Genomic DNA, 55,364 nt, shown 5'->3' with positions numbered 1-55,364 from the left:
CGATACGGCCGATGTGCACGGTGCTGTAGGGAATGTCGTAGCCCTCGTCCCGCGCGCCCTGCTGTTCGATCTGCTTCTGGCTCTTGCGCAGTTCGGCGATGAAATCGCTGGCCAGGTGAATCGCGTTGACCGCGCGCGGTGCCAGCGAGGAATGCGCCTCCTGACCTCGACAGAAGGTGCGATAGGACGCCTTGCCCTTGTGACCGACGGCGAACTGCATCAGGGTCGGCTCGCCCACCACGCACAGAAACGGACGTACCGGTGCCAGATGCAGGACGTCAAGCAGCCGCCGCACGCCGACACAGCCGATCTCTTCGTCGTGGGACAAGGCCAGTTGCAGCGGGCGCATCAGGGTCATGTCTGCGGCATCGAGCATTGCGTCGATAGCCAAGGCGATAAAGCCCTTCATGTCGCAGGTGCCACGGCCGTAGATGCGTCCGTCACGCAGGGTTGCCTGAAACGGTGGCATCGTCCATGCCTGACCGGCCGCAGGAACCACGTCGGTGTGGCCGGACAGCAGCACGCCCGGTACATCGCGCGGGCCGGTGCTGGCGAACAGGTTGGCCTTCTTGCCGGTCTCGTCCTTGACGATCAGCGACTCGATGCCTTTGCTGGCCAGCAGTTCGCGGACGTATTCGATCAGCGCCATGTTCGGCTCCGACGACACGGTGTCGAAGGCGATCAGACGCTTGAGGATTTCCAGTGCGCGGGGGCTCATGAGGCTTTACTCGTCTGTTCGGTGAGGTTGTCCACAAGGCTGACGTCAAACCGGCGGATGTCGAACGGGCTGATCGAGGTGCTGGTCGTGCCGGTGCTGATCAGTTCGGCCATCACGTCGCCCACGCCCGGTCCGAGCTGGAAGCCGTGACCGCAGAAGCCGAACGCATAGAACAGGCCGTCGACCTTGCCGCTGCGGCCCATCACCGGCAGCGAGTCCGGCGTGTAGCCTTCGATGCCGCTCCACACGCGGATGATGTTCAGGTTGCCGACACCGGGCAACAGGCGACGCATCTGCTGCACCTGATTGACGATGCTGCGCGGCTCGACATAGGCGCGGCGGTTGATCATGTCCGGCTTGCTGCGAAAACCGCCGCCGATGATGATGTTGCCGCGGGCGATCTGCCGGAAGTAGATCACTTCGTGAGGGATTTTGGTGAACACGCCGATCACTGTCGGCAGTGCATACGGCACCGGCTCGGTGACGGCCATCTGCGGACCATGGGTGTCCAGCGGCACGGATTCGCCAAACTGTGTGGAGAGTTTCTGTCCCCAGGCGCCAGCGGTGATCAGCAACTGATCGGCGCTGAAAATGCGCCCGTCAGTGGTGGTGACTTCAAATTCGTTACCGACCTTTTCCACATGAGCCACTTCGGTGCGCTCTTCGATCCGCGCCCCGGCCCGAATCGCTGCGCGGGCAAAGGCAGGTGCAGCCAGGCGCGGGTTGGCGTGGCCATCGTGTGGCGCATAAGACCCGCCCTTCACGTCCGGCCCGAGAAACGGAAAGCGCTCGTGCAGCGCTTGCCCGCTGTAGATTTTCAGGTCCAGCTCACGGGCTTCCGGGGCTGCTGCGTAGGCTTCCAGCTCGGCGATTTCGTCCTCGCGGTAGCAGACGCGCATGTGGCCGCTGGGGAGGAATTCCAGGTCTTCACCGATCAGCTCCGGCAGCCGCTGCCAAAGGGCTCTGGAACGGTTGGCGAGTTCCAGCTGACCGAGATGCCGGCCCTGACGGCGCACGTTGCCGAAGTTCACGCCGCTGGCATACTGGCCGATCACGTCGCGCTCCAGCAGCGTCACCGACTTGCCGCGCTGGCGCAGAAAGAACGCTGATGCCGAGCCCATGAAGCCGCCGCCGACAATCAGTACGTCCACCTTTGGCTGCTTCATGATGTCACCTCGTCGATCAGCATCGACAGCGGTTTGACCGGTGCCTGACCGCGCTGACGACCGACCTGTTCGACCGGCACGCCGGCTTCGGCTGCGATCACTTCGGCCCCGGCCTGCGAGCAGTAACGGCCCTGGCAGCGGCCCATGCCGACGCGACTGAAAGCCTTGGCGCGGTTGACTTCGCAGGCGCCCTTTTCTCGTACGACGCCGCGCAACTCTCCGGCGCTGATCATCTCGCAGCGGCAGACAATCGCATCATCCGGCAAGGCCGCCGCCTGGGCCGCAGGCCACGGAAACGCTTCGGCCAGCCCGACCCGAAAGCGGTCCATTACCACCAGGCTCTTGCGCACTTCTGCCTGACGCGAGTTATCCACAGGCAGGTCAAGGTCTTCCAGCAGCGCCATCGCCACCAGTCGCCCGGCCTGTTCCGCCGCATCGGCGCCACGAATCTTCGCGCCGTCACCTGCGGCGTAAAAACCTTTGACCGAGGTACGCCCCTCTTCATCGACTGCCAGCACCCATTGCCCGGACGCTTCGTCGAAGCGCAACTGGCAGCCGGCCAGATCAGCCAACTGGGTTTCCGGACGCAGGTGATAACCCAGCGCCAGGGCATCGCAATCGACGTTCAGCGCGGTGCCATTGGCCAGCTTCACACGCACGCCGGTGACGCCGTCCTGTTCGCTGCCGATGATTTCCTCGGGCTGCACGCCCAGATGCACCGGCACCCCGGCGCTGTACAGTTGGCCCAGCAGTTTCATGCCGTTGAACAGCAGACCGGGGCGCGCCAGCAATTTGGGCATCGCGCTGACGCGTTTGCCGAACGGTGAGGTGTCGAGTACTGCAGCGACATCGGCACCGGCTTTGACGTATTGGCTGGCAACCAGGTACAGCAGCGGGCCGCTGCCCATGAACACCACGCGACTGCCAATCGAGACCGATTGCGATTTGAGCGCAATCTGCGAGCCGCCCAGGCTGTAGGTGCCTGCCAGTTGCCAGCCCTTGATCGGCATCAGACGGTCGGTGGCCCCGGCACACAGGATCAGCGCGTCGTATTCGATCACGGTGTGCACGCCCTGACTGGCACAGCACAGCTCGCCGTGGGTCAGGTTCCAGGCCAGGGTGTCGGGGCGGTAGTCGATCTGCGTGCGCAAGCGATCGAAGCTTTCATGCAGGTCACGCGCTTTGGCCGCTTCGGTGCCATACAGCGCCGAATAATCGCGTTTGAAGCCTTCTGGCTGACGGCGATAGATCTGCCCGCCGTCACGCCGGTTTTCGTCGATCAGGATCGGTTTGATGCCCGCAGCCAGCAAGGTTTCGGCGCAGCGGGTGCCTGCCGGGCCGGCGCCGATGATGACCACTCTCGGGCTGCCAGGGTTGCGAACGTCTAACCGTGAAGAAGTGGCCATTTCGCCTCCGGTTGGGTGGTGACGATGTCGAGTCCGTCGCGGACTTCGTTGGAGCAGGCGCGCAGCCGCTCGCCGCTGCGGGTCCAGACCCAGCAATCCTGGCAGGCGCCCATCAGACAGAAACCTGCACGGCGCCCGGTGTCGAATTCGGACTGGCGCAGCGTGGCCTTGCGGGTCAGCAACGCCACCATCAGGGTATCGCCCTGCAATGCCTCGATGGGCGCGCCATCGACCATCAGGCTCACGACCGGGCGATCACGCTCGCCCAGCCTCACAAAACGGCCATTCATGCGTAAGCTCCGACGGTTTCAGGATTCAGGTTTTCTTGCACGGCCTGCAGCTCGTCGCTGTCGCGGTGGCAAAGGATCTCGCTGCCACCTGCGATCAGGCGACGACCCGGCGCGGTCTTGTTGCACAGGCCTTCGATTCGGGCCGGGCAGCGATTGAGGAAGGTGCACAGCTCCGGATTGTTGGCCGGTGCGCTGATGGGCGGCAGGTTGCCGCTGGTTACGCCGCAGGTCTCCAGCCAGCCCTGACGCAGTTCCGGCACCGAATGCACCAGCAAGTCGGTGTAGGGGTGGAACGGCATTCGGCTGAAGGCTTCGCGGCTGCCCTCTTCGACCTTGTGGCCGCTGTACATCACCACGATGTCGTCGCACAGCGCGCGAACGGTGGAGATGTCGTGGCTGATGAACAGGTAGGAAACCCCCAGCTTGCGGCGCAGTTCGCCGAGCAGTTCAAGGATGCACGCACCCACCACGGTATCCAGCGCCGAGGTCACTTCATCACAGAGGATCAGGTCGGGCTTGGCCGCCAGCGCGCGGGCCAGGTTGACGCGTTGTTTCTGCCCGCCCGAGAGTTCGTTGGGAAGCCGCTCGGCCAGCTCGCGGGGCAGGCGCACCAGGTCCATCAGCTCGTCGATGCGCTCGCGCAGGGCCTTGCCCTTCAGGCCGAAATACATCTTCAGCGGGCGCGCCAGAATTGCACTGATGCTGTGCATCGGGTTGAGTGCGGTGTCGGCGTTCTGGAACACCATCTGGATGCGCCGGAACTGTTCTTCGGTACGACCCGCCAGGGTGCCGGACAATTCGGCACCGTCGAACGTCAGGCTGCCATGCGCCGGGTCCAGAAGACCGGCGACCACGCGGGCCAGCGTCGATTTGCCCGAGCCGGACTCGCCTATCACGCCGATGGCCTGACCACGGCGGATGGTCAGGTCGATGTCTTCCAGCACGCGAATCATCGGCATGCCTTGCAGGTTCTTTTTGCCGTAGCCCGCCGTCAGTCCCTTGATGGTCAACAGCGTGCTGTCCTTGACCACTTCGCTGGCCGGGCTCAACACCTTGTCCGGGCGCGCTGCCGCCAGCAGGCTGCGGGTGTAGGCGTCCGCAGGGCCTTTGAGCAGTGCCGCGGTGCTGCTCTGTTCGATGATCCGCCCGCCATTGAGCACCACGATCTGATCGGCCATCTGCGCCACCACCGCAAGGTCGTGGGAGACATAAACCGCCGTGGCACCGCGGTCGCGGACCACCCGCTTGAACGCGCGCAGCACGTCGATCTGCGTGGTGACGTCCAGTGCGGTGGTCGGCTCGTCGAGGATTACCAGCAACGGATCACTGATCAGCGCCATGGCCGCCATGACGCGCTGCAACTGGCCGCCCGAGACCTGATGCGGATAACGCCGGCCGATGCTTTCCGGATTGGGCAGCGCCAGGTCGCGGAACAGTTCGACGGCCTTGGCTTCCAGTTCCGTGCGGCTGCCCAGGCCGTGAATCAACGCACCTTCGATCACCTGATCGATCAGCTTTTTTGCCGGGTTGAAGGCCGCTGCGGCGCTTTGCGCGATGTAGGAAACGCGATTACCACGCAGGCCCTGCAATTGGCTTTCGGGCAGGCTGAGCATGTCGTGCTCGCCCACTTGAACCACCCCGCCGGCCAGCGTGCAACCGCGTCGGGCGTAACCCAGCAGGGCCAGCGCGATGGTGGTCTTGCCGGAGCCCGACTCACCGATCAGTGCCAGCACTTCACCTTTTTCCAGCGCAAAGCTGACACCTTTGACGATCTCCAGCTCGCCATGGTCGCCATCGGCAACCACGCGCAGGTCTTGCACACGAATCAACTGGCTCATCTCAATGCCCTCCCGAACGACGACCGCGCCGCGAGGCCAGCCGGTCGATGAGCAGGTTCACGCCGATGGTCAGAGTGCCGATGGCCAGTGCCGGGATCACGATGGCCGGCGCGCCCTGGCTGAGCCCGCCGATGTTCTCGCGGACCAGCGAGCCAAGGTCGGCGTCAGGCGGTTGTACACCGAGCCCCAGAAAGCTCATGCCGCTGAGCAGCAAGACGATGAAGCCGAAGCGCAGGCCCAGGTCGGTCATGACCGGGTTGAGCATGTTCGGCAGGATTTCCCGGCAGGCAATGTAGATACGGCCCTCGCCGCGTGTGCGCGCCACTTGCACGTACTCCAGCGCCTCGATGTTCACCGCCAGGCTGCGCGCGATCCGAAATGCGCCTGGCGTGTAGCTCAGTACCGCCGTGCAGATCAGCAGCACCTCGGACGAGCCGAATGCCGAGACCATGATCAGCGCCAGCATTTTGCTGGGGATCGAGATGAACGCGTCCATCAGGCGGCTGATGATCTCGTCCAGCCATTTTGGCGCGACCACTGACAGCAGCGCGCACAGCGTGCCGATGCCGCTGGCCAGCACGGCAGAAATCAATGCCAGGCCGACGGTGAAGCGCGCGCCGACCAGCACGCGGCTGAGCATGTCGCGGCCCAGGTAATCAGTGCCGAACGGGTAGGCTGCGCTCATGTTTTCGAACATGTTGTCAGAGACCACTTCGCCCACCGGATGCGGTGCCAGCCAAGGGCCGAACAGAGCGACCATCAACCAGATGAAGCACACCGTAGCGCCCAGCAGGCCAAGCCATGAGGTCGGACGGGAAGCCTTTTTGCGAAGCACCGGTTGCGGCGCCGCAGGCGTCGATTTCGCAATGAATTGAGTCATTGGGTTCTCAGCCTCGGATTGGAAAGAATTGCACACAGGTCGGCCATCAGCACCAACCCAAGGTAAGCGGAGCAGAACAGCATCGTGCAGCCCTGTACCAGGGCCATGTCACGGTTGGTCACGGCATCGACCATCAGGCTGGCGATGCCGGGATAGTTGAAGATGGTCTCGACGATGACGACGCCGCCGAGCAGGTACGACAGGCTCAGTGCCACGGCGTTGACGATCGGCCCGATGGCGTTCGGCAAGGCGTGGCGCAATACGATACGCACCGGGCTGACGCCCTTGAGGCGCGCCATTTCCACATACGGGCTGTCCAGCTGGTCGATGACCGCAGCGCGGGTCATGCGCGCCATCTGCGCCACGATCACGCAGCACAGGGTCATCACCGGCAACGCGTAGGTGCGCATGAACTGCCACGGCGAGCTGACATCGGCGCCGTAGGACAGCGCGGACAGCCAGCCCAGATTGACGGCGAAAATCAGCACCGCCAGCGTCGCCACCAGAAATTCGGGTACGGCGACCAGTGACAGGGTGATGAAATTCAGCGCGCTATCCAGGCGACTGCCGCGGTACATCGCTGCGCCAATCCCCAGTGCCAGCGCTACCGGCACCGATACCAGCGCGGTGGTGGCCGACAGCATCAGGGTTTTGGGGAAGCGTCCGGCAATCAGCTCCGACACCGGCATCGCGTTGGAGACCGATTCGCCGAGGTTGCCGCCGAGCAGGTTGGTCAACCAATGCAGATAACGCACCACACCTGGCTGATCGAGGCCCAGTTGGGTACGCAATGCCGCGACCTGTTCAGGCGTCGCGAATTGTCCAAGGGCCTGTTGTGCGGCGTCTCCAGGCAACACCGCCGTTATGGCGAAGACCACGATGGAAACGATCAACAACGTCACGATCGCTGCGCCGAAGCGCTGCACGATCAACCAGAGTGTGTTGCTATTCATCTGCGTCCTCCTGCTCGGTTCAGCGTTTCATTTACGCGTCCAGCCACACCTGCTCGCTGAACATGTAACCCATGAAGCCGCCCAGCGGGTTGCTGGAGTAGCCCTGGATACGCTTGTCCACACCGTCGATGTTGCTGATGAACACAGGGATGCCAATGCCGCAGTTCTGGCTGACCAGAGCCTGCATGTCGCCATACATTTTGCCGCGCTTGGCTTCGTCGGTTTCGCCACGGGCCAGCAACAGCAACTGGTCGAACTGGTCGTTTTTCCAGCCGGATTCATTCCACGGCGCGGTGGACTGGAAGAACTGCGAGAAGATTACGTCGGCGTTCGGGCGCGGGTTGATGTTGCCGAAGCTCAGCGGGTGCTTCATCCAGTGGTTGGACCAGTAGCCGTCGCTTGGCAAACGGTTGACGTTGAGGGTCAGGCCGGCCTGCTTGGCGGACTGTTGCAGCAGCACGGCGATGTCCACCGAACCGGTCGCGGCAGGCGATGCCGCGACGGCCATGGTGATCTTTTCCATGCCGGCTTTCTTGAGCAGGAATCTGGCTTTTTCCGGGTCGTAGGCGCGCTGTGGCAGGTCAGCGTTGAAGTAGCGCGAGCCTGGCGAGATCGGGTGGTCGTTACCCACGCGGGCGTAGCCACGGAACACCGCCGATTTGACCTGTTCACGGTCCAGCAGGTACTTCATGGCCTCGGTGAATTCCGGGCTCTTGCCAGGCATCTGGTCCTGACGAATGATCAGGTCGGTGTAGTTGCCGGACGGGGCATCGACCACGCGGTGTTTGGCGCTGGCGGCAATGCGTGTGGTCGAGCGCGGATTGACCTCGTTGATCATGTGCACATCGCCGGACAGCAGCGCATTGACCCGCGATGGCTCGTCGGCGATGGCGATGAATTCGATTTCGTCCAGATACGGCAGGCCCGGCTTCCAGTAGTTGGGGTTGCGCGCACTGACCGAGCGCACGCCAGGGTTGAATTCCTTGACGGTGAACGGCCCGGTACCGATGCCTTTGCTGAAGTCGGTAGTGCCTTCAGGCACGATCAGCAGGTGCGAGACCGCGAGGATCGACGGCAGCTCGGCGTTTGGCGAGCTGAGGGTGATCTGCACTTCCAGCGGGCCGGTGGCCTTGATCTCGGAAAACTGCGCCATCAGTGGCAGGACTTTCGAGCCGGTGGCCGGGTCCTTGTGGCGCGACAGGGAGAACACCACGTCGCCAGCGGTCAGCGCCTTGCCGTTGTGGAAGGTCACGCCCTGGCGCAGGGTCACGGTCCAGACGGTCGCGTTGTCGCTTTCGATCTTCTCGGCCAGTTCCATGTGCGGCACCAGATGGCTGTCGAAACGCGTCAGGCCGTTGTAGAACATGAAATGACGTACGTAGTCGGTGGACAGCGCGCCCTTGGCCGGGTCCAGCGTATCGGCGGTAGAACTGGACATGCCGGCAACCCGAATGCGGCCGCCCGGCTTGCCTTTGACAGGGGCATCCGCGTCGTCGGCAAAGACCTTGCCGGCCGCGCCGAACAGGCTGGTGGAGCCCGCCGCAACTACACCTGCAACACCCAGCATGCGCAACGCATCGCGCCGCGACAGGCCACGATTGAGACCTTCGAAAACCCGCAGGCTGTCTTCACCTGTGATCAACGCGGAGTCGGTTTTTTTATCAGCCATATCAGTTCTACCTGTCGAAAAGGGGAAATTCCGAATTGCTCACGGTTGGCCGGAGCGTCCTTCAAACACACACGACGACGGTCAGACAAACACTCAGTGGCGGCTGTCCTGATAGCGGTAATACGCGCCTACCAGCGGCAGAAACCATGGCTTGCCGAAGTGGCCGGGAATGGCTGGCCAGCTCAGGTCCTTCCAGGGGTTGGCCTGCGCCTTGCCTTCCATGACTTCGGCCATCATCCGCCCCATGTGCACCGACATCTGCACACCGTGGCCGCTGTAACCCATCGAGTAGAAGACCCCGTTGTGTTCGCCTGCACGTGGCAGACGGTCGGAGGTCATGTCCACCAGCCCGCCCCAGCAGTAGTCGACCTTGACGTGTGCCAGTTGCGGAAACATCTGCACCATGGCCGCCTGCAGCACCTTGCCGCTCTTGGCGTCGGAGCTGCTGTTGGACATGGCGAAGCGTGCCCGCCCACCGAACAGCAGGCGGTTGTCCGGTGTGAGGCGGAAATAGTTGCCGATCAAACGGCTGGTCACGTAAGCGCGCTGGTGGGGAAACAGTTGGTCGATCAGCGCTTGCGGCAACACTTCAGTGACGATGACGAAGCTGCCGACCGGCACGATGCGCCGGCGATACCAGCCCAGCCCGCCATGCTGGCAGGCACCGGTCGCCAACAGCAGCTGTCCGGCCTGGATCGAGCCTTTCGAGGTGTTGACCACAAAGCCGCCACGGTTGGCTTTCCAGTCCTTTACCGTCGCGTTCTGGTACACCCTTGCGCCATGACGCACCGCCGCATCGGCGAGACCCAGACCGAAACGTCCGACATGCATCTGTATGCCGTTGCGCTGCAGCAGGCCACCGTGAAACTCGTTCGAATCGATTTCGGCGCGCACGTCCTGAGCGGACAGCAGCTCGACGTCAGCATCGACTTCACGGCGGATCAGCTCGCAAGTGCGCGCCAGCCCTTCGTAATGCCCTGGCTTGGCCGCCAGCTTGAGCTTGCCGTTACGCTTGACGTCGCAGGCGATGTTTTCTTCGTCGATCACCGTCACGACGCTCTGCACCGCGCTTTCGTAAGCCTTGTAATACTCGCGGGCCTGATCGGCACCCAGGGTTGCGCTTAACGACGCATAGTCCTGGGCCACGCCGGTATTGCACTGTCCGCCATTGCGCCCCGACGCTTCGCCGATCACCCGGCCCGCTTCCAGAACCACCACGCTGGCACCTTTCAAGGCCAATGCACGCGCCGCCGCAAGGCCGGTGAAACCGCCACCGACCACCACCACGTCAGCCTGCCCCTCCACTGCGCCGTCCTGCGCGCCGGTAAAGTCTGGAGCCGTATCGAGCCAGTAAGACTCACTGCGCATATCGTTCCCCTTGTCACTCATCGAAGAGCACCTTGAAAAATGCCGGTGTCACGCGATTTGCCTGGCTTAGAGGCCGACCAGAGCGGCCAGTCCGCCGATATCCGGAATCTGATGATATTCGTAGAAGCTGTTGGCGGGCTGTTCATGACCGCGAGCCACAAATGCCTTGTTTTTGATTTTCATGTCATGCGCCGAGAACAGGTCGTAACGGAAGCTCGATGACACATGCAAGATGTCTTCCGGACCGCAACCCAGGTTGTCGAGCATGAACTCGAAGGCTGCCAGACGCGGCTTGTAGACCTTGGCCTGGTCGGCGGTGAACACCTTGTGGAACGGTGCACCGAGCTTTTCGACGTTGGACATGATCTGGCTGTCGCTGGCGTTGGAGTAAATCACCAGCGGGATCTTGTCGGCGATTTTCGCCAGACCGGCAGGCACATCGGCGTGTGGGCCCCAAGTCGGCACGGCGTCGTAATACAGTTGGCCTTCTTCGCGGTATTCAACGTTCCAGCGCTTGCAGGTGCGCGCCAGTGCAACCTTGAGGATTTCGTCGTATGGCATCCAGTCACCCATGACCTGATCCAGACGATACGCCGAAAAATCCCTGACGAACTGATCCATCTGTTCAGCCGGAACGCGGTCGGCAAACAGCTCGCGCGTCATGGTGCCCATGTGGAAATTGGTCAACGTGCCGTAGCAGTCGAACGTAATGAATTTTGGTCGAAGAAAGCTCATTGTGTGCGGTCCTGAAAGTTCGTTGAGGTCATGGCATGACGAGCAATCCGGCCTGATGTCCAGGGGCGGTGATGCACGCTGCAGCACAACCTCATTACAACACCGTGAAATCAGCATATGGCGTTAAAAGTGATGGCTGCTTGATAGAAACCACCGTTTTGAGGTGCGCGCTCAGCAGACTTTGCGGGGCGCTCCAGCCTTGGGCAGAGCCCGGTTTTCGGCGCTTTTATGACCCTTTTCAGGGCGCTCGGGCTCAAACACGCGGGTTTGCGCCGCAGAAACTGCGCCGCGTTTGATGATCGGCAAGAAGCAAAAACCTCTGCCATATAAAGAGTGTTATGCGCCCAGAAAACCTCCGGTGTCGCTCGACGTAACTCCGATCGTTAACGATAAGGGCGTGCTGCGGGATGTCATCCTTTCAAAGGATGAGCCTGATTACTCCAACGCTATGAATGGCGTGCTGCCGATCAATACAACGTCCCTGACGTCCCGGTTTTTTTCGCCGTTTGGCCAGACCATTGCTTTGGGCGGTGTTTATTCAGATCTGGATACAACCGTCGTTAAAGCGTGCCGTTCATAGGTAAAATCCCTGCTTCAAATGGTTGTTCACCAGTAGTTCGACGGTATCGGCCAGTACTGAGCTGGTTCTTTTTCTCACGCCGGTATTGTTTGACGAGCCTGCGCGCAAATGATCAGCAAGAAGCCCCCAGGTTTCGTATCTGTGGCTTCGCATAATGCGGTCGACGTTATGGTAATTGCCGCCCGAACGGGCAGAATCCGAAGCCGGGAAAATCGCGAAGCCCCGGCAAGGATTTAGCCATAGCGTCCATTATGCGAAGCCCCTCTTTTTTGAATGGCTATTGGCTAGCATTTGAGCGCGTTTTCGCAACCGTTAACCTTGTGGGCCGAAACAAGGAAAGTCATATGGCCAGAAACAAGGACGTCCCACAGGTTTGGCAACGTTACGGCGGAGGCGGTGGCGGCGGTAACGGCGGTCGTTATTTCCGTGACATGACAGACTCTGAAATTGCCAAACGCGAAGAAGTGCAAAAGCCTTATCAGGCCATGTTGGCCAGACAGCAGGCTTATGAAGCCAGCTTGATCAAGCAGCCCAAAAAGCATGAACAGCCAGCAGTCGGCTGCACGTTTACCAAACCCTGCAAGCTGCCTGACGGCACGATTAATTACGTTAGTCCTTCCGGCGCGATTCCCACCGATGCGGTCAAAGAGTATGGCGAATTTGCCTTGTTCGGCGGTCGCGAAACGGACGCTAACGGCAACATTCAACTTAAAAAAATCAGCGGCAGTGCCTTACCTTCGGCCCTAGGAACCCTCTTGCTCGGCGGAACGGCCATGGCTTCTGCCGGTGCTTCATGTGGCGGTCTTTGCACAGCTGGAGCTGCTGTTGCTGCGGGCACGGGAACGGGAACGGCTGCGACTGGCACGGTGACAGGAACAGGCGTTGTTACGGCAGGTGTTGCCGCAGGTGCTTTGGCCGGTGTGGTTGCACTGCTTTGGCCGTCAAGCCTCGGTGACAGCAGTCTGTACACCGACGAGCAGATTAAGTCGCTCAAGGAAGGCCGTACGCGGGTTCGGTTGCACGTAGAGCAACAAGCCGACGGCACGCTGAAAGGTTACGGTTACAACACTCAGAAGCGCCGCGACTGGGAGATGATCCCGGTCGTACAGTTCGTTACCCAGGGCGAACAGCAGGTGGCCGATTTTGGCGACGGCATTACATTAATCTGGACGCCTGCTGCCAATCCTTCTGACACGCTGGGCATTCCAGCAATGGAAGCCGCTCCACAAGCCCCGCAGATCTGGATTTATCCGCCGACCGAACAAGCGGATAACATGATCGTTGACCCGATTCATCCGCCTGATTACAAGGATTTCATCCTCGTTTTTCCGGCCGACTCGGGTATAAAACCGCTCTACATCGTGATGAACGTGCGCCACGATCCGGGCACAGTGACAGGGCAGGGGCAGGACGTGACAGGCATCTGGCTGGCCGGTTCCGGGGTTGGGCTTGGTGCGCCGATCCCAACTCGTATTGCGGACCAGCTCCGAGGTAAAAGCTTTGCCAGTTTCGACGCGTTCAGGAAGGCATTTTGGATCTCGGTAGCTAATGACTCGGAGTTAAGTCAGCAATTCGGCTCACGTAACCTGTCCGGCATGGCGAAAGGCTTGGCCCCCGCAGCACCGAAAAGCGAGCACGCAGGAAAGCGCATCGCATTCGAACTGCACCACGTAGAATTAATCAAAGACGGTGGTGCCGTGTACGATGCCGACAATCTTCGAGCTGTTACGCCAAGACGTCATATCGACATTCATAGAGGAGGTGAGTAATGGAATTTAAGAGCGCTCTTGCCGACTACACAGAGCACGAATTCAAAGCCCTGATTGACGCTATCGACGATGCTGGAACGGAAGAGGATCGTGGAGATTTGGTAGAGCACTTCAACAAGATCGTGCCGCACCCTGCAGGTAGCGACTTGCTGTTCTACCCAGAAGATGGTCTAGATGACTCGCCGAACGGCGTAGTACAAACAATCAAAGACTACTGTCTTTCCAATGGTTTACCGGGCTTCAAAGAGGCCTAAGGCCATATCTTGATCTGCCCGAAGGGCATTAGGTGCCACCCGCTAGACAGCCTGGCATTAGGTGCCATCAGGGATGAGATTCCGGTACAGCAGGTGGCCGATTTTGGCGACGGCATTACATTAATCTGGACGCCTGCTGCCAATCCTTCTGACACGCTGGGCATTCCAGCAATGGAAGCCGCTCCACAAGCCCCGCATATCTGGATTTATCCGCCGACCGAACAAGCGGATAACATGATCGTTGACCCGATTCATCCGCCTGATTACAAGGATTTCATCCTCGTTTTTCCGGCCGACTCGGGTATAAAACCGCTCTACATCGTGATGAACGTGCGCCACGATCCGGGCACAGTGACAGGGCAGGGGCAGGACGTGACAGGCATCTGGCTGGCCGGTGCCGGGGTTGGGCTTGGTGCGCCGATCCCAACTCGTATTGCGGACCAACTCCGGGGTAAAAGCTTTACCAGTTTCGACACGTTCAGGAAGGCATTCTGGAAAACTGTGGCAGCAGATACGGAGTTAAGCAATCAGTTTAATCCGGATAATATTAAGAGGCTTTCGAAGGGATTATCACCAACGACCCGAGTGAAAGATCAGCTCGGAAAACGGGTATCTTTTGGGCTTCATCACCTAGGAAAACTCTGAAAAAGCTCGGCGTACGGCCAATGGTTTGCCGGGGTTTAAAAACGCCTGAGGTCCGAAAACCACAAGCATTTGCTGCCGAGCCCTCGGCCGATTTAAGCAGTAACTGTGGTCTGGCGAACGGCGGTTTGTGGAATCTGCCGAATGCGTTCCGCCCTCTTGTCACCTCTCGCCACAGGTGGGATACAACACACCTGCCGCACCTTTTATTTGCCTGTGCATCCTTATGGACGGAGACACGTCATGCTCGCTCAGCAACGCCTCGACTTTGAATTTCGCCCCATGACCGCCGCCGATGTCGGCAACGCGCATGAACTGTCCATCGCCCTGAAGTGGCCGCATCGGCTTGAAGACTGGGCCATGCTGCAACGTGTCGCCCAAGGCTTTGTCGCGTTACACAACGGGCGGTTGATCGGCAGTGCCTTTGCCTGTCATCAGGGCGAGTTTTCCACCATCGGTCTGGTGATCGTCAGTGACGATTACCAGGGCAAGGGCATTGGTCGCAAGCTGATGGAGCTGGCCGTCGGCAGCGTCGCGCCGCGCACGGCGGTCCTCAACGCCACGCTGGCGGGTGCGCCGCTCTACGCGAAGATGGGGTTCGTCAGCTTTGGCGAGATCCAGCAGCGTCAGGGGCAGGCGCAACCGCCCGGCACCACCGAACTGAAGGCACAGGAACGTTGCCGGGGGCTGAGCGAGGCTGACCACCCTCGTGTGCTGGAACTGGCCAACGCCGGTTCGGGTATGGACCGCTCGGTGACGCTGGGCGATGTGCTGAACAACCTTGAACACGCTGTCGGCATTGAGCGCGACGGCCAGTTGCAGGCCTTTGCCCTGTTGCGCCCGTTCGGTCGTGGCCTGTGCATCGGCCCTGTTGTTGCCCAGAGCGTTGACCAGGCCAGGCACATGATTGGAGAGCTGCTGGCTCGCGTGCCTTATGCCTTCGTACGTATCGACATCCCGACCGACAGCGGCCTGGCCTACTGGCTGGAGGAAGCCGGCCTCAAGCGCGTCGACAGCGTGACCTGCATGAGCATGGGCGCAGTTCCGCAAGCCCGCGAAGGTGTGAGCCAGTTTGCGTTGATAACCCAGGCGATCGGCTGATCGCCCGTAAGCACCTCATCGTGCCAATGCTCTCGCAGAGCGTCACGAAATGCATTACCACGCAGAGCGCTCATCGTTATACATAAGTCCTGGAGAGCCCAGAATGCGTGCCTTTCAGGCTTCTGCCCGCAGGGCGTAGGAGCGAACTTGTTCGCGAAGACAGGCGATCATACCGGCCCTTTCGCGAACAAGTTCGCTCCTACGGCCTCCGGCCAGAAGCAAAAGCGGATTTGTGTATGACGCTGAGTCCGGAGCGTGGGAACGATCATCAACGCTTCAACTTCAGGAGCCCGACCCGATGCCCCAACCCACTGTTTTGCTATTGGCCCGCGCTGACCTCAGCCCGGTAGACACCGAATTCACCACTGGCCCCATCGATGCGCATGACTCGTTCGATACTGAGCGTCGCACAGCGTTCATCGATGATCAGGGCATTGCGGCCGGCCTCGTGCACTTCGGCACGTCGCTGTCAGTGGCAGCCTACCCCTACACCGAAATGCTGGTGATGCATCGCGGGTCCGTCACCCTGACCTCCGGTGCCGAGAGCCTCACCATCAAGACCGGCGAAAGTGCCGTGATCGGTCGCGGCACTCAAGTACGTATCGACGCGCAACCGGACAGCCTCTGGGCGTTCTGCGCGTCCACCCAGGCCAGCGGGCCAGACAAGCCCGGCATCACCGCGCTCGACCGCCTCGCCACGCTCACGCCGTCTTCACCGCCAGACCCGGCGATCATGATCAGCGCGCTGCCGCAATGCCGCAGCAACAACCTCTTCGAAGACACCGCCAGCACCCTGCGTATCGGCGTGTGGGACTCGACACCCTACGAGCGCATCTCGCGGCCGCACAAGATCCATGAACTGATGAACCTGATCGAAGGCAGCGTCGAGCTGAGCCTGGAAAACGGCCCGAGCCTGACCGTGAACACCGGCGATACCGTATTCGTCGCCCAAGGCGCGCCCTGCAAGTGGACCAGCACTGCGTATGTGCGCAAGTTTTATGCGGTGACGTGAAGTAGAGAGATGCGCCCTTCAGCTCTGAGGGGCGCTTTAATCTGCACACTTACAATTTCTGCCAGCGCAGTTAATCCAACTCGATACTAAAAGACAAGAACAATTATCGTCATTAACTGATTTGCAAAGAATCAGAAGTTTCCTACTTTTCTTTCCCGCCCATCGTGCTAAAACATCATCACGAACTGCGAAAAATTAATCTTTTCGTCTGACCCGTGCAGCGGAATTGCCTGTGTTTCACCATAGAGTTTTCCTCTGTATACCTTCTAAATAAAGAATGCTTTACGTGAGCGGCGCTCACAACTGCGCACTCATACGCCAGTGGTTTTATCTGGGCGACAGGCTGCGGCCACGAATTAATAGTGCAGTGCCGTCTTGCGCCAGCCTTGCTTAAAAAATACGAATTTAATTACTTGACTCAGGAACGACCCATAATGAAAGCCAAAAAAATTTTACTGACTTCTTTCGCGCTCGCATACACTATGCGCCGCTGTTGCTGCGCAGGCGGGGCCGCCGGTGACTTTAACTTTTAAAAATCTGGGCACGGACGTGGCGGAGTATAAAGTCGTCACCCGCAACGAAGTATCGACTCAGCGTAATACCAGAACGGCTATTGCACCAAACGTCCAGCCTGGGGATTCAGATAGTTACTCCACGCAAAGCACTCTATCACCGGATACAAACTACGCCAGTGTTCGCTACGTCATGGGCTCCAAAGTTTGCGTATTCTCGACCACCTTCATAAAGCTTCCCGGTGCGGGTGGTGTCAAGGTGCCAAAGTGGAACCGGACCGCAAACTCCGAAGGTGGCGCTGTCTGCACGGCGACGTCTCGTGCCACCAATCTTTCCACTTATGCGTGGGCTGCTGAATTCACAATGAAATAAGCGCCGAAGCGTGCGTGTCGCATTTTGATACGCACGTTTTTAACGGAAAGTTAAAGCTGACTCCGGCTTGGCCGATACAGGGAGTGAATATAAAGCCATGGATTGGCCCCAGCAGCGAGGACGCAGCATGATTGATACAACATCCGTCGCCCACCTCACCCATAACACTATAGTAACGACTGTCGAGAAAAGTACCTCCGTCACGAATATAAGTTCCCGCCTAAAAGAGCACACTTCTGAGCCAGCCATTGACAGCGCCACCCTCTCGAAATTGTCCAGTCAATTGAGCAATAGTGCCGCACGCGCCCAGGTTCGCGACAGCGGTCTTGACTTCAAAAGCTTGGGCTCTCTAGCAAAAAGCATCAGTGACAAAATTGCAGGCAACAGCTATTACTCCAATAGAAAACTGCACGACGCAGAGATACCGGACACGGACGACCCTGCACTGCTCGAAAGGGCCAGGCAAGCGACTTCGTTCAAGAACGGGGCAGGAGCAAATCCGTTCGCGGGGTTATCTCAAGATCAACTGAGGCTGATCATGTACGACGAAGATAGCGACTTCACAATTAACGAAAGAAGTGCTGCGTACTCCGAAAACTACGCTCAAGAGCAAGTATGGAAAAGGGCCATCTGCCAAAGATATACCGACGAATACAACGAAACCGGCAAAAGCACGCAAACACTGGTGATGCTTCTCGCCCATTACGACCAGCTGCCACCCATAGAAAAGGCCCAATACCCCGCCCATTACGCCGCCAACATCACATCTGGGGACAGCTCGGCGATGGACATTTTCAACACGCTGAAAAGCCAGTCAGGCATTCAGGGGACTTGAGCGCCTGTAACGGAGCACGCGGGTTCGCGCGCCCTCTATGGCTGTCGGCGTTCTGCTGCATTGCGGTTCGCCGACACCGCTGCGGTGTAGCCACGTCATTGTTCTTTCAAGGCCAGCACATAGAACTTGCTGTCCACCGCGATCAACGGAAAGCTCGCAGGCAGGTCCTCCTTGGTGATCTCTCTAAAGCCGTGCTTTTCATAGAAGCGATGCGCAGCGTGAAACTTGTCGGTCGTGCCCAGGAATACTTCGCTGACGCCCTTGCGAGTTGATTCCTCGATCAGGCGCTCGAGCAGTCTGGCTGCAACGGAGAATTCCCGGCCGCGAAACGGGGCGGCGACAAACATCTTGCGCAGTGCTGCCTGCCCTGCGCCGATGTCTCTGAGACCGATGCTGCCGATGACCTGATCGTCTTGTACCGCGACCCAGAAATCCCCTGTGCCGGTCTGGTAAAACTCCGGAATCGCTTTCAGGTCAGGCTGGTCTTCGGCGGTAATGGGAATACCGAACTCTTCACGCTGGATCGGCAGAATCATCGCCGACACACCTGACTCGTCGCTCGGCACGAAACGCCGTATCTGAATCCCGTTTACGCCCACAACACACCTCCTGATCATCGTCGTCAGTGAAAATCAGTATTCCAGACAAGCAAACGCCCCGACAAGTCGAGGCGTTTGCTTGAGCATTTTCGAGGGTCACACGGGCGTGTGACCCTGAAGATGTTTAATTACAACTTCGGACCCGCAGCCTTGATGGCGTCGCTCACGTCGAACTTTTTGAAGTTCTCCACGAACAAGCCAGCCAGTGCTTTTGCCGCTTCGTCGTAGGCAGCCTTGTCAGCCCAGGTGTTGCGTGGGTTGAGCAGGCCGGTATCGACGCCGGGTACCGACTTCGGTACGTCGAGGTTGATGGTGTCGAGGTGTTCGGTTTCGGCACCGATCAGTGCGCCGCTCTGGATCGCTGCGATCACGCCACGGGTGGTCGGGATGTTGAAGCGCTTGCCGACGCCGTAGCCACCGCCGGTCCAGCCGGTGTTGACCAGGTAGACCTTGGATTTGAAGCCGCGGATGCGCTTGATCAGCAGCTCTGCGTATTCGCCAGCCGGACGCGGGAAGAACGGTGCGCCGAAGCAGGTGGAGAAGGTGGACTTGATGCCCGAACCCGAACCCATTTCAGTCGAGCCGACCAGTGCGGTGTAACCCGACAGGAAGTGGTAGGCAGCCTGTTCTTCGCTGAGGATCGACACAGGCGGCAGTACGCCGGTCAGGTCGCAGGTCAGGAAGATAACGGCGTTCGGCTCGCCACCGAGGTTTTTCGGTGCGCGCTTCTCGATCAGTTCGCGCGGGTAGGCGGCGCGGCTGTTCTGGGTCAGGCTGCTGTCGGCGTAGTCGGCTTTTTTGGTGACCGGGTCGAGTACGACGTTTTCCAGTACGGCGCCGTGCTGGATGGCTTTCCAGATGACCGGCTCGTTCTTCTCGGACAGGTCGATGCACTTGGCATAGCAACCGCCTTCGATGTTGAACACCACGCCTTCGCCCCAGCCGTGCTCGTCGTCACCGATCAGGTAACGGCTTTCGTCGGCGGACAGGGTGGTCTTGCCGGTGCCGGACAGACCGAAGAACAGGGTTACATCGCCCTCTTCGCCCATGTTGGCCGCGCAGTGCATCGGCAGCACGTCGGACGCCGGGAGCAGGAAGTTCTGCACCGAGAACATGGCTTTCTTCATTTCGCCGGCATAACGCATGCCTGCGATCAGCACCTTGCGGGCGGCGAAGTTGATGATCACGGTGCCGTCGGAGTTGGTGCCGTCACGCTCAGGGTCGCAGACGAACCATGGTGCGTTCTGGATTTCCCACTCGTCCTTGCCAGCCGGGTTGTACTGTTCGGGGTTGATGAACAGGCAACGGCCGAACAGATTGTGCCACGCAGTCTCGGTGGTCATCTTGACTGGCAGGTAGTGCGCAGGATCGGAGCCTACATGAACATGGGAAACGAAGCGCTCGCGCTCGGCGAGGTACGCGCCGACACGGTTCCACAGGGCGTCGAATTTCTCGGCCGGGAACTTGCGGTTGATCGGGCCCCAGGCGATGGCGTCCTGAGTGCTCGGCTCTTCAACGATGAAACGATCGACCGGCGAACGGCCAGTACGATGGCCTGTCTCCACAACCAGTGCGCCAGTATCGGACAGTACGCCTTCTTTGCGGGCAAGGGCTTCCTTGACCAGTTCGTCGGTGCTCAGATCGGTGTACACAGCGTTGTTGGTTTGCGTCATGAGGTTCCCCGTCGGCCTGTGGCCGAGTGCTCCAAACGGTTTTGTAGTAAAAAAACAACCACTACTACAGCGTAAAAGTGGGCCGGATTATGCCAGAAATGTCCGGAAATGGTAGGACCCTCCTGTCAGAACAGCATTACAGGGGCCCACACCGTTTTCTGAGGCTCTTTACGCGATGATTAATGGCGCGTGTCAGATGGCGAATCGACACCGCCGCCAGCAAACAGCTGCGCGACGTCAGTGGCATCGAACAGATAGCGTTCGTTGCAGAACTGGCAATCGATCTCGATCGTGCCGTTGTGCTCGATAACCAATTGCTGCGCGTCCTCCAGCCCAAGGCTGGCCAGCGCATTGGCCGAACGCTCACGCGAGCAACTGCAGCGAAAGCAGATGGGCTGCTCGTCGAACAGGCGAACCGGGTCTTCGTGATACAGGCGATGCAGAATGGTCTGGTTGTCCAGCCCGAGCATTTCCTCGGCCGTAAGGGTGTTCGCCAAGGTGATGACGTGCTCCCAGCTGGCGTCGCGCTCTTCCGGATCGGTGATCTGTGCGATGGGCAGCTGTTGCAGCAACAAACCACGGGCGCGATGACCGTCGGCCTTGAGCCAGAAACGCGTGCCCAGCTGTTCGGACATCACGAAATAGTTGGAGAGGCTTTCCGACAGGTCGACGCCGTCGAGGGCAACAATGCCCTGATAGCGCTTGCCCTTGTTCGGGTCGATGGTCAATGCCAGCGAGCCATCGGGCATCAGGTCCTGCAGACCTGCGCCTGCTGTGACCAGTGCCTCGTCATAACGGGCGATGCCACGCAGTTCACGCTCGCTGGAGCACTCGACCATCAGCAACGGCACTGCGCCGCTGGAGCGTGCCTGGAGGATCAGCAGGCCGTCGAATTTGAGGGTGCCGACGAGCAGCGCGGCAGCCGCCATCAGTTCGCCAAGCAACTGCGCGACCGGCTCCGGGTAGGGATGCTTGGCGAGCACTTCGGCGTAGCTGCGCTCCAGGGCGACCAGTTCTCCGCGAACGTCGCTTTCGTCGAAGATGAAGCGTTGGGTGAAATCGATGTTCGGGAAATCATGCATAGGTAGGCAAGGTATCTGAAGTAATGACAATGGATGGCACGCGGCTGAGGAAGCACCGTCCGGCACTCGAAAGCGCCGTGGGCCATGCGGATTGACCGCATTTTAGGAGCTATGCGGTGCGCTTCCAAGCTGGATGGCACGTCGGACTGATAGCCGGAGCTGCCCGGTGCCGTGTTTCAGTCGTTGTTCTGGCTGGCGCGGAAGCCGAAAAGATCCCGGCGTTGTTTCTTGGTCGGCTTTCCGTCGGTGGTCACCCCCAGGTTGCCGGCCTTGCGCTGAGCCGCCGCATTCTCGCGCCTGGTGATGCTCTCGGGTGTCTCGTGATACAGCGTCTGTGCCTCCGGCGCGCCACGCCGTACGATGGACAGAGCCTCGACGACTACGGTGCGGTCGTCGAAACCCATGCGGATCTGAAACTCGTCACCGATACGAGGCTCCTTGCCGGGCTTGCAACGTTCGCCGCGACAGTGCACCTTTCCGCTTTCAATAGCCGCTTTGGCCAGCGCACGGGTTTTGAAAAAGCGCGCGGCCCACAGCCATTTATCCAGGCGGACCTTATCGTCTTCTTCCGGCTTTTGCGCCATTTGAATTCCTCATCAATGTGACAGTCTGAACGTTACCGGGCCAGATAAACCAGGCGTCAGCACACGCTCGCCCACTTTTTCTGCTCCACTATGAACATGAAGTAACCGATACGTGCTTGTCAAAAACAGCTATTCACCTTTTCATTGCCCCACACCCCTATGGAGCGCGACGTGACAGATTTTCCAACTTCGTTGACCGCCCCGAGAAAAGGGTGTGCGGGATGCACAGACAGTCCAGAGCTCGATTTTTCGTTCGACTATGCCTATCAGCCGATCGTGAATCTTCACGATCATTCGATCTTCGCCCACGAGGCGCTGGTTCGCGGGCCCAACGGCGAGGGCGCAATGTCGGTCCTGAGTCAGGTGACCGACCAGAACCGCTATCGATTCGATCAGAGCTGCCGCACCACCGCCATCGCCGGCGCTGCGAATCTGGGCATGACCGAGCGGTTATCGATCAACTTTTTGCCAAATGCCGTGTATCGTCCCGAGCTTTGCATTCGCAGCACGCTGGAAGCAGCCAAGCGGCATGATTTCCCCATCGAGCGGTTGATTTTCGAAACCATCGAAAGCGAACATGTCTGCAATAACGGCCATTTGAGCAATATCCTGCGCGAATACCGGGAGTTCGGTTTCATGACCGCCATCGACGATTTCGGTGCCGGTTATTCCGGCCTGACGCTGCTGGCTGATTTTCAACCCGATCTGATAAAACTCGACATGCACCTGATTCGCGATATTCACCGCAATCGCGCACGTCAGGCCATTGTTCGTGGCGTTGTCACAATGTGTACGGACTTGGGGATTAAGCTTATCGCCGAAGGTATCGAACACGTTGAAGAGCGGGATTTTCTGGCTGATTGCGGCATTTCCCTGATGCAGGGCTATCTGTTCGCAAAACCTGCATTCAAAGCGCTGGCCCGGATAAATCCCGAGGCCTGGCAGAAGTCTTGAGAAGTACGGAATCGCATTGAAGACATTCGATCATCTGACAGTCATCGGCCTGCGCGAGTGGGTGGCGCTTCCCGATCTGGGGGTGGCAGGCCTGCGGGCAAAAATCGATACCGGTGCGAGCACGTCGAGCCTGCATGCCACGGAAATCGAACCTTTTGAACGCAATGGTCAGAAATGGGTACGCTTCAACGCGCATCTGGGCACTGTGGTTCAGTTGCGGCATCGTCGCTGCGAAGCGCAACTGGTTGCCATGAAAACCATTAAGAGCTCCAACGGTCAGGCGCAGGTGCGCTATGTCATTCGCACCACGCTGGCCCTGGGCGATCTTATCTGGCCGGTGGAATTCACGCTGGCTTGCCGCAAGTCGATGCGTTATCGACTGCTGCTCGGTTCCAAAGCTCTGATCGACGGCCATCTGGTGGTCAATCCGGGCATAACTTACGTACAAGACAAGCCGGTGTTCCCGGCCTCTACTTCCTCAGGTGTTGCATGAAGATCGCTGTGCTTTCGCGTAATCCGCGTCTGTATTCCACCCGTCGTCTGGTCGAAGCTGGCATCGAGCGTGGCCATGAGATGGTGGTGATCGACACCCTGCGCGCCTATATGAACATCGCCAGCCACAAGCCGCAGATTCACTACCGCGGCAAACCTCTGGAGGGCTTCGATGCGGTGATCCCGCGCATCGGTGCTTCGGTGACTTTCTATGGCTGTGCGGTGTTGCGTCAGTTTGAAATGATGGGCGTGTTTCCGCTCAATGAATCGGTTGCCATTGCCCGTTCGCGGGACAAGCTGCGCTCGTTGCAACTCCTGTCACGCCGGGGGATCGGCTTGCCGGTCACCGGTTTCGCTCACTCGCCCGACGACATTCCCGACCTGATCCAGATGGTCAACGGCGCGCCGCTGGTCATCAAGGTGCTCGAAGGCACTCAGGGGATAGGTGTGGTGCTGTGCGAAACGGCCACGGCGGCCGAATCGGTGATCGAAGCCTTCATGGGCCTCAAGCAGGACATCATGGTTCAGGAATACATCAAGGAAGCGGGCGGCGCCGACATCCGCTGCTTCGTGGTCGGTGACAAGGTCATCGCCTCGATGAAGCGTCAGGCCAAGCCAGGCGAGTTCCGCTCCAACCTGCACCGCGGCGGCAGCGCCAGCCTGATCAAGATCACCCCTGAAGAGCGCATGACTGCGCTGCGTGCAGCCAAGGTCATGGGGCTGAGCGTGGCGGGTGTGGATATCCTGCGCTCCAATCACGGCCCTCTGGTGATGGAGGTCAACTCCTCGCCTGGCCTGGAAGGCATTGAAGTGACCACCAGCAAGGACGTGGCCGGGATGATCATCGAGTACCTCGAGAAAAACAGCGGCCCGCACATGACCCGTACCAAGGGTAAAGGCTGACTGCCCGCCCCTGTTTCGATTGCACAGGCTGGTGTTCTGTCTGCGGACCCCGGCCTGGGCATTCAGCTACCGTACATCAGGTAATCAGGCCTGGTAGTCGAGTCCTTGTCGCAGTATCCCGTCTTTAATCCCGCATCCCTCTGTTCAGCTTAAGGCGACGTAATAGCCAGCTTCGCGCCGAATAGCCATCCTCTCGCGTGACATAAATCAACACATTTCTCCCGTATTTGTATGCCGATCATGCATGAGGTAGTCGTTTACGGCATTAGACGTACGCGCGCGCCATGGGAATAGTTGCGACTTTTTTCGCCTGCTACAGAGCTGGGATGCTCGTCTGCGGTGACCTTCTCGGGACATTTCCAAAGGGAGCTCCTGCCTCGAAACTGCTGTGAAAAAGCACGCTCGGCGCACGGGTTTTGGACTTGCCCAAGCCACTTTGAACAAGGGTAATAATATGAAGAAGGCAAAGCTGAGTCTGGCCTGGCAGATTCTGATCGGACTGGTACTGGGTATCGCTGTGGGGGCGCTGCTCAATCATTTCAGTGCAGAAAAGGCCTGGTGGATCACTAACATCCTGCAGCCCGCAGGCGATATCTTCATTCGTCTGATCAAGATGATCGTTATCCCTATCGTTGTCGCCTCGCTGATCGTCGGCATTGCAGGCGTGGGCGATGCCAAGAAGCTGGGGCGTATCGGTCTCAAGACCATTCTGTATTTCGAAGTCGTGACCACTATCGCGATTCTGGTGGGCCTGGTGCTGGCCAACGTGTTCCATCCGGGCACCGGCATCGACATGAGCACACTGGGCACTGTCGATATTTCCAAGTATCAGCAGACTACGGCTGAAGTTCAGCACGATCATGCGTTTATCGCGACCATTCTCAACCTGATCCCGTCCAACATCTTCGCTGCCATGGCGCGTGGCGAGATGCTGCCGATCATCTTCTTTTCAGTGTTGTTCGGTCTGGGGCTTTCCAGCCTGCAGGCCGAGGTACGTGAGCCGCTGGTGAAACTGTTTCAGGGCGTCTCGGAGACCATGTTCAAGGTCACTCACATGATCATGAACTACGCGCCGATCGGCGTTTTTGCGCTGATTGCCGTGACTGTCGCCAATTTCGGCTTCGCCTCCCTGCTGCCGCTCGCCAAGCTGGTGATTCTGGTGTACGTGGCCATCGCCTTCTTCGCCTTTGTGGTGCTGGGGCTGATCGCTCGTGCATTCGGCTTTTCGGTCATCAGGCTGATGCGCATCTTCAAGGACGAGCTGATTCTGTCCTACTCCACAGCCAGCTCCGAAACCGTGCTGCCGCGCGTGATCCAGAAGATGGAAGCCTATGGCGCGCCGAAGGCGATCTGCAGCTTCGTGGTGCCTACGGGCTACTCGTTCAACCTCGACGGCTCGACGCTCTATCAGAGCATCGCAGCGATCTTCATCGCTCAGCTGTACGGCATCGACCTGTCGATTGGCGCGCAATTGATGCTGGTACTGACCCTGATGGTCACCTCCAAAGGCATCGCGGGCGTACCGGGGGTTTCCTTCGTCGTGCTGCTGGCGACCCTGGGCAGCGCCGGTATTCCTCTGGAAGGCCTGGCATTCATCGCCGGTGTCGACCGCATCATGGACATGGCGCGTACCGCCTTGAACGTGATCGGTAATGCGCTGGCAGTGCTGGTCATCTCGCGCTGGGAAGGCATGTACGACGATGCCAAGGGCGAGCGCTACTGGGAATCCCTGCCGCACTGGCGCAGCAAAGAGCCTGTGCCACTGCGCCAGCCTACCGCAGAGTAACGCCCAGCGTTCCTCACGCGTAGGTGTGAGGAACGAGCTGCCTAGCGGTCTGCCCGCTGCACGCGAGCCATGAACGCCGGCCAGTCGGCCTCTCTGTCAGCGGCCACTTGCTGAACGTTCGGGCTCAAGGCCAACTGCTCCTGCAGGGCTCGCGCCGCGGGCATGTCCTCCAGCAGGTCCAGCCCGAACAGTTGCTCGCCGACCTGTTGCGCCAGATCGATGCTGTACAGAAAGTAGATATCGGCAACGGTAAAGTGCCCGCCAGCGACGTAGGGTGCAAACAGGCCGCGCTGGGCCAGGGCGGCGAACCCTTTTATCAGATCGCGACGCGCCTTGGCCTTGAGGTCGGGCGGCGTCGGTCTGCCACCAAAGATCACTTCCGCGTAACACATGCGCGCCGGCAGCTCGATGTACAGCTCGATCTCCTTGGCGATGGTCCATACCTGAGCGCGTGCGAAAGCGCTGGCGGGCAGCAGTGGCCGGTCCGGTGAGGTGTCCTCTATATAGCGCAGAATCACGTCGGTCTCACTGATGAAGCCTTCCGCCGTTCCGAGTACCGGCACCTTCCCGCGGGCGCTGACGGCCAGCACCTCAGGGCTCTGACAGCCAAACAGCGGCACCACCTGAAAGGGCAGTTGTTTCTCCAGCAGCGCCAGTTTGACCATGTTGAAGTAGTTGCTTGCGGCGAATCCATAAAGCGTCAGCATCGTCGGCCTCCTCAGCCTCCATCCTGGTAATTGACGGGCTGCACGCTACCGGGCTGACTCTATCTTTCAGTGACTTGGGTCATTCCCCGGCAGTTTTGGGAAGCGTCCTACACAGGATCATTCGGGCGCGCAGGACTGCCCGATTGCAGGATTCCGGGTAGACTGCCCGCCTTACCTGAGGAGTGACCATGACCGACGACATCGATAATGACGAAGAAGACTTTGCTGCCTCGACCCTGATCGAAGCCATCGAGAACCAGATCGAAGCCGGTAATCCGCCCGCAGCCAGAGCGGTCTTCAACATGCTGACTCTGGTGAACTATGAGCGTGAAGATATTCTTGAAATGATGGCTCATGTGCTGGCTATCGAGATCGATGCCCTGCTGGAGCAGGACCGTCCGTTCGACACACAATGGTATGAAGCTGCGCTGCGTGCCCTGCCTGACCTGCCGCCGGAAAAGTAATCCTGCGGTCAGAGCGTGACAGCAAGATATATGCTGCAAACACTTCAGACGCTGACTACACTGCAAATGCCCCGCTGCCGCTTGATCCTCCGGGGCCACACGCCAAACCGGCTTTAACGGTCATCCAGAACCGACGAGCGCAGATCGGACACGTCGATTCCAGAGCACACCCGCCAGCCGGTGAGGTCGTACTACTATAAAAGTCTGGAGTACCTATGTCGTATACCCCTGAGTTGGTTGCCGAACTGGAAATCCTTGCACTGTTCAATCTGGGAAACACCCAGGAAGGCCTCAAAGTCCACCATGTAGCGGCGCCCACGGCCGTCGCAGCAGCACAAAGACTCTTCGATAAAGGACTGACGACCCAGGTCGATGGCGGTTACCTGACCAGCCTCGGGCTCGAGGCCGCCCAGCATGCCCAATCATTGCTGACCATCCTCAACGTCTCCAGGCAAGCCGCCTGAATGTAGCAGGGCCTGCGCACAAAAAAGCGTGGCAGGCCCTTCACTTATCCGAGCGCCAGTCGATACAGGACGTTGGCGCCAGAATAACCATCCGACCGAATCCGCTTCCCTCGGCTGCAAACCTTCTCCGCCATCTTGCTCAGTAATTACACGCCTGCACAGGCCAGATGCCTTGAGTTGCGATGACGCGTAATCCTGAAATTCGCCCCGACCTGGATGAGGGCATCGACCGCAAGGTTCTCAGCCAGCTGCGTAACCGTTTCCTGTCGCTCAATGACGGGCGGTACGCGCGTGCGCTGGAAGGCATGTCGACCCGCCAGCAGAGCGTTCTGACCCTGCTGCCGCTGTTCTTTCACGTCAACCATCCGCTGTTGCCCGGTTATGTTTCCGGCAGCACGCCTGCTGGCGTTTCGCATTACGAACCGGACTCGCTGGCCCTGGCCGAGGCGCAGCGGCTGACGCGCTCCTTTTCCTACAAGGCCCGCCACGGCAACCCGCCCCAGCCGATTCATGGCCTGTTTCTGATGGGCAGCCTCGGCACGCTGGCTCAGGCTGAACAAAGCGATATGGATGTCTGGGTCTGCCACGACAGCGAGCTGGAACCGGAGGCTATCGCCGAACTGCGCAAGAAGTGCCAGGCACTTGAAGCCTGGGCTGCGACGATGGGCGCAGAGGCGCATTTCTTTCTGATCGACCCGCAGCGTTTCAGGAGCGGCGAGCGCGATTCGCAGCTCAGCTCGGACGATTGCGGGACTACCCAGCATTACCTGTTGCTCGACGAGTTTTATCGCACCGCGATCTGGCTCGCCGGGCGCACCCCGATGTGGTGGCTGGTGCCGGTCTATGAAGAGCAGAATTACGAGGATTACACCCACACCCTGCTCAGCAAACGCTTCATTCGCGCCAGCGAGGTGCTCGACCTCGGCCCGATGTCGCACATCCCCCCGGCCGAGTTCATCGGTGCCGGGTTGTGGCAGTTGTTCAAAGGCATCGAGTCGCCCTACAAGTCTGTGCTCAAGCTGCTGTTGATCGAGGTCTATTCCAGCGAGCATCCCCGCGTGCAGTGCCTGAGCCTGCGTTTCAAGCAAGCGGTGTTCGCCAATCAGCTGGACCCGGATGAGCTTGATCCCTACGTGGTCGTGTACCGGCGTATCGAGGAGCATCTGCAGGCACGCAACGAGCCGGAGCGCCTGGAGCTGGTGCGGCGCAGCCTGTACCTGAAGGTCAACAAGAAGCTCACCGGGTCGACCCGCCTGCGCAACGTCGGCTGGCATCGCCAGCTGCTGGAGCGTCTGACCACGGAGTGGGGTTGGGACGAACGACAACTGGTGCTGCTCGACAGCCGCAGCCAGTGGAAAGTCCGCCAGGTGGCCGGCGAGCGTCGTGCACTGGTCAACGAGCTGAATTACAGCTATCGCTTTCAGAGCCGCTTCGCCAAAACGCAAAGTGCTGCCGATGCCCTCAATGCCCGCGACCTGACCATTCTGGGTCGGCGTCTGTATGCGGCTTTTGAACGCAAGGCGGGCAAAGTCGAGTTCATCAACCCGGGGATCGCTCCCGACCTTGCCGAAGATACGCTGACGCTGGTGCATTCCCCCGACAAGCGCGAGCCCGGCAAGTATCAGTGGGCCTTGTATAACGGCAATCTGGGCATTCACGAGTGGCCGAATTTCTTACCGCTCAAACGCAGCCGTGAATTGCTTGAGCTGTTGACCTGGTGCCACCGCAATACCGTGATCGACAGCACTACCCGCGTTGCATTGCACCCGGGCGCCAGTGACCTGAGCGAGTTCGAGCTGTTCAACCTGATGGGCGCCTTGCAGCAGAGCATTCAACTGCCACTGCCCGAAGTCAGCGATGAGGCATTGCTGATGCCCAGTACGCCCAGTGAGATCCTGCTGTTGATCAATGTCGGCGTCGATCCGCTCAGGCATCACCGCGACCTCAATATTCTGATGACCACCGAGCGCACCGACTCGCTCAGTTATGCGGGTGTCCGGGAAAATCTGGTGCTGACGCTGGACCAGATCACCCTCAATACCTGGAACGAAACACTGGTCAGCCGCTACGACGGCCCGCACGCCCTGCTCGACTGCATGAGCGAACTGCTCGGCAGCCTGCCGCAGAGCGGTAAACAGCCGCAGATTCACGTGCGTTGCTTCTGCCATAACCGTGCGCCCGCCATTGCTCAGCGTGTTGAAGAACTGATCGGCACGGCACGTTTGTTACTTGAAAGGCGGCTCAATCACCGTTACCTGATTCAGGTGCAGCAGCAGTATCACGTGTTGGAGATGAAGCCGGGGCAGATCGGTCATGTGGTGATCAACAGCCTGCCCGGCCTGTTCAAGTATCTGGGTGAACAGCTGTCGTCGTACAGCCCGCTACACCTGGACCCGCAGGCACTCGATGACCACGATCTGGCCCTGATCCTGCCGCTTGGTCAGCCGGAATGCATTCAGGTGTTCTACCGGGTCAACGAGCCGGATGCTGACCTGTACGTGCTCGACGAGCACAATTCGCTCTGGCACCAGCGTCTGCCTTATCACGATGAGCAAAGCCTGCTGGTGCCGCTGCAGCGCTTTCTTCACGCGCTGGTTTATCGCCGGGGCGCTTCATTGCCGCTGGATGATCCGTCCGCGCCGGTTACGCTGGAAGCCCTCTACTATCAGATGCTGCCCTCCGGCGCAGGGCCTGCCCGACGTGTCGAACATCGACCAGCGCCGACTGCCGCGGACAAGGCGTTTTACGATGTGCAGGCAATCATTGAAGAAACCTCGCCAGGGCAACTGAACGCCACCCTGTACTGCGACAACAGCGAGTTTTCCGAGCTGGAATACGGCGATCGACTGTACGCCGCCGTCGCGCAACAAATCCTCGGCAAACGCCTGGAGCTTCAGCGCTACCGCTGTTACATCACCGACCTGGACCTCTCCGGGCTGCTGGACGGCAAGCACGGGCAAAGCATCCTCTTCCTGCGCCACAAGGCCGAACTGGAGAAGCTGCTGAACGAGGCGATGGATCAGGCCTGACGTTCAGCATTGGCACGATAGGTGTTCTGAGGGACGCCTGTCGTTCCTCACGCTCCGTGGGAATGCAGTTCCGGACGCTCTGCGTCCGCTCTTGAATGCGGAGCTAGCGTCTTCTATTACTCGTACTCGCCCGCCGCTTCCGGCTGATATTCCACCGCCAGCAAAGTCAGTTTCAGGGTCTTGCCGCCCGGTGCAGGCCAGTCGATGTGTTGGCCGATTTGCAGACCCAGCAGCGCCGAGCCCATTGGCGCCAGGACCGAGACGGTGCCGTCCGCGCCCGCATCCTGTGGATAAACCAGTTTGAGGTGGTAGTCCTTGCCACTGACTTCTTCGCGGCAATGCACACGCGAATTCATGGTCACAACGCCCGCAGGCACTTCGTCGTGGCCAACCACCTGGTCGGCGCGGTCCAGTTCGGCCTGCAACGCCTGGATACCCGGCGTGTCTTCGTCCTGGCTGGCGATGAAGTTCTCAAGACGCTGTACGTCGAGTCGGGTAAGGATGATCGAAGGTGCTGTGGTCATGGTCTGGGCAGACTCCTTTATTCTCCATGAATAAAACAAAACCCCACCAATTGGCGGGGTTTGACGAGCCTCTTGTCTGCAGAGGCAAGGCCTGACACTAACACAGCGCAGTAAATACACAACCCGACGCGGTTTCAGCCTGCGGCCTGGTCAACCTCGGCGCGGGCTCGACGCTGATCGGCCTCGTGGCGAATCTGGCGGCGGCGGTCGTCATCGGCCGAGCGCCATTCGCGGATGTCTTCGACATGACGGAAGCACCCCAGGCAAACCTTCTGCTCATCGAGCCGACACAGGCTGATACACGGCGAGGATACTGCCGGGCTGACATTACTGAAAAGCGGCTTGGGCGGTCGAACGGGGGACTGGCTCACGATCAGATCTCGGAGAAGTCCAGTTCGACACCGGCCTGCTCGACGGTAAAGCGCTCCAGCATCTCGCTCAGCAGTTCATCACTGGAATCGCAGGCCCAGCACTGATTCTCTTCGTCGTAGTCGAAGTGAAAACCACCCGATCTGGCGGCCAGCCAGAGCTGACGCAGGGGCTCCTGACGGCTGAAGATAAGCTGCGTGCCACCTTCAAACTTGACGGTCAGTACACCGGCCGAGTTTTCCAGGTCCACATCCAGGCCACTCTCGTCGAATACGTCTTCGATATTCTGCTGCGTCGCATCGACGAGGTCGTGAAAACGGGCTTCGGTCAAACTCATTGCGTGAACCTCGGTAAGTGTCTGCAAATAGCGCAGAGGGGCAAGATACGGACGCAGCCAGGCAAATGCAAAGCTTACTCATCATTGGCGATGCATGAGCACTTTAATCCCGATCAACCATAGCTCTGCTGCGGCTTTCGCGCCAAAGGCCCGCCAGACGGGACGCTGCTCGCATAGGCAAGGTGCCGGGTGGTCGGTATACTCGGGCGCAATTAATGCTTTTACAAAGGATTTCGCCATGAAGCGCCTGATCTCTTCGCTTGCTGCGCTTGTCGCGGTCGCTTGTCTTGTTACAGCCTGTGGCCAGAAAGGCCCGCTGTATCTACCGGATGACACCAAAACCCCGGACGAACAAGCCAAATCGCAATCGCACAAGCACCTTTAAGGGACTCCAATGGACGCCTTCAACTACCGCGACGGTGAGCTGTTCGCGGAAGGGGTAGCATTGTCTGCCATTGCCGAGCGCTTCGGCACGCCGACCTATGTCTACTCGCGCGCTCATATCGAAGCGCAATACCGTGCCTACGCCGACGCGCTGAGCGGCATGCCGCACATGGTCTGCTTCGCCGTGAAAGCCAACTCCAACCTGGGCGTGCTCAATGTCCTGGCGCGCCTTGGCGCCGGTTTCGACATCGTCTCGCGTGGCGAACTGGAGCGTGTGCTGGCGGCGGGTGGTAAAGCCGAAAAGATCGTGTTTTCCGGTGTCGGCAAGACCCGCGAAGACATGCGTCGCGCCCTTGAAGTCGGCGTGCACTGCTTTAACGTCGAATCCACCGACGAGCTGGAGCGCCTGCAGGAAGTGGCTGCCGAACTCAACGTTCGTGCGCCGATATCGCTGCGGGTCAATCCGGACGTGGATGCAGGCACTCACCCCTACATCTCCACGGGCCTCAAGGAAAACAAGTTCGGCATCGCCATTGCAGCAGCGGAAGACGTGTACATTCGCGCCTCGCAACTGCCGAACCTGGAAGTGATCGGGGTCGACTGCCATATCGGCTCGCAACTGACCACGCTCGAACCGTTCATCGATGCGCTGGATCGCCTGCTGGCCCTGGTCGATCGTCTGGGCGATTGCGGCATTCATCTGCATCACATTGATCTGGGTGGCGGCCTTGGCGTGCGTTATCGCGACGAAGAGCCTCCGCTGGCGGCTGACTACATCAAGGCTGTGCGCGAGCGCCTGGCCGGTCGCGACCTGGGGCTGCTGTTCGAGCCGGGACGCTTCATCGTTGCCAACGCTGGCGCGCTGCTGACCCGTGTCGAATACCTCAAGCACACCGAGCACAAGGATTTTGCCATCGTCGATGCGGCGATGAACGATCTGATCCGGCCTGCCCTGTATCAGGCCTGGATGGATGTCACGGCGGTGCGTCCGCGTGACAGCGAACCTCGTGCGTACGATATCGTCGGGCCGATCTGCGAGACCGGCGATTTCCTCGCCAAGGGTCGCGAGCTGGCACTGGCCGAGGGCGATCTGCTGGCCGTTCATTCAGCCGGCGCCTATGGCTTCGTCATGAGCTCGAACTACAACACCCGTGGCCGTGCCGCTGAGGTACTGGTCGACGGTTCCCAGGCTTTTGAAGTGCGTCGTCGCGAAACCGTGGCCGAGCTGTTCGCTGGCGAAAGCCTGCTGCCGGAGTAATCCCCATGCTGCTGCGTTTTACCAAGATGCACGGGCTGGGTAACGACTTCATGGTCCTGGACCTTGTGAGTCAGCACGCGCATATCTTGCCCAAGCACGCCAAACAATGGGGCGACCGCCACACCGGTATCGGTTTCGATCAGCTTTTGCTGGTCGAGGCGCCGAACAACCCGGATGTGGACTTTCGCTATCGAATCTTCAATTCCGACGGCTCCGAAGTCGAGCAGTGCGGCAACGGCGCACGCTGCTTTGCCCGTTTCGTACTCGACAAGCGCCTGACGGCCAAGAAGCAGATCCGCGTCGAGACCAAGAGCGGCATCATCGAACTGGATATCCGCAGCGACGGGCAGATCAGCGTCGATATGGGACCGCCAAGGTTTGTCCCCGAAGAGATACCCTTCAAAGCAGCGCAACAGGCCACCAGTTATACCGTTGACGTCGACGGGCAGAATATCGACATGGCGGCTGTGTCCATGGGCAATCCGCACGCCGTGCTGCGGGTCGATGACATCAATAATGCACCGGTGCATGAACTGGGGCCGAAGATCGAGCATCACCCGCGCTTTCCGGCCCGGGTCAACGTCGGCTTTCTTCACGTTGTGGACCGTCAGCGTGCGCAGTTGCGTGTCTGGGAACGCGGTGCCGGGGAAACCCAGGCGTGCGGTACCGGTGCCTGTGCGGCGGCTGTCGCGGCCATCAGTCAGGGCTGGATGGACTCGCCGTTGCTGATCGACCTGCCCGGAGGGCGCCTGTCCATCGAATGGGCTGGGCCGGGACATTCTGTCATGATGACCGGCCCTGCAGTCAGGGTCTATGAAGGCCAAGTCCGTCTTTGAGTGAGTAAGTACCATGACCGATCAACCTCCCGCTTCAACAGGCACACCCTGCGAATCGCCTGTCGATAGCGCAGCGCCAGACCTTGAAGCAGAGGCGGTCATCGCCTTCCTGCTCGAGCACCCGGACTTCTTCGCCGAGCACGACGAACTGCTGGTGTCGATGCGCATCCCGCACCATCGTGGCGACACCGTTTCGCTGGTCGAGCGTCAGCTCAAGCTGCTGCGCGAGCGCAATATCGAAATGCGCCATCGCCTGTCGCAATTGATGGACGTCGCACGGGACAACGACCGCCTGTTCGAAAAGACCCGCCGCCTGAACCTTGCGCTGATGGATGCGACCAGCCTGGAAGAGCTGGTCATCGCCGTCGAAGACAGCCTGCGTCAGGACTTTCAGGTGCCCTTTGTCAGCCTGATCCTGTTCAGCGACAGCCCGATGCCCGTGGGTCGCTGGGTCAGCGGCGCCGAAGCACAGAAAGCCATCGGCGGCCTGATTGGCGAGAAGATCATCTGCGGCGCTCTGCGTGAGCATGAACTGGCGTTTCTGTTCGGTGCAGAACAGGGCAAGGAAGTCGGTTCGACCGCCATCGCCAGCCTCAATCATCTGGGTCTGCATGGCGTGCTGGCCATCGGCAGTCGCGATCCGCAGCATTACAAAAGCTCGGTCGGCACCCTGTTCCTCAGTTATATCGCCGATGTGCTGAGCCGCCTGCTGCCGCGCTTCGCCCACTCATTACGCTCGGTTCGCTAGCCATGGATCAGCATCTGGACGCCTACTGCATGCACCTGCGCAGTGAGCGCCAGGTGTCGCCTCACACGCTCGAAGCCTACCGACGCGACCTGGGCAAGGTTCTGGCGTATTGCCAAAAGGCACAGTTGTCGAGCTGGAGTGATCTGGATATCCAGCACCTGCGCAGCTTCACTGCCCGCCAGCACCAGCAGGGCCAGTCTTCACGCAGCCTGGCGCGGATGCTGTCGGCGGTGCGCGGCTTCTACAAGTACCTCAATCGCGAAGGCATTTGCCAGCACGACCCGGCAAACGGCCTGTCACCGCCGAAGGGCGAGCGGCGTCTGCCCAAGACCCTGGACACCGACCGCACCGCGCAATTGCTGGACGGCGGCGTTGAAGATGATTTCCTGGCGCACCGCGACCAAGCCATTCTGGAACTGCTGTACTCGTCAGGGTTGCGCCTGTCCGAGCTGACCGGCCTGAACCTGGACCAGCTGGACCTGCGCGACGGACTGGTGCAGGTGCTGGGTAAAGGCAGCAAGACCCGCGTACTGCCGGTGGGTAGCAAGGCGCGTCAGGCACTGGAAATCTGGCTGCCGCTGCGCGCGCTGACCAATCCGCAGGACGACGCGGTATTTGTCAGTCAGCAAGGCAAGCGCCTCGGTCCGCGTGCGATTCAGGTGCGACTCAAGACAGCCGGTGAGCGAGAGCTGGGGCAGAATCTGCACCCGCACATGTTGCGGCACTCGTTCGCCAGTCATCTGCTCGAATCGTCGCAGGACTTGCGCGCCGTGCAGGAGCTGCTGGGTCATGCGGATATCAAGACCACGCAGATATACACACACCTGGACTTCCAGCATTTGGCTACTGTTTATGACAGCGCCCATCCTCGAGCCAAACGTAAAGGAGCTGCAGATGATTAAGCTGGTGACGTTTGATCTTGACGACACGCTCTGGGACACCGCCCCTGCCATTGCCGGTGCCGAAGTCACACTGCGTGACTGGCTGGGCGAAAACGCGCCCAGGCTGGGGGCGGTTCCTGTCGAGCACCTGTGGGAAATCCGCTCGCGTCTGGTGGCCGAAGACCCGTCCTTCAAGCACCGCATCAGCGCCTTGCGACGCCGCGTGCTGTTCCATGCGCTCGAAGATGCCGGCTACGACCCGGACGAGGCGCAAGACCTGGCCGACCGGGGCTTTGAAGTGTTTCTGCAGGGCCGTCATCAGGTGCAGATTTTCCCTGAGGTGCAACCGATGCTGGAAATTCTCGCCAAGACCTTCACGCTGGGCGTGATTACCAATGGCAATGCCGATGTGCGTCGTCTGGGGCTGGCGGACTACTTTGCCTTCGCGCTGTGCGCCGAGGACCTGGGCATCGGCAAGCCTGACCCGGCACCGTTCGTGGAGGCGCTGCGTCGCGCAGGGGTCGATGCCGGCTCGGCGGTGCATGTCGGCGACCACCCCAAGGACGACATTGCAGGTGCCCAGCAGGCTGGCATGCGCGCCATCTGGTACAACCCGCAAGGCAAGGCCTGGGATGCGGACCGACTGCCGGATGCCGAGATCCACAACCTGTCGCAACTGCCCGAGGTGCTGGCGCGTTGGGCCTGAAAGCGCACTGACAGGCGCGCATAGAAAAGCCCGCAGCGACGGCGGGCTTTCCTCATACAGTCATGCAGCCTCAGATAGGGCGGCTACCGTATTTGTTGTCAGGCTTCTTGGGCGGATCGGCGACCACGTTGGCCTCCACTTCCTGCACCTTTCCGCCACGCGCCAGGAATTCTTCCATGGCACGTGCCAGAGCATCACGCTCCTTGTTCTTGGCTTCCACGCTAGGCAGTTCATCGACCGAGACTGCAGCCTTGGCCTTGCCTTTCGCGGCAGGTGCCGGAACGTCATCGTCTACTTCGACCGGGTCGTCTCCGGGAGCAGCTGCAAGCTCCTCACCGTCTTCTTCGCCTTCCAGGTCGTCTACCAGATCGTCGGTATTATCGTCGTCGTCGCTCATGTTCTACCTCATGACTTGCGAAAGCTGATTAGTTATAGCCCAACCGCCCCAAATTGCTAAGGCAACCGGAAAAATTCAACAACCGCTGACCTCAGCGGTTATGTCCACTCACCCTGAAGGGTGGCCAGGACGTTACGAGACCCACCAGCGTCTCGATGTTCGCCCAGGTAAATACCTTGCCAGGTGCCCAGCGCCAGTTGCCCTGCCGTAACCGGCAACAGCAACTGGCAGCCCAGCAGACTGGCCTTGAAATGCGCTGGCAAGTCATCAGGGCCTTCGTCGTCATGTTCGTAGCCATCCACGCCTTGGGGCACCAGACGGTTGAAAAAACGCTCAAAGTCGCGACGTACCGCCGGATCGGCATTTTCGTTGATGGTCAACGAAGCCGAGGTATGTTGCAGCCATACATGCAGTAGCCCGACACGACAACCGCGCAACGGGGGCAACCCCGCGACTATCTCGTCAGTCACCAGATGGAACCCGCGGGGCCTGGCCCGCAAGGCAATCCTGGATTGATGCCACATACCGTTCTCCGCACCTTCGGCGCGCATTCTAACTCGACTGAGAAAAAAGCAAAGCGCGCAATAAACCGGCTTCCCTGCAAGTTGACGAAGACTGCCGCCACCTCGTTACCTGCGCTGCGTCACGGTGCCGAAATCATTGACACGGGCAAGATCAATGACAGCAAAAAGCGGCGGTATATCCACAAACGCCAGACAAAAAAATGCCCGGAGACCGGGCATTCTTTTTTGCGTAGGCCAAAGCTTACAAGTTGTAGCCACGCTCGTTGTGTTGAGCGAGGTCCAGACCGACAGACTCTTCCTCGTCGGTGACGCGCAGCCCCATGACCGCATCCAGCACTTTGAGGATGATGAAGGTCACGATTGCGGTGTAGACAACGGTGAACGCGACGCCCTTGAACTGAATCCAGACCTGAGCACCGATGTCAGTCACGGTGCCGAAGCCGCCCAGTGCAGGCGCTGCGAACACACCGGTCAGGATCGCGCCGACGATACCGCCGATGCCGTGAACGCCGAACGCATCCAGGGAGTCGTCATAGCCCAGCTTGCGCTTGAGGCTGGTCGCGCAGAAGAAGCAGATCACGCCTGCTGCCAGACCGATGATCAGCGCGCCCATCGGGCCGACGGTACCGGCCGCAGGAGTAACGGCAACCAGGCCGGCAACCACACCAGAGGCAATACCCAGAGCACTTGGCTTACCGTGAGTCAGCCACTCGGCGAACATCCAGCCCAGTGCGGCGGCCGCAGTAGCGATTTGAGTGACCAGCATGGCCATGCCGGCAGTACCGTTGGCCGCAGCTGCGGAACCGGCGTTGAAGCCGAACCAGCCGACCCAGAGCATCGCGGCGCCGATCAGGGTGTAACCCAGGTTGTGCGGCGCCATCGGCGTGGTCGGGAAGCCTTTGCGCTTGCCAAGTACCAGGCACGCTACCAGACCGGCGACACCGGCGTTGATATGTACGACGGTACCGCCAGCGAAGTCCAGAACGCCCCAGTCCCACAGCAGGCCACCGACGCCGCCCCAGACCATGTGGGCGATTGGCGCGTAGACCAGAGTGAACCAGATACCCATGAACACCAGCATCGCGGAGAACTTCATGCGTTCTGCGAAAGCGCCGACGATCAGGGCAGGGGTGATGATCGCGAAGGTCATCTGGAAGGTGACGAACACCGCCTCAGGGAACAACGCAGCAGGACCGGTAATGCTTGCCGGCGTGATGCCTGCCAGGAACGCTTTACCCATACCGCCAAAGAAGGAATTGAAGTTGACGACGCCCGCTTCCATACCGGTTGTGTCAAACGCAATGCTGTAGCCGTAGACGACCCACAGGATGCTGATCAGACCGGTGATGGCGAAACACTGCATCATCACCGACAGAATGTTCTTGGAGCGAACCATACCGCCGTAGAACAGCGCGAGACCGGGGATGGTCATGAACAGGACCAGAGCGGTCGAGGTCAGCATCCATGCAGTGTCGCCAGAGTTCAGCACCGGCTCGGCCACTGGATCAGCCGCCAGGGCAAGACCAGGTAATGCGAGGGACAACAGGGCACCGAGCCCTGCGAATTGACGCAGAGTCATATTGTTTTCTCCTGGGGCGTTGGGTTTGGCGGCTTAAATAGCGTCTGTATCGGTCTCGCCGGTACGGATGCGGATGGCCTGTTCCAGATTGACCACGAAAATCTTGCCGTCACCGATCTTGCCAGTGTTGGCGGCCTTGGTTATGGCTTCGATGACACGATCCAGATCCTTGTCATCGATAGCGACATCGATCTTCACTTTGGGAAGGAAGTCGACGACGTATTCAGCACCGCGATAAAGCTCAGTGTGACCCTTCTGACGCCCGAAGCCTTTGACTTCAGTGACGGTGATGCCCTGCACGCCGATTTCAGACAACGACTCGCGAACGTCATCCAGTTTGAACGGCTTGATGATGGCAGTGACTAGCTTCATGAAAACTTTCTCCCGAATTTGGTGGACTTGCCCCAGGAAAACAAACCCGACTCAAGTCTAAGCGCAGTGTCTGGCTTTGTAACGTGCTGGCCGCCTGATCAGGCCAGACCAACTCCAGAAAACCGCTTCTGACGAAACACTTCCCCGCTCCGCCTGCCGCACTGCATTCGTCACAGCGACTGCATCAGTGCATGGGTCATAAGCCACTAAGCAGAAAGCTTGCCATCTCGTGAATATTCATTGAATACAGGCCCTTGGGCTGGTTTTGCGCGACCTGGCAGGGTCCATCATGGAGCTAATGCACAGCAATGGTGCTCATGTGCCCGTCACTGCGCTCCATAAGCGTGCATTGCGCACCCGGGATTGACTATAGACACTGCGTGTTACACTGCCGGCCTCTGATTCAGGAAAATCACCATGCTCGCGCCCAAAGCCTTTCTTGACGCTCTCAGCGGCCACGCCTCTCGCCTGTTCAATGGCGAAACGCCTGTACCACGCAGCGAATTCGAAACCCAGTTCAAGGCCCTGCTGCAAAGCGGCTTCAGCAAACTGGATCTGGTCAGCCGTGAAGAGTTCGACAGCCAGATGGCCGTCCTCGCCCGCACCCGCGCTCGTCTGGAAGCGCTGGAGGCCAAGATGGCCGAGCTGGAAGAGAAGGCTGGCGGTGTTGAAAAGACCGAGTAATTACTGGCCTGATACCTTCGCCGGTCGTCAGGCCATTGCGGTCAGACGACCTCGCTTCTGATCGCCTGTACCACCATGTTCGACAATCGCTCGGTCAGAGGATTGGGATTCGCCTCGTGTCTGTGCAGCGTCAGGGCTATCGAAGGCAGAGCCGGCAAACCCCGGTCTTCGGTATTCAGAACCTCAGTGCCCGACTGAAGACCAAGAGCCGTTCTGATGGTGTAGCCCAATCCAGCCTCGGTAGCCGCAGACAGGCCATTGAGACTCGAACTGGTAAAGGAAAGATGCCAGGGGATCCCCGCAAGATTCAACGCGTCAGTGGCCTTTGAATGGAAGGGGCAAGGCGCATCAAATGCAATCACAGGAAGCGGGTTGCCTGACTCGACTCGCCAGTCCAGATACCGGTGCGACGATCCGATCCATTGCATAGGCAGCTCTACGATCGTTTCTTGATACCCGTTCTTCTTGACACCCCCCCACGCCACCGCAAGGTCAAGCGAGCCGTTTTCGATGCGGTTCAGAAGATCGGCGTTACGTGCGATACGTGCCTCGACTCGAACATCCGGGTGGGCTCTGGCGAATCGTCCAAGCACTGTCGGCAGGAAACTGCCCAGGTCCTCCTGAAGCCCAAGGCGAACCCATCCTTTGAGCTTGAGCTCCGACACGGCCGTTATGGTCTCGTCGTTAAGACTCAAGAGCCGCTTGGAATAGTTGAGTAACACCTCGCCGGTGTCGGTCAACGCCAGCTTGCGTCCGGCTTTTTTGAAGAGTGGAGAGCCTGCCTGAGCTTCCAGTTTTTTCAATTGGGCACTAATGGCCGATGTGGAGCGGGCAAGTTTCTGCGCAGCCTTGGCAAAGCTGCCCAATTCGACCCCTGTTACAAAACTGCGCATGACATCTAAATCGAAATTCACCGGCCTCATAACCATCCTGCTTTTCGGGACGAACACGCAAAATAATTTGATATTCGAGACGATACTCTCATGAGAATCTTGCGACCCACAACCAATTAAATAGTGGGATTCTTATGACTGTCGATAACGGTCACCGCTGGAAAGTGCTTGGCGTCGGCGTAGCCGCCAATGCGAGCTTTTCAAGCGTCGTAGGGGGGCTGCCCGCGACGGCGGTCTATATGCGTGCCACTTACCAGTTGGATAACAGCGAACTAGGGCTAGTACTCGGTGTTTTAGGATTGGGTATCGCCATCAGCGAGATCCCGTGGGGGCTGCTGACTGACCGCTGGGGAGACCGTCCCGTACTGCTGACTGGCCTGCTCAGTTCGGGGATTGCATTACTGATATTGGCCATGCTGGCCTCTTACGCACCGACGGTCGTATTGCTGGCGATGGGCCTGTTCGTAGTGGGCTTGCTTGGCAGCAGCGTCAACGGGGCCAGTGGGCGAGCGATCATGGCCTGGTTCAAAGAGGGTGAACGGGGGTTGGCCATGAGCATTCGCCAGACGGCCGTTCCGGGCGGTTACGCCTTGGGTGCAATCGTGCTGCCCTATCTCGCTTATACCTATGGGTTTGTAGAGGTCTTTACTGCATCAGCCTTGTTCTGCCTGATAGCCGCTTTGTTTGCCGGATTCTGGCTCTATGAGCCCGACTTCTCCAACAGCGCTGCAAAAAAACAGAGCATGGAGACAAGTGCGAGCCCGTTAAAGGATCTGAGGGTCTGGCGCATCGTATTGGCCATCGGTCTGTTATGCGCGCCTCAATTCGCGATCCTCACCTATGCGGCGGTGTTCTTCCATGATTTCAGCAAGCTTGACATCACGCTGATTTCAACCACATTAGCGATTATCCAGGTCGGCGCGATTGTCAGCAGGATATGGAGCGGACGCTGGACCGACAAAAACAAAAACCGACGCGCCTACCTCAAGACGTGTGCCTGGTTAAGCACCCTGACCTTTTTGGCCTTGGGCACCGTGGTGTCGGCAGCGGGGTTTTATGGCCTGAGTGAAACTGCGCTGGCCAGCGGCCTGATTATCGGCGTCATGATCATCGCTGGCATCAGCGTATCCGCCTGGCACGGTGTCGCCTATACCGAACTTGCCACACTGGCAGGTGCGAGTCGGGCGGGTACAGCCTTGGCCATGGGCAATACCTGCGTGTTTGTGGTGCTGTTCGCAACGCCCATCGCTGCATCCTCTCTCATGACTCACTTTTCCTGGGGCGTGGTGTGGCTGGCAGCTGCCTTCTGCGTACTGTTGACGGTGCCGTTGTTCCCGCGAGTTGAAAAAAGCTATGTACGGCGGCTCCTGCACGGCAGGCAAGCGGGATGATTTCGATCACTATTTCGAGGTCATCAACTGGGCGCTTGAAAATGATCTGACGCTCCATCCCGACGTAAAGCTCTACCTGCAGTTCGGTACTGTGGATGTGCGCGATTATTGTGAGCAAAAAGGCTACCTTTCGGCATTCGAGACCTTTGGTGCAGAGCCGCTGCAGCCGGCATGCGGCGCGTGCGCGAACTGCGGCCCTGGCTCTTCGACCAGCAAGGATCAGGTTACCGTCAGCGCCATCAATCGTAACTTTCCTGGGCGTTCCGGCCCGGGACAAGTATGGCTGGCAAGCCCGCCAACCGTAGTCGCAAGCGCCATTGCAGGTTACATCACCTCGTTCTCGGCGCTGCAGACCAGCAGACCTGATTGAAAGGGGGAACGTCACTTTGCGGACCTGGTCCTTTTTGACTTCGAAGCCCGTACGCGAGCTTGCTGCGGCCCTTCAGGCTGCAGGCGGTGCCAGCTCGATAGTCCGGCAATAGTCCATGAACAGTCGCGTCGCGCGGGTTGGCTGGTTGTTGCGCAGGTAGGCCATGACCAGGGTGGAGGCGGGCATGTCGTCTTCGATATCGAGCTGTGCCAGCAGCTCGCCGTCGTAGGTCATATTGGTTCTGGGGCGCGTGACCAGTACCGAAAACCCCAGGCCCTGGCCGACCATGCAGCGCACCATTTCGATCGATGGTGAGCTGTACGCGACCACCGGCGCATAACCCTTTTCCGTGAAGATATCGATGAAATAGGTCCTGCTGGGCACGGCGTCGAGCAGGATCATCGGCTCGCGGCTCAGCTCCAGCAAGGTCACGGTTTTTTTCCTGGCCAGAGGGTGCGCTGCCGGCAGCAGCGCATAGGGCTTGTGCGGTGCATTCAATTCCTCCTTGTTGATCGTGGTTCCCAGTTCCAGGTCGTACAGAAACGCCAGATCGAAGCGCCCACGGTGCAGCCCGTGCATCAGTTCATGTTGCTCGCCGTCGTAGAGCTGAATGGTGACGTCCGGGTATAAACGCTTGAAACCGGCCACCAGCCTGGGCATGTAAAGTGGCGCGGCCGACTCAAAGCAGCCAATGGCGATAGTGCCGGAGACGTGTTTGTTTTCAGCTCTTGAGTTTTGTTCCAGCTCTTCGGAAAGTCGCAGCAACTCTTTGGCTTTCTCATACACTTTTCCGCCACCGGAAGTTAGCGAAACACCTTGCGCATGATGGCGCACAAACAGCGGCTGATTGAAGGCTTCTTCGAGGTTCTTGATAGCAACGGAAATAGACGGCTGTGAAATATGCAGCTGCCGCGAGGCCTCGGCAATGCTGTCCATTTCGACGGCTGTCACGAAATACTTGAGCTGTTTCAAGGTGAAGTGAGCCATGGGGTACCTCGTAATAAGCAGACGCCGGACGGCTGCACTTGAATAGCTTTTACCTATGCTTAGCGAGGAGCGTGCCAGGCGCTCGCGTCTTGCGGGATTAGTCGAGCGCGCCGCTGGCTATGGTCATTCAGCAGCACGCTTAAATAATAGACGCTTGCCAGACAAGCCCGCAAATGCAGGCGGCGCACCTATTACGAGCGATTATCGCGGTGTCTTTATTCAATCGCCCTAAAAGTGTGCAGTCCACTCGGTGTGACACTAAAGCATCACTAAGCCTTTTTAACGCGCTGCTGCCCTGAAGATGAATACAGGCCTATCTGCTTAGGATTTTCCTATGCTGCGGGCCAAAACTTACTATTTGGCTGCCGGACCTGGCATCAATCATGATGGCTTCAGAAGGGCAAACGGACAGCGTCCCGTTTCAACTTCAACAGGACGTCGCCCATCACTATTCAATTTGCCGAGCGAGCCGACAATGACGTTTGATTGGAAATACATGTTTGGCCTGTTCAGCGATACGGAGTTCTGGATGGCCACCTGGACGGTCATTCAACTCAGTGTATTGACCTGGGTCATCAGTATTGTGCTGGGTTTTGTTCTTGCGCTGGCCAAACAATCATCTTTGCCGCTGATCAACTTGCCGGCCAAAGCCTATATCTGGTTATTTCGCAGTTTGCCGTTACTGGTACTGCTGATCTTTGTCTACAACTTGCCACAGGCAGTGCCCGCTACCTCGGCGGTGCTGGCCAATCCGTTCTGGGCCGGCCTGATTGCCATGGTGATGTGCGAAACGGCCTACGTCGCGGAAATTCATCGCGGCGGCCTGCTGTCCATCGCCAAGGGCCAGACCGAAGCTGCCCGGGCACTGGGCCTGCGCTTCGTGGGTACGCAATGGCGGATCGTGATACCGCAGGCGTTGCGTGTGGCGCTGCCGTCGCTGACCAACGAATACATCTCTATCGTCAAACTCAGTTCACTGGTTTCAGTGATCTCGCTGACCGAGATCCTGATGGTCGGTCAGCGCCTGTATTCGCAGAACTTTCTGGTGATGGAAACCATGGCGGCCGTGGCGTTCTATTACGTGCTGGTCGTGACCGTATTCGATTTCCTGCTCAAGCGCCTGGAGCGTCATCTGGACGTGACGCAACGCAAGGTCACCCGCACCCCTGACACCGAAATGCTTGAGCTGGCCAGTCGCAAATCGGCAGGTGTCGCTCGTCCTGTTATCGACTTCGAAGGGCCGGCACTGCAAGCGACCCGACTGCACAAGGCGTACAACGACATCGAAGTGCTCGGTGCGGTCAGCCTGCAGATCAACTCCGGCGAGGTGGTGTCGGTGATCGGCCCATCAGGCTCGGGCAAAACCACGCTGATCCGGCTGCTCAATGGTCTTGAGCAGATCGACAACGGCGACATCAAGATCAACGGCCAGCCGTTCATCCACCTGGTTCGCCAGGGCGCGCAAAAGCCGCGTTATGTGGAGAACGCCGCCTACCGGCTGAACATCGGCATGGTGTTTCAGAGCTTCAACCTGTTTCCGCACCTGACGGTGCTCAACAACCTGCTGCTGGCCCCGCGTTATCACCGCCTGGCGCCGGTACCCGAACTCAAGCAGCAGGCCTACGAGTTGCTGAACAAGGTCGGGATGCTGGAGCACGCCTGGAAATACCCGCATCAGTTGTCGGGGGGCCAGCAGCAACGTGTCGCCATCGCTCGCGCCCTGATGATGCGCCCGCAAATCATGCTGTTCGACGAGCCCACCTCGGCGCTCGACCCGGAGAAGGTCAACGAGGTGTTGCAGGTCATTGAAACCCTGGCCCAGGAAGGCATCACGATGGTCATCGTGACCCATGAAATGAACTTCGCTTTCAAGGTCTCTGACCGCATCGTCTTTATGGAGAAGGGACGCGTGATCTGCGATGACAAACCCCAGGCGCTACGCGACGGCCAGCACCCCCGCGTTGAAGCCTTTCTTAAAGATGTCTCACTGGCCTGAGGCCTTGTTGAAGAGGAGAAGAACATGATCGAGCAATGGCAGATTGACCAGTTTCATGAGCAGGGTTTTCTGGTCGTGGAGGGCGTGCTGGCAGCCGATGAAGTGGCAGCGCTGCAACAGGACTTCGACCAGTGGGTCGACGACAGCCGCAGTCAGAGTCAGGCCTGGGGGCAGACTCAGGACGGGCGTCCGCGCTTCGACATCGAAAGCGATCATCGGCCGGATCATCCGTCGCTGCGCCGCGTGGCTTCGCCTACGGAGATCTCGCCGGCTTACCAGCACGCGGCGTTTCAGTCACGCATGGCAGCCATCGCGGCGCAGCTGATCGGCGGCAACGGCACCCGTTTTCATCACAGCAAGATCAACTCCAAGCTGCCGCACACCGCGACTCAGGTGAAGTGGCATCAGGACTTTCTCTTCACACCGCACAGCAACGATGACCTGGTTACCGCGTTGCTGATGATCAGCGATGTAACCCCAGAAAACGGCCCGCTGAACGTGGCGCCGGGCAGCCATAAGCAGGCGCTCTGGTCGCATTGGCAGAACGAGCGTTTCACCGGTGCCGTGGAAGATGCGGTGGTTGAACAGCATTGTCAGCAACCGGTCGCCTGCTATGGGCCGTCGGGCTCGGTGTGCTTCATGCACACACGCCTGCTGCACGCTTCAAGCCCTAATGAAACCGAGTTTCCACGCACGCTGTTCATCAGCGTCTATGCCGCCGAAGACGCGTTGCCGTTCGGTGAGAACCCTTTGCCCAGCGAGCATGCCGGGTTGATGGTCGCAGGCCAGGAGAGCGGTCTGGTACGCAGCACCGAGAACCACATACGCCTGCCGCAGAAACCCAAGGGTGCTTCATTTTTCGTGCAGCAAGCCGGAAAAGACGCCGCCGTTGCCTGATCTCCATGACTCCCCGAGGAATACCTATGAAGCTGTCAGCTCTGATTGTTCGTCCCGTAGCCCTGGCTTTGCTGGGCGCGGTGGTTGCCATGTCCTCGTCTGCCGCTTCGGCCTTCCAGCAGCCCGGCAAGATCATCGCCGGCTCGGACATGACGTTCTTCCCCTATGAGTACATGGACAAGAACCGTCCCGCCGGTTTCGACATCGAGTTTCTCGACGGCTTGGCAAAGGTCATGGGGCTCAAGGCCGAGAACATCGACACGCGCTTTCCCAATCTGATCGGCGGGCTGCAGGGCGGACGTTTCGACATCACCAACTCGTCGATGTACATCACCGCCGACCGCCTGAAAGTCATCGACATGATTCCTTACCTGAAAAGCGGCGAGGCGATTCTGTCGGTCAAGGGCAGCGACTATCAGCCCAAGACGCCAGAGGACTTCTGTGGCCACAAGATCGGCTCCATGGCGGCCACTTCATGGCTGCAACAACTGCAGAAACTCTCGACCGACTACTGCGTGAAGAATGGCCTGCAACCGATCGCCATCAGCGAGTACGGCACCGACCCACAGACCACTCAGGCCATGCTGGCCCATGCCGTCGAAGCGCAGATCACTGACGCAGCCGTCGCACGCGGCGTGGTCGAAAAGCTGGGTAGCCGGGTGGTGATTTCTTCCGAAACCCTGATCTACCCGGTGCTCAACGGCTTTGGCGTGAAGAAGGGCAACGATGAGGTCCGCAAGGCCCTGGAAGACGGTCTTGAGAAGTACAGCAAGACCCCGGAATACGCCGCGCTGTTGGAGAAGTACAAGTTCCAGGCACCGACCGCCGATGACATCGCCGCCCTGATGCCCAAGCCCTGACCACCAAAGGACGTGCCTGGCAGGTTCGGCAGGCACGCTCGACCGGAGAGCAATTAGCATGGCCCTTAATTTCGAAGAGCAGACGCGCATAGACCTGGCCGCGACGTTTCGCATCATCGCCCATCTGGGTATGCATGAAGCGGTCGCCAACCACTTCAGCGCGGCCATTTCGGCGGATGGCAAACAGTTTTTGCTCAACCCGAAGTGGAAACATTTTTCACGCGTACGTGCCAGCGATCTGTTGCTGCTCGACGCCGATGATGCCGACGCGGCGCATCGCCCCGATGTCGATGCGACGGCATGGTCCATTCACGGCCAGGTCCACCAGCGTTTGCCCGATGCGCGCGTGGTGCTGCACTTGCACCCGGTCTACACCACAGCCGTGGCGTGCCTGGCCAAGCCGCATATTCCGCCCATCGATCAGAACACTGCGCGCTACTTCAACCGCATCGCGGTGGACGAGCTTTACGGCGGCATGGCCGACACGACCGCCGAGGGCGCTCGACTGGCCAGTTTGCTGGAGGACAAGAGCCGCTTGTTGATGGGCAACCACGGCGTGATCGTGACCGCGCCGACCGTTGGCGAAGCCTTCGATGACATCTGGACCCTGGAGCGCGCCTGCCAGATTCTGGTGACGGCCTGGTCCACCGGCCAGCCGCTCAAGGTGCTGGCGGACGATGTCGCCGAGAAGACCGCCCGTGACTGGCAGAAGATTACGGATTTCTCTCGTCAGCACTTCGAGGAAATGAAACTGCTGATGATTCAGGCTGACCCCTCTTTGGTCGACTGATCGCCCCTGCTACTGACTGGATGCGCGTCTGCGGATGGCGTAGGGCTTTTTGCGCCCGCGCGTCGAGGTTTCATCCATTTTTCTTACGTCAACACGCCGTAAATCACCTGTCGAGGGATGCCGAGATGACAGAAAAAATCATAGAAATCGATACGCTCGTCGTAGGTGCAGGGCAGGCCGGAGTGGCCACCAGCGAACACCTGAGCCGTCTTGGCATCGAGCACCTGGTGCTTGAAAAAAACCGCGTTGCCGAGGCATGGCGCAGTGGCCGCTGGGACTCGCTGGTGGCCAACGGTCCGGCCTGGCATGACCGGTTTCCCGGCCTTGAATTCGCCATGGATCAGGACGGGTTCGCGGGCAAGGAGCAGGTGGCCGAGTACTTCGAGCGCTATGCCCGCACATTCAACGCGCCGATCAAGACCGGCGTCGAGGTCAAGCGCGTTACCCGCAACACCGGGCGTGCAGGCTTTACCGTCGAAACCAGTGCCGGCACCTATGTGGTCAATCATCTGGTCTCGGCGACAGGGCCGTTCCAGAAGCCGGTCATCCCGCCGATTGCGCCGGTTAACGAGGCGCTTCATCAGATCCACTCGGCGCACTATTTCAATCCGCAACAACTGCCTGAGGGCGGCGTACTGGTGGTCGGCGCTGGTTCCTCGGGTGTGCAGATCGCCGAGGAGCTGCTGCTCTCGGGTCGCAAAGTGTACTTGTCGGTCGGCCCTCACGACCGTCCGCCGCGCGCCTATCGCGGCCGGGATTTCTGCTGGTGGATGGGTGTGCTGGGGTTGTGGGACAGCGAAACCATGCAGCCCGGCAAGGAGCACGTGACCATTGCGGTCAGTGGTGCAAGGGGCGGCTACACGGTCGACTTCCGCCGGCTGGCTCAGGCCGGAATGAACCTCGTAGGCCTGACCGAAAGCTTCGTCGGCAACAAGGTGCACTTCCAGAACGATCTGGTGAGCAACCTCGACAGTGGCGACGCGAATTATCTTTCGCTGCTCGATGCCGCTGATGCTTACGCCGCACGCAACGGCCTGGACCTGCCGCTGGAGCCGTCGGCCCGTGAACGCGTGGCGGATGCGCCGTGCATCACCCATCCGCTCAGTGAGCTGGACCTGATCGAGTCAGGCGTCACGTCGATCATCTGGGCCACCGGTTATGCCCTGGATTACAGCTGGCTGCAGGTCGATGCCTTCGACAGCAAAGGCAAACCTCGTCACCAGCGTGGCGTGTCCTGCGAGCAAGGCCTGTACTTCGTCGGCCTGCCATGGCTGTCACGCCGCGGCTCCGCGTTTATCTGGGGCGTATGGCACGACGCCAAACACGTCGCCGATCAGATCGCCACGCAGCACAAATACCGTTCCTATGACGCCGGCAAACGTGCGACTCCCGTCGTGCCGTTGCGCAACGTCAGCGGTTGATCATCGCGCTCAATGCCCACAGGAGTTACCCATGACTACGCCGACTCATACTCGTATCCGCATGTTCAACACCAAGGACACCTACCCCAATCAAAGCCTCAACAACGACCTGTGTCAGGCGGTGCGCGCGGGCAATACCGTGTACGTCAGGGGCCAGGTCGGCACCGATTTCGACGGCAATCTGGTCGGCCTGGGTGACCCGGCTGCACAGGCGCAGCAGGCGATGAAAAACGTCAAGCAATTGCTCGAAGAGGCGGGCAGTGACCTGTCGCACATCGTCAAGACCACCACTTACATCACCGACCCGCGCTACCGCGAGCCGGTCTATCACGAAGTGGGCAAGTGGCTGAAAGGCGTGTTCCCGATTTCCACCGGGCTGGTGGTGTCGGCGCTGGGGCAGCCGCAATGGCTGATGGAAATCGACGTGATCGCCGTGATCCCTGAATAAGGACTGTTGCCCATGACTTTTTCCATTGCCGCCCGCTGTGCCAAAACCGGCCAGCTGGGCATTGCCATCAGCTCATCGAGCATTGCCGTAGGCGCACGTTGCCCCTGGCTGCGTGCGGGTGTCGGCGCGGTGTCGTCGCAGAACATCACACTGCCGGCCCTGGGACCGCAGACGCTGGACCTGATGGAGCAGGGCATGTCTGCCTCTCAGGCGCTGGACCAGGTCATGAACGTCAGCCCGTTCAGCGAGTATCGGCAGATCACGGCGATTGATCATCAGGGGCGAGTCGCGCATTTCAGCGGCAGCGAAACACTGGGCATCAACAACGCGGGCAGCGGCGATCAATGCGTGGTGGCTGGCAACATGCTGTCGAGCCCGACGGTCATCGACGCGATGATTCAGTGTTTCGAGCAGGCAACCGGGCACCTGGCAGAGCGCTTGTTACAGGCGATGCAGGCCGGTCTGGCAGCAGGCGGCGAAGCGGGGCCGGTCCATTCGGCGGCGCTGAAAGTCGTGGGCGAGCAGTCCTGGCCCATCGTCGATCTGCGCGTCGACTGGGCCGAGCACGACCCGCTAGGCGAGCTGAAAAGTCTTTGGCAGGCCTATCAGCCACAGATGCAGGATTACCTCGACCGCGCCCTGAACCCGGCTGGCGCACCAGGCTACGGCGTGCCCGGAGACGAGCGATGAGCTCCAGCCGCGAGCTGTTGGCGCGGCTGGTGGCCTTCGACACCACCAGTCGCGAATCGAATCTGGCCCTGATCGACTTTGTGGGTGAATACCTTGAACGCTTCGGCGTCTCCTGCGAGTTGATCTACAACGCGCAGAAAACCAAGGCCAATCTGTTCGCCACCATCGGCCCGGCTGACGTGCCAGGCATCGTGTTGTCCGGTCACACCGACGTGGTGCCGGTCGACGGCCAGCCATGGACGTTCCCGCCGTTCGAACTGAGCGAAGCGGATGGCAAACTCTACGGCCGTGGCACTGCGGACATGAAAGGCTACATTGCCTGCGTGCTGGCGCTGGTCCCGGCGCTGACCCAGGCATCGCTGCACATGCCGGTGCATATCGCGCTGTCCTACGACGAGGAGGTGGGTTGCCTGGGCGTACGCTCGTTATTGGCATCGCTGCGGGCGCGGCCGGTGAAGCCGATGCTGTGTGTGATCGGCGAGCCGACGGAGTTGCAGCCGGTGCTCGGCCACAAGGGCAAGGTCGCGGTGCGCTGCGATGTACAGGGTGCCGCCTGCCATTCGGCCCACGCGCCCAGCGGCGTCAACGCCATTGAGTATGCGGCGCAGTTGATCGGTGAACTGGGTCGCCTGGGCGAGGCGTTAAGGGCAACTGATGCCCTTGACGAGCGTTTCGATCCGCCGTTTTCGACCATTCAGACTGGCGTGATCAGCGGCGGCACGGCCTTGAACATCGTGCCCGAGCAGTGCCGTTTCGATTTCGAAGTGCGTGCGCTCCCGACCCTGGATCCGCAGCAGATCGTCGCTGCGATGCACGCCTACGCCGAGCAAAAACTGTTGCCGGTCATGCAGGCGGTCAGTGCCCGGAGCGAGATTCGCTTCACTGAACTGTCGAGCTATCCGGGGCTGGATATTCCCCTGCACAGCCAGGCGGCGGAATTGATTGCCGGATTCTGTGGCTCCCGGACTTTCGGCACGGTGGCGTTCGGAACCGAAGGTGGATTGTTCGATCAGTCAGGCATTCCGGCTGTGGTCTGCGGGCCGGGCAGCATGGAACAGGGGCACAAGCCGGACGAGTTCATCAGCGTCGCGCAACTTGACGCCTGTGACGAGATGCTCAAACGTGTACTGGCCTTCGCGTCGCAGCCATGAATCGCCCCGGATTTCAGTGATACAGTTGCGCGCCGAAATACGCTAACGTCTCGGCGCGCCAGTCATGGACTGGCCATTCCTCCCGGCTATTCGAACGTTCTATGGATGGAAGCATGACTGACAAACGTCCCCTTACTCACTGCTCCCTGGCCGCAACCCTGTGGTTGTTTGTCGGCACTTCGGCTTTCGCTCAGGACACGGCACTGCATTCCGGCAAGTACGAGCAGTTGATGCTGGCCGTGACGCCCGAGCATCAGGTCGAGGGTTATTACTCGGAGACGCGCGGCGAGGCATTCAGCTGTGCGTTCTATCTGCAAGGCCAGGTCGAGGCCGGGAAGGGCGCAGCGGTGTCGTCCTGGCTGGATGACGTCTACCCAGGAACACTAAAGGCCTCGGCTGATGGCGTGGTGCTGACGATCGAGCAAGGCCGGCAGCACCCCGGCTGCATGAACGTGATGGCGCCGGACATCGCCACCGGCATGGATCTGACCCGGACCGCCAGCAAGCAGTGGGTCGGTCTGGTGACCGTCACGGCGGACAAGGCCTGGCTGCAAAAAACACCGAATGCCAAAGCCACCCGAGGCGCCTATATCGTCAAGGATGATGTTGTCGGGGTTCTGGCATTCAAGGATGGCGCGGCTCAGGTCGAGTTCATCAATGCCGATGATCGCTCGTTCACCGGGTGGATCAGTCAGGACCAATATGCGCGGTTGGCCGCGCCCGGACGCTGATATCAGACCGGGAGGTCAGCCAATCTGCCGCACTCGGCTGAGATCTGTCGAGGGCGGGCAGCCAAACTGGCGGCTGTACTCCCTGCTGAACTGCGAAGGGCTTTCATAGCCGACGCGATAGCAGGCGCTGGAGGCGTCCAGACCTTCATTGATGATCAGCCGTCGAGCTTCTTGCAGGCGCAGCTTTTTCTGATACTGCAACGGGCTCATGGCGGTCAGCGCCTTGAATCGGTGGTGCAGCGTCGAATTGCCCAGGTTGGCCAGACGTGCCAGTTCGTCGATGCGCAGCGGCTCGGTGTAATGACTGTTCAGCCAGTCGACCGCCCGCGTAACGCGATGCGTCTGCGAATCCCCGACCGCGATTTCGTAGAGTCGCCGCCCATTGTTGCCGCGCAGCAGCCGGTAGTAGAGCTCCCGAAGTGCAAGGGGCGCGAGCATGCCGATGTCGCGAGGCGTGTCGAGCAGGCGCACCAGCCGCAACACCGTCTCAAGCAATGGCTGGTCCATCGGCTCAAGAAACAGGCCCCGCTGCGGCTCGTCCGGAACACCGTTCAATGGCGCTTCCGCAATGAGCTGGGCAATGTGCGCAGGCTCGAAATCCAGACGAATGCACAGATAGGGCGCCTCGCCACTCGCTTCCAGCACGCGCCCGGCGACCGGCACAGTCACCGCGACGACCAGATAGCTGAGCGGGTCGTACACATACTGTTCATCGCCCAGCTCAACCTGCTTGCGACCTTGAACGATCACGCAAAGGGCTGGCCGATGCAGCGCATGAATCAGCTCGGACGGCGCATCGCAGCGGATAACGTGCAGCGGCGCAATAGCGGTTTCATAAACACCGGGTGCCGCAAAGCGCTGCGTCAGTAACTGGATGATTTCAGCCCGGCAAACATCGGTGCCCGGAGCGCTCGCAGCATTAGGTGTATCCATGAAGAACCCCGTCCCAAATCAGTGTTGCTGTATGCCTTTCCTTTGCATCGAACTCCATCATAGCGGCCATTGTGCAGCGATTCAGCGTGCGGCAGACCCACAGACAGGAATAGGCAAGTGTCGCGCAGGTATCGGCATGCGCGCAGTGATGAGCGACTCGTAGCATGGCCATCGCAATCAGTTTGAGCCGCGCGCTGAAGCTGAGCCACCGATGACTTCACGAGGAAAGCCAGTCATGTCGAACATTCAAGGCAAGGTTGTACTGATCACAGGTGCCAGCAGCGGCATTGGCGAAGCTGCCGCCCGACTCATCGCCGCCAAGGGCGCACACGTGGTGCTGGGCGCTCGGCGCATCGAGCGTCTGCAGACGCTGGCGGCAGACATCGAAGCGCAGGGCGGCTCGGCACGCTTCCGCGCGCTGGACGTGACCGATGCGCTCGACATGCAAGCCTTTGCCGACTTCGCCAAACACGCGTTCGGCAAGATCGACGTGATCATCAACAACGCCGGCGTCATGCCCCTGTCGCCGCTCGCCGCGCTGAACATCGCAGAGTGGAACCAGATGCTCGACGTCAACGTGCGCGGCGTACTGCACGGCATCGCCGCCGTGCTGCCGAGCATGCAAGCGCAAGGGCACGGCCAGATCATCAACATCTCGTCCATCGGCGGCCTCGCCGTTTCCCCGACCGCCGCAGTGTACTGCGCCACCAAATTCGCTGTTCGCGCCATCTCCGATGGCCTTCGGCAGGAAACCGACAAAATCCGCGTCACCGTCGTCTGCCCCGGCGTGGTCGAATCAGAACTGGCCGACTCGATCTCCGACGAGACTGCGCGGGACGCTATGAAAGCGTTTCGAAAGGTTGCGTTGGAGCCGGACGCCATTGCAAGGGCGCTTGTTTACGCGATCGAGCAGCCGGATGGGGTGGATGTGAGCGAGATTGTGGTGCGGCCTACGGGGAGTGCTTATTGAGACCGGTAATGAGGGCTACCACTTCCAGGCCCTTTCAGTGAACTCGGCCGTTGGAGGGAGCGCGCCACGGAGAAACGCGAGGTATTTATTGAACAGCACCTCGTGCTGGAAGCGGGCCTCGAAGCCAAGCGTGATGTCGGTGCGGTGAGTGACGATCATCAAGCGTTTGCGGTCGACAGTGACGAAGTTGTACTCGCCCCATGGCAGGCTTTGTTCGCGGTGGATGGGGTTTTCCCAGTTGAGTAGCTTGATGGCTGCGATGAATGCCATGGCCACGGGGCCGATCAGGAAGAGCAGCGAGCCGGTGAGTATGGCTACGAATACGAACAGCATGATCACGGCGATGGCGATGCCTTTGAAAAAGGAAGAGGCGAAGTCGGGGTAGTGGAGGTAGTACTC

The 55,364-nt window shown here is 59.7% G+C and carries 58 protein-coding genes and 2 pseudogenes (1 of these 60 running past the window's edge); 34 read left to right on the top strand and 26 right to left on the bottom strand.

The annotated features are described in order from the left end of the window. The 10 genes from argE (P406_RS15040) to P406_RS14995 form a co-directional block, all read right to left on the bottom strand. Window positions 1-718 carry the 5' portion of an acetylornithine deacetylase gene (gene argE / locus P406_RS15040; RefSeq protein WP_046236620.1) on the bottom strand. The gene continues 440 nt to the left of window position 1, outside the view, so 718 of the gene's 1,158 nt are visible here — the first part of the coding sequence; its start codon is at window positions 716-718; its stop codon lies beyond the left edge, outside the window. After that, entirely contained in the window at window positions 715-1,884 is a 1,170-nt protein-coding gene (locus P406_RS15035; RefSeq protein ID WP_046236619.1) for an NAD(P)/FAD-dependent oxidoreductase, read from the bottom strand. The genes argE (P406_RS15040) and P406_RS15035 overlap by 4 nt, the downstream gene beginning before the upstream one ends. Beyond that, window positions 1,881-3,290 (bottom strand): FAD/NAD(P)-dependent oxidoreductase, encoded by a 1,410-nt coding sequence (locus P406_RS15030; protein WP_046236618.1) that lies wholly within the window; start codon window positions 3,288-3,290, stop codon window positions 1,881-1,883. The genes P406_RS15035 and P406_RS15030 overlap by 4 nt, the downstream gene beginning before the upstream one ends. Then, the gene (locus P406_RS15025) at window positions 3,269-3,580 is read right to left on the bottom strand and encodes a (2Fe-2S)-binding protein (protein WP_003413966.1); all 312 of its coding nucleotides are present in this window, start codon (window positions 3,578-3,580) and stop codon (window positions 3,269-3,271) included. Before P406_RS15025 ends, P406_RS15030 begins: the two co-directional genes overlap by 22 nt. Then, on the bottom strand, window positions 3,577-5,418 hold the full coding sequence (locus tag P406_RS15020) for an ABC transporter ATP-binding protein (protein ID WP_046236617.1): 1,842 nt from the start codon (window positions 5,416-5,418) through the stop codon (window positions 3,577-3,579). Before P406_RS15020 ends, P406_RS15025 begins: the two co-directional genes overlap by 4 nt. A gap of 1 nt (window position 5,419) precedes the next feature. Next, window positions 5,420-6,298, bottom strand: coding sequence for an ABC transporter permease (locus tag P406_RS15015; RefSeq protein ID WP_004412237.1), 879 nt, complete (start codon window positions 6,296-6,298; stop codon window positions 5,420-5,422). Then, window positions 6,295-7,251, bottom strand: a complete 957-nt coding sequence (locus tag P406_RS15010) for an ABC transporter permease (protein WP_003401718.1) — start codon at window positions 7,249-7,251, stop codon at window positions 6,295-6,297. Before P406_RS15010 ends, P406_RS15015 begins: the two co-directional genes overlap by 4 nt. Before the next feature lie 31 nt (window positions 7,252-7,282). Further along, the gene (locus P406_RS15005) at window positions 7,283-8,920 is read right to left on the bottom strand and encodes an ABC transporter substrate-binding protein (protein ID WP_046236616.1); all 1,638 of its coding nucleotides are present in this window, start codon (window positions 8,918-8,920) and stop codon (window positions 7,283-7,285) included. Window positions 8,921-9,013: 93 nt separating this feature from the next. Beyond that, entirely contained in the window at window positions 9,014-10,288 is a 1,275-nt protein-coding gene (locus tag P406_RS15000) for an NAD(P)/FAD-dependent oxidoreductase (RefSeq protein ID WP_046236624.1), read from the bottom strand. A 66-nt stretch (window positions 10,289-10,354) separates the two neighbouring features. After that, entirely contained in the window at window positions 10,355-11,023 is a 669-nt protein-coding gene (locus P406_RS14995) for a haloacid dehalogenase type II (RefSeq protein WP_003408298.1), read from the bottom strand. A gap of 295 nt (window positions 11,024-11,318) precedes the next feature. On the opposite strand from P406_RS14995, the gene P406_RS27815 reads away from it, so the two are divergent. The 8 genes and pseudogenes from P406_RS27815 (at window position 11,319) to P406_RS14965 (ending at window position 18,101) form a co-directional block, all read left to right on the top strand. Further along, entirely contained in the window at window positions 11,319-11,603 is a 285-nt protein-coding gene (locus P406_RS27815; RefSeq protein ID WP_082100817.1) for a secretin GspD/PilQ domain-containing protein, read from the top strand. Window positions 11,604-11,947: 344 nt separating this feature from the next. Next, window positions 11,948-13,372: a pyocin-S2/colicin E7-DNase domain-containing protein gene (locus P406_RS14990; protein ID WP_046236615.1), complete on the top strand. Its 1,425-nt coding sequence runs from the start codon at window positions 11,948-11,950 to the stop codon at window positions 13,370-13,372. Next, window positions 13,372-13,626: a bacteriocin immunity protein gene (locus P406_RS14985; RefSeq protein ID WP_046236614.1), complete on the top strand. Its 255-nt coding sequence runs from the start codon at window positions 13,372-13,374 to the stop codon at window positions 13,624-13,626. The genes P406_RS14990 and P406_RS14985 overlap by 1 nt, the downstream gene beginning before the upstream one ends. Window positions 13,627-13,713: 87 nt before the next feature. Then, window positions 13,714-14,259 (top strand): annotated as a pseudogene (locus P406_RS14980) (pyocin-S2/colicin E7-DNase domain-containing protein); the annotation flags it as partial. A 252-nt stretch (window positions 14,260-14,511) separates the two neighbouring features. Beyond that, window positions 14,512-15,369, top strand: coding sequence for a GNAT family N-acetyltransferase (locus tag P406_RS14975; RefSeq protein WP_046236613.1), 858 nt, complete (start codon window positions 14,512-14,514; stop codon window positions 15,367-15,369). Window positions 15,370-15,667: 298 nt separating this feature from the next. Continuing rightward, window positions 15,668-16,381 carry a cupin domain-containing protein gene (locus tag P406_RS14970; protein WP_046236612.1) on the top strand — a complete coding sequence of 238 codons (714 nt, stop codon included), beginning with the start codon at window positions 15,668-15,670 and terminating at the stop codon, window positions 16,379-16,381. A gap of 434 nt (window positions 16,382-16,815) precedes the next feature. Then, window positions 16,816-17,266, top strand: a pseudogene (locus P406_RS27810) (hypothetical protein). A 127-nt stretch (window positions 17,267-17,393) separates the two neighbouring features. Beyond that, window positions 17,394-18,101, top strand: a complete 708-nt coding sequence (locus P406_RS14965) for a hypothetical protein (protein ID WP_046236611.1) — start codon at window positions 17,394-17,396, stop codon at window positions 18,099-18,101. Between the two features lie 95 nt (window positions 18,102-18,196). Here the strand turns inward: P406_RS14965 and P406_RS14960 are convergent, their stop codons facing one another. The 4 genes from P406_RS14960 to P406_RS14945 all read right to left on the bottom strand — a co-directional run bounded on the left by P406_RS14960 (window position 18,197) and on the right by P406_RS14945 (window position 22,039). Continuing rightward, window positions 18,197-18,700, bottom strand: a complete 504-nt coding sequence (locus tag P406_RS14960) for a GNAT family N-acetyltransferase (protein ID WP_162234460.1) — start codon at window positions 18,698-18,700, stop codon at window positions 18,197-18,199. A 128-nt stretch (window positions 18,701-18,828) separates the two neighbouring features. After that, entirely contained in the window at window positions 18,829-20,373 is a 1,545-nt protein-coding gene (locus P406_RS14955; RefSeq protein ID WP_003367573.1) for a phosphoenolpyruvate carboxykinase, read from the bottom strand. Between the two features lie 179 nt (window positions 20,374-20,552). Beyond that, window positions 20,553-21,455: an Hsp33 family molecular chaperone HslO gene (hslO, locus tag P406_RS14950; protein ID WP_003318104.1), complete on the bottom strand. Its 903-nt coding sequence runs from the start codon at window positions 21,453-21,455 to the stop codon at window positions 20,553-20,555. A 176-nt stretch (window positions 21,456-21,631) separates the two neighbouring features. Beyond that, entirely contained in the window at window positions 21,632-22,039 is a 408-nt protein-coding gene (locus P406_RS14945) for an RNA-binding S4 domain-containing protein (protein WP_046236609.1), read from the bottom strand. 171 nt (window positions 22,040-22,210) lie between these two features. On the opposite strand from P406_RS14945, the gene rimA reads away from it, so the two are divergent. The 4 genes from rimA to gltP all read left to right on the top strand — a co-directional run bounded on the left by rimA (window position 22,211) and on the right by gltP (window position 26,174). Next, complete coding sequence (rimA, locus tag P406_RS14940; protein ID WP_046236608.1) at window positions 22,211-22,993, top strand: S6 modification regulatory phosphodiesterase RimA; 783 nt, start codon at window positions 22,211-22,213, stop codon at window positions 22,991-22,993. Between the two features lie 16 nt (window positions 22,994-23,009). Further along, a complete protein-coding gene (rimB, locus tag P406_RS14935) occupies window positions 23,010-23,486 on the top strand; it encodes a retropepsin-like aspartic endopeptidase RimB (protein ID WP_004412261.1) in 477 nt (158 codons plus the stop codon). After that, on the top strand, window positions 23,483-24,388 hold the full coding sequence (gene rimK / locus P406_RS14930) for a 30S ribosomal protein S6--L-glutamate ligase (RefSeq protein ID WP_003318100.1): 906 nt from the start codon (window positions 23,483-23,485) through the stop codon (window positions 24,386-24,388). Before rimB ends, rimK begins: the two co-directional genes overlap by 4 nt. A gap of 454 nt (window positions 24,389-24,842) precedes the next feature. Next, window positions 24,843-26,174, top strand: a complete 1,332-nt coding sequence (gene gltP / locus P406_RS14925) for a glutamate/aspartate:proton symporter GltP (RefSeq protein WP_003344498.1) — start codon at window positions 24,843-24,845, stop codon at window positions 26,172-26,174. Window positions 26,175-26,215: 41 nt separating this feature from the next. Here gltP and P406_RS14920 read toward each other — a convergent pair whose 3' ends face one another. Continuing rightward, window positions 26,216-26,881: a glutathione S-transferase family protein gene (locus tag P406_RS14920; protein ID WP_046236607.1), complete on the bottom strand. Its 666-nt coding sequence runs from the start codon at window positions 26,879-26,881 to the stop codon at window positions 26,216-26,218. Window positions 26,882-27,069: 188 nt separating this feature from the next. Between P406_RS14920 and P406_RS14915 the strand changes: the two genes are divergently transcribed. The 3 genes from P406_RS14915 to P406_RS14905 all read left to right on the top strand — a co-directional run bounded on the left by P406_RS14915 (window position 27,070) and on the right by P406_RS14905 (window position 30,838). Next, complete coding sequence (locus tag P406_RS14915) at window positions 27,070-27,345, top strand: hypothetical protein (RefSeq protein ID WP_003344493.1); 276 nt, start codon at window positions 27,070-27,072, stop codon at window positions 27,343-27,345. A 215-nt stretch (window positions 27,346-27,560) separates the two neighbouring features. Then, window positions 27,561-27,809 carry a TIGR02647 family protein gene (locus P406_RS14910; protein WP_003344490.1) on the top strand — a complete coding sequence of 83 codons (249 nt, stop codon included), beginning with the start codon at window positions 27,561-27,563 and terminating at the stop codon, window positions 27,807-27,809. A gap of 182 nt (window positions 27,810-27,991) precedes the next feature. Further along, window positions 27,992-30,838 (top strand): class I adenylate cyclase, encoded by a 2,847-nt coding sequence (locus P406_RS14905; protein ID WP_046236606.1) that lies wholly within the window; start codon window positions 27,992-27,994, stop codon window positions 30,836-30,838. Window positions 30,839-30,954: 116 nt separating this feature from the next. Here the strand turns inward: P406_RS14905 and rnk are convergent, their stop codons facing one another. The 3 genes from rnk to cyaY form a co-directional block, all read right to left on the bottom strand. Further along, window positions 30,955-31,362: a nucleoside diphosphate kinase regulator gene (gene rnk, locus P406_RS14900; RefSeq protein WP_017278590.1), complete on the bottom strand. Its 408-nt coding sequence runs from the start codon at window positions 31,360-31,362 to the stop codon at window positions 30,955-30,957. A 134-nt stretch (window positions 31,363-31,496) separates the two neighbouring features. Further along, window positions 31,497-31,733, bottom strand: coding sequence for a DUF1289 domain-containing protein (locus P406_RS14895; protein WP_032697548.1), 237 nt, complete (start codon window positions 31,731-31,733; stop codon window positions 31,497-31,499). A gap of 2 nt (window positions 31,734-31,735) precedes the next feature. Beyond that, a complete protein-coding gene (gene cyaY / locus P406_RS14890; RefSeq protein ID WP_003408323.1) occupies window positions 31,736-32,068 on the bottom strand; it encodes an iron donor protein CyaY in 333 nt (110 codons plus the stop codon). A gap of 238 nt (window positions 32,069-32,306) precedes the next feature. Between cyaY and lptM the strand changes: the two genes are divergently transcribed. From lptM to P406_RS14860, 6 genes are read left to right on the top strand one after another with little or no spacing between them, the layout of a single operon-like run. After that, window positions 32,307-32,453: an LPS translocon maturation chaperone LptM gene (gene lptM, locus P406_RS14885; protein ID WP_002555817.1), complete on the top strand. Its 147-nt coding sequence runs from the start codon at window positions 32,307-32,309 to the stop codon at window positions 32,451-32,453. 9 nt (window positions 32,454-32,462) lie between these two features. After that, window positions 32,463-33,710 (top strand): diaminopimelate decarboxylase, encoded by a 1,248-nt coding sequence (gene lysA, locus P406_RS14880; protein ID WP_003401767.1) that lies wholly within the window; start codon window positions 32,463-32,465, stop codon window positions 33,708-33,710. A 5-nt stretch (window positions 33,711-33,715) separates the two neighbouring features. Next, on the top strand, window positions 33,716-34,546 hold the full coding sequence (gene dapF, locus P406_RS14875; RefSeq protein WP_046236605.1) for a diaminopimelate epimerase: 831 nt from the start codon (window positions 33,716-33,718) through the stop codon (window positions 34,544-34,546). Window positions 34,547-34,559: 13 nt separating this feature from the next. Next, window positions 34,560-35,294 carry a DUF484 family protein gene (locus P406_RS14870; protein ID WP_046236604.1) on the top strand — a complete coding sequence of 245 codons (735 nt, stop codon included), beginning with the start codon at window positions 34,560-34,562 and terminating at the stop codon, window positions 35,292-35,294. A gap of 2 nt (window positions 35,295-35,296) precedes the next feature. Beyond that, on the top strand, window positions 35,297-36,196 hold the full coding sequence (xerC, locus tag P406_RS14865) for a tyrosine recombinase XerC (RefSeq protein ID WP_046236603.1): 900 nt from the start codon (window positions 35,297-35,299) through the stop codon (window positions 36,194-36,196). Next, window positions 36,189-36,881 (top strand): HAD family hydrolase, encoded by a 693-nt coding sequence (locus P406_RS14860; protein ID WP_003408328.1) that lies wholly within the window; start codon window positions 36,189-36,191, stop codon window positions 36,879-36,881. Before xerC ends, P406_RS14860 begins: the two co-directional genes overlap by 8 nt. A 70-nt stretch (window positions 36,882-36,951) precedes the next feature. On the opposite strand, the gene sutA is transcribed toward P406_RS14860, so the two are convergent. The 4 genes from sutA to glnK form a co-directional block, all read right to left on the bottom strand. Then, window positions 36,952-37,278 (bottom strand): dormancy-specific transcriptional regulator SutA, encoded by a 327-nt coding sequence (gene sutA / locus P406_RS14855; protein WP_046236602.1) that lies wholly within the window; start codon window positions 37,276-37,278, stop codon window positions 36,952-36,954. A gap of 98 nt (window positions 37,279-37,376) precedes the next feature. Further along, window positions 37,377-37,802: a secondary thiamine-phosphate synthase enzyme YjbQ gene (locus P406_RS14850; protein ID WP_046236622.1), complete on the bottom strand. Its 426-nt coding sequence runs from the start codon at window positions 37,800-37,802 to the stop codon at window positions 37,377-37,379. Window positions 37,803-38,043: 241 nt separating this feature from the next. Beyond that, on the bottom strand, window positions 38,044-39,381 hold the full coding sequence (locus P406_RS14845) for an ammonium transporter (RefSeq protein ID WP_003344468.1): 1,338 nt from the start codon (window positions 39,379-39,381) through the stop codon (window positions 38,044-38,046). A 33-nt stretch (window positions 39,382-39,414) separates the two neighbouring features. Next, the gene (gene glnK / locus P406_RS14840) at window positions 39,415-39,753 is read right to left on the bottom strand and encodes a P-II family nitrogen regulator (protein ID WP_002555808.1); all 339 of its coding nucleotides are present in this window, start codon (window positions 39,751-39,753) and stop codon (window positions 39,415-39,417) included. A 417-nt stretch (window positions 39,754-40,170) separates the two neighbouring features. Between glnK and P406_RS14835 the strand changes: the two genes are divergently transcribed. Beyond that, complete coding sequence (locus tag P406_RS14835) at window positions 40,171-40,437, top strand: accessory factor UbiK family protein (protein WP_046236601.1); 267 nt, start codon at window positions 40,171-40,173, stop codon at window positions 40,435-40,437. Between the two features lie 41 nt (window positions 40,438-40,478). On the opposite strand, the gene P406_RS14830 is transcribed toward P406_RS14835, so the two are convergent. Next, window positions 40,479-41,360, bottom strand: coding sequence for a LysR substrate-binding domain-containing protein (locus tag P406_RS14830; protein WP_046236600.1), 882 nt, complete (start codon window positions 41,358-41,360; stop codon window positions 40,479-40,481). 104 nt (window positions 41,361-41,464) lie between these two features. Between P406_RS14830 and P406_RS14825 the strand changes: the two genes are divergently transcribed. Both P406_RS14825 and P406_RS14820 read left to right on the top strand, forming a co-directional pair. Then, window positions 41,465-42,721 carry an MFS transporter gene (locus tag P406_RS14825; RefSeq protein WP_046236599.1) on the top strand — a complete coding sequence of 419 codons (1,257 nt, stop codon included), beginning with the start codon at window positions 41,465-41,467 and terminating at the stop codon, window positions 42,719-42,721. Further along, window positions 42,684-43,091 (top strand): aconitase family protein, encoded by a 408-nt coding sequence (locus P406_RS14820; protein WP_046236598.1) that lies wholly within the window; start codon window positions 42,684-42,686, stop codon window positions 43,089-43,091. Before P406_RS14825 ends, P406_RS14820 begins: the two co-directional genes overlap by 38 nt. A 72-nt stretch (window positions 43,092-43,163) precedes the next feature. Here the strand turns inward: P406_RS14820 and P406_RS14815 are convergent, their stop codons facing one another. Next, window positions 43,164-44,078: a LysR family transcriptional regulator gene (locus P406_RS14815; RefSeq protein WP_003408332.1), complete on the bottom strand. Its 915-nt coding sequence runs from the start codon at window positions 44,076-44,078 to the stop codon at window positions 43,164-43,166. Window positions 44,079-44,553: 475 nt separating this feature from the next. Between P406_RS14815 and P406_RS14810 the strand changes: the two genes are divergently transcribed. The 9 genes from P406_RS14810 (at window position 44,554) to P406_RS14770 (ending at window position 53,062) form a co-directional block, all read left to right on the top strand. Then, complete coding sequence (locus P406_RS14810; RefSeq protein ID WP_046236597.1) at window positions 44,554-46,074, top strand: amino acid ABC transporter permease/ATP-binding protein; 1,521 nt, start codon at window positions 44,554-44,556, stop codon at window positions 46,072-46,074. Window positions 46,075-46,098: 24 nt separating this feature from the next. Beyond that, complete coding sequence (locus tag P406_RS14805) at window positions 46,099-46,971, top strand: phytanoyl-CoA dioxygenase family protein (protein ID WP_003434995.1); 873 nt, start codon at window positions 46,099-46,101, stop codon at window positions 46,969-46,971. Window positions 46,972-46,997: 26 nt separating this feature from the next. Beyond that, window positions 46,998-47,831, top strand: coding sequence for a transporter substrate-binding domain-containing protein (locus P406_RS14800; RefSeq protein ID WP_003367532.1), 834 nt, complete (start codon window positions 46,998-47,000; stop codon window positions 47,829-47,831). 58 nt (window positions 47,832-47,889) lie between these two features. After that, entirely contained in the window at window positions 47,890-48,621 is a 732-nt protein-coding gene (locus P406_RS14795; protein WP_046236596.1) for a class II aldolase and adducin N-terminal domain-containing protein, read from the top strand. A gap of 125 nt (window positions 48,622-48,746) precedes the next feature. Continuing rightward, a complete protein-coding gene (locus tag P406_RS14790) occupies window positions 48,747-50,042 on the top strand; it encodes a flavin-containing monooxygenase (RefSeq protein WP_046236595.1) in 1,296 nt (431 codons plus the stop codon). A gap of 31 nt (window positions 50,043-50,073) precedes the next feature. Then, a complete protein-coding gene (locus P406_RS14785; RefSeq protein ID WP_003408344.1) occupies window positions 50,074-50,490 on the top strand; it encodes a RidA family protein in 417 nt (138 codons plus the stop codon). Between the two features lie 12 nt (window positions 50,491-50,502). Continuing rightward, entirely contained in the window at window positions 50,503-51,180 is a 678-nt protein-coding gene (locus tag P406_RS14780; protein WP_046236594.1) for a DUF1028 domain-containing protein, read from the top strand. Continuing rightward, window positions 51,177-52,331: an acetylornithine deacetylase gene (gene argE / locus P406_RS14775; protein WP_046236593.1), complete on the top strand. Its 1,155-nt coding sequence runs from the start codon at window positions 51,177-51,179 to the stop codon at window positions 52,329-52,331. Before P406_RS14780 ends, argE (P406_RS14775) begins: the two co-directional genes overlap by 4 nt. Before the next feature lie 113 nt (window positions 52,332-52,444). Beyond that, on the top strand, window positions 52,445-53,062 hold the full coding sequence (locus tag P406_RS14770) for a hypothetical protein (RefSeq protein WP_046236592.1): 618 nt from the start codon (window positions 52,445-52,447) through the stop codon (window positions 53,060-53,062). Between the two features lie 15 nt (window positions 53,063-53,077). On the opposite strand, the gene P406_RS14765 is transcribed toward P406_RS14770, so the two are convergent. Next, window positions 53,078-53,995 carry an AraC family transcriptional regulator gene (locus tag P406_RS14765; protein ID WP_046236591.1) on the bottom strand — a complete coding sequence of 306 codons (918 nt, stop codon included), beginning with the start codon at window positions 53,993-53,995 and terminating at the stop codon, window positions 53,078-53,080. 235 nt (window positions 53,996-54,230) lie between these two features. Here P406_RS14765 and P406_RS14760 point away from each other — a divergent pair, with 235 nt between their 5' ends. Continuing rightward, window positions 54,231-54,965, top strand: a complete 735-nt coding sequence (locus tag P406_RS14760; RefSeq protein ID WP_003408355.1) for an SDR family oxidoreductase — start codon at window positions 54,231-54,233, stop codon at window positions 54,963-54,965. 15 nt (window positions 54,966-54,980) lie between these two features. Here P406_RS14760 and P406_RS14755 read toward each other — a convergent pair. Further along, window positions 54,981-55,364, bottom strand: a 384-nt coding sequence (locus tag P406_RS14755; protein ID WP_046236590.1) for a hypothetical protein, incomplete at its 5' end; no start/stop codon positions are given.

Source organism: Pseudomonas syringae pv. coryli str. NCPPB 4273 (assembly GCF_000972175.1).
In the GTDB taxonomy this organism is placed as follows: Bacteria; Pseudomonadota; Gammaproteobacteria; order Pseudomonadales; family Pseudomonadaceae; genus Aquipseudomonas; species Aquipseudomonas syringae.
This window is presented reverse-complemented; position numbering and strand designations above follow the sequence as displayed.

What these genes read in the sequence shown, in the direction of transcription:
- P406_RS14770 (WP_046236592.1), top strand. Translation starts at nt 52,445, where the DNA reads ATGACTGACAAACGTCCCCTTACTCACTGCTCCCTGGCCGCAACCCTG.
- P406_RS14790 (WP_046236595.1), top strand. Translation starts at nt 48,747, where the DNA reads ATGACAGAAAAAATCATAGAAATCGATACGCTCGTCGTAGGTGCAGGG.
- P406_RS14815 (WP_003408332.1), bottom strand. Translation starts at nt 44,078, where the DNA reads ATGGCTCACTTCACCTTGAAACAGCTCAAGTATTTCGTGACAGCCGTC.
- P406_RS14995 (WP_003408298.1), bottom strand. Translation starts at nt 11,023, where the DNA reads ATGAGCTTTCTTCGACCAAAATTCATTACGTTCGACTGCTACGGCACG.
- P406_RS14910 (WP_003344490.1), top strand. Translation starts at nt 27,561, where the DNA reads ATGTCGTATACCCCTGAGTTGGTTGCCGAACTGGAAATCCTTGCACTG.
- sutA (WP_046236602.1), bottom strand. Translation starts at nt 37,278, where the DNA reads ATGAGCGACGACGACGATAATACCGACGATCTGGTAGACGACCTGGAA.
- glnK (WP_002555808.1), bottom strand. Translation starts at nt 39,753, where the DNA reads ATGAAGCTAGTCACTGCCATCATCAAGCCGTTCAAACTGGATGACGTT.
- P406_RS14785 (WP_003408344.1), top strand. Translation starts at nt 50,074, where the DNA reads ATGACTACGCCGACTCATACTCGTATCCGCATGTTCAACACCAAGGAC.
- P406_RS14795 (WP_046236596.1), top strand. Translation starts at nt 47,890, where the DNA reads ATGGCCCTTAATTTCGAAGAGCAGACGCGCATAGACCTGGCCGCGACG.
- P406_RS15020 (WP_046236617.1), bottom strand. Translation starts at nt 5,418, where the DNA reads ATGAGCCAGTTGATTCGTGTGCAAGACCTGCGCGTGGTTGCCGATGGC.
- P406_RS14810 (WP_046236597.1), top strand. Translation starts at nt 44,554, where the DNA reads ATGACGTTTGATTGGAAATACATGTTTGGCCTGTTCAGCGATACGGAG.
- gltP (WP_003344498.1), top strand. Translation starts at nt 24,843, where the DNA reads ATGAAGAAGGCAAAGCTGAGTCTGGCCTGGCAGATTCTGATCGGACTG.
- lysA (WP_003401767.1), top strand. Translation starts at nt 32,463, where the DNA reads ATGGACGCCTTCAACTACCGCGACGGTGAGCTGTTCGCGGAAGGGGTA.
- P406_RS14990 (WP_046236615.1), top strand. Translation starts at nt 11,948, where the DNA reads ATGGCCAGAAACAAGGACGTCCCACAGGTTTGGCAACGTTACGGCGGA.
- P406_RS14830 (WP_046236600.1), bottom strand. Translation starts at nt 41,360, where the DNA reads ATGAGGCCGGTGAATTTCGATTTAGATGTCATGCGCAGTTTTGTAACA.
- P406_RS14905 (WP_046236606.1), top strand. Translation starts at nt 27,992, where the DNA reads ATGACGCGTAATCCTGAAATTCGCCCCGACCTGGATGAGGGCATCGAC.
- P406_RS14845 (WP_003344468.1), bottom strand. Translation starts at nt 39,381, where the DNA reads ATGACTCTGCGTCAATTCGCAGGGCTCGGTGCCCTGTTGTCCCTCGCA.
- P406_RS14780 (WP_046236594.1), top strand. Translation starts at nt 50,503, where the DNA reads ATGACTTTTTCCATTGCCGCCCGCTGTGCCAAAACCGGCCAGCTGGGC.
- P406_RS14765 (WP_046236591.1), bottom strand. Translation starts at nt 53,995, where the DNA reads ATGGATACACCTAATGCTGCGAGCGCTCCGGGCACCGATGTTTGCCGG.
- rnk (WP_017278590.1), bottom strand. Translation starts at nt 31,362, where the DNA reads ATGACCACAGCACCTTCGATCATCCTTACCCGACTCGACGTACAGCGT.
- P406_RS14965 (WP_046236611.1), top strand. Translation starts at nt 17,394, where the DNA reads ATGATTGATACAACATCCGTCGCCCACCTCACCCATAACACTATAGTA.
- P406_RS15025 (WP_003413966.1), bottom strand. Translation starts at nt 3,580, where the DNA reads ATGAATGGCCGTTTTGTGAGGCTGGGCGAGCGTGATCGCCCGGTCGTG.
- P406_RS14920 (WP_046236607.1), bottom strand. Translation starts at nt 26,881, where the DNA reads ATGCTGACGCTTTATGGATTCGCCGCAAGCAACTACTTCAACATGGTC.
- P406_RS27815 (WP_082100817.1), top strand. Translation starts at nt 11,319, where the DNA reads ATGATCGGCAAGAAGCAAAAACCTCTGCCATATAAAGAGTGTTATGCG.
- P406_RS14985 (WP_046236614.1), top strand. Translation starts at nt 13,372, where the DNA reads ATGGAATTTAAGAGCGCTCTTGCCGACTACACAGAGCACGAATTCAAA.
- P406_RS15010 (WP_003401718.1), bottom strand. Translation starts at nt 7,251, where the DNA reads ATGAATAGCAACACACTCTGGTTGATCGTGCAGCGCTTCGGCGCAGCG.
- P406_RS15015 (WP_004412237.1), bottom strand. Translation starts at nt 6,298, where the DNA reads ATGACTCAATTCATTGCGAAATCGACGCCTGCGGCGCCGCAACCGGTG.
- P406_RS14970 (WP_046236612.1), top strand. Translation starts at nt 15,668, where the DNA reads ATGCCCCAACCCACTGTTTTGCTATTGGCCCGCGCTGACCTCAGCCCG.
- argE (WP_046236593.1), top strand. Translation starts at nt 51,177, where the DNA reads ATGAGCTCCAGCCGCGAGCTGTTGGCGCGGCTGGTGGCCTTCGACACC.
- lptM (WP_002555817.1), top strand. Translation starts at nt 32,307, where the DNA reads ATGAAGCGCCTGATCTCTTCGCTTGCTGCGCTTGTCGCGGTCGCTTGT.
- cyaY (WP_003408323.1), bottom strand. Translation starts at nt 32,068, where the DNA reads ATGAGTTTGACCGAAGCCCGTTTTCACGACCTCGTCGATGCGACGCAG.
- P406_RS14760 (WP_003408355.1), top strand. Translation starts at nt 54,231, where the DNA reads ATGTCGAACATTCAAGGCAAGGTTGTACTGATCACAGGTGCCAGCAGC.
- P406_RS14945 (WP_046236609.1), bottom strand. Translation starts at nt 22,039, where the DNA reads ATGGCGCAAAAGCCGGAAGAAGACGATAAGGTCCGCCTGGATAAATGG.
- dapF (WP_046236605.1), top strand. Translation starts at nt 33,716, where the DNA reads ATGCTGCTGCGTTTTACCAAGATGCACGGGCTGGGTAACGACTTCATG.
- rimK (WP_003318100.1), top strand. Translation starts at nt 23,483, where the DNA reads ATGAAGATCGCTGTGCTTTCGCGTAATCCGCGTCTGTATTCCACCCGT.
- P406_RS14870 (WP_046236604.1), top strand. Translation starts at nt 34,560, where the DNA reads ATGACCGATCAACCTCCCGCTTCAACAGGCACACCCTGCGAATCGCCT.
- xerC (WP_046236603.1), top strand. Translation starts at nt 35,297, where the DNA reads ATGGATCAGCATCTGGACGCCTACTGCATGCACCTGCGCAGTGAGCGC.
- P406_RS14805 (WP_003434995.1), top strand. Translation starts at nt 46,099, where the DNA reads ATGATCGAGCAATGGCAGATTGACCAGTTTCATGAGCAGGGTTTTCTG.
- P406_RS14800 (WP_003367532.1), top strand. Translation starts at nt 46,998, where the DNA reads ATGAAGCTGTCAGCTCTGATTGTTCGTCCCGTAGCCCTGGCTTTGCTG.
- hslO (WP_003318104.1), bottom strand. Translation starts at nt 21,455, where the DNA reads ATGCATGATTTCCCGAACATCGATTTCACCCAACGCTTCATCTTCGAC.
- P406_RS14955 (WP_003367573.1), bottom strand. Translation starts at nt 20,373, where the DNA reads ATGACGCAAACCAACAACGCTGTGTACACCGATCTGAGCACCGACGAA.
- P406_RS15030 (WP_046236618.1), bottom strand. Translation starts at nt 3,290, where the DNA reads ATGGCCACTTCTTCACGGTTAGACGTTCGCAACCCTGGCAGCCCGAGA.
- P406_RS15000 (WP_046236624.1), bottom strand. Translation starts at nt 10,288, where the DNA reads ATGCGCAGTGAGTCTTACTGGCTCGATACGGCTCCAGACTTTACCGGC.
- P406_RS14835 (WP_046236601.1), top strand. Translation starts at nt 40,171, where the DNA reads ATGCTCGCGCCCAAAGCCTTTCTTGACGCTCTCAGCGGCCACGCCTCT.
- P406_RS14975 (WP_046236613.1), top strand. Translation starts at nt 14,512, where the DNA reads ATGCTCGCTCAGCAACGCCTCGACTTTGAATTTCGCCCCATGACCGCC.
- P406_RS14850 (WP_046236622.1), bottom strand. Translation starts at nt 37,802, where the DNA reads ATGTGGCATCAATCCAGGATTGCCTTGCGGGCCAGGCCCCGCGGGTTC.
- P406_RS14860 (WP_003408328.1), top strand. Translation starts at nt 36,189, where the DNA reads ATGATTAAGCTGGTGACGTTTGATCTTGACGACACGCTCTGGGACACC.
- P406_RS15005 (WP_046236616.1), bottom strand. Translation starts at nt 8,920, where the DNA reads ATGGCTGATAAAAAAACCGACTCCGCGTTGATCACAGGTGAAGACAGC.
- P406_RS14825 (WP_046236599.1), top strand. Translation starts at nt 41,465, where the DNA reads ATGACTGTCGATAACGGTCACCGCTGGAAAGTGCTTGGCGTCGGCGTA.
- P406_RS14820 (WP_046236598.1), top strand. Translation starts at nt 42,684, where the DNA reads ATGTACGGCGGCTCCTGCACGGCAGGCAAGCGGGATGATTTCGATCAC.
- P406_RS14915 (WP_003344493.1), top strand. Translation starts at nt 27,070, where the DNA reads ATGACCGACGACATCGATAATGACGAAGAAGACTTTGCTGCCTCGACC.
- P406_RS15035 (WP_046236619.1), bottom strand. Translation starts at nt 1,884, where the DNA reads ATGAAGCAGCCAAAGGTGGACGTACTGATTGTCGGCGGCGGCTTCATG.